The organism is Ensifer meliloti, assembly GCF_030064585.1.
GTDB classification, from domain to species: domain Bacteria; phylum Pseudomonadota; class Alphaproteobacteria; order Rhizobiales; family Rhizobiaceae; genus Sinorhizobium; species Sinorhizobium meliloti.
In genome coordinates this window covers 1,306,781-1,363,477 of record NZ_CP120364.1, presented here as the reverse complement: position 1 = coordinate 1,363,477, position 56,697 = coordinate 1,306,781, and the positions used below count along the sequence as shown (strand labels likewise).

General features: G+C 61.8%; 52 protein-coding genes and 2 pseudogenes (2 of these 54 only partly in view). 18 read left to right on the top strand and 36 right to left on the bottom strand.

What is annotated here, in order from left to right; translation table 11 throughout:
• The 6 genes from PZL22_RS06280 to PZL22_RS06255 all read left to right on the top strand — a co-directional run.
• Positions 1-1,000, top strand: the 3' portion of a protein-coding gene (locus PZL22_RS06280; RefSeq protein WP_284718284.1) for a sugar-binding transcriptional regulator. 5 nt of this gene lie to the left of the window's left edge; only the last 1,000 of its 1,005 coding nucleotides appear in the window; the start codon falls outside the window, past its left edge; it ends in the stop codon at positions 998-1,000.
• Positions 997-1,992, top strand: coding sequence for an aldo/keto reductase (locus PZL22_RS06275; protein ID WP_284718283.1), 996 nt, complete (start codon positions 997-999; stop codon positions 1,990-1,992). Before PZL22_RS06280 ends, PZL22_RS06275 begins: the two co-directional genes overlap by 4 nt.
• Positions 1,993-2,003: 11 nt before the next feature.
• Entirely contained in the window at positions 2,004-3,737 is a 1,734-nt protein-coding gene (locus PZL22_RS06270; protein WP_284718282.1) for a glycerol-3-phosphate dehydrogenase/oxidase, read from the top strand.
• A gap of 64 nt (positions 3,738-3,801) precedes the next feature.
• Positions 3,802-4,644, top strand: a complete 843-nt coding sequence (locus PZL22_RS06265) for a class I fructose-bisphosphate aldolase (protein ID WP_003526491.1) — start codon at positions 3,802-3,804, stop codon at positions 4,642-4,644.
• A gap of 30 nt (positions 4,645-4,674) precedes the next feature.
• The gene (locus PZL22_RS06260; RefSeq protein ID WP_284718281.1) at positions 4,675-6,204 is read left to right on the top strand and encodes an FGGY-family carbohydrate kinase; all 1,530 of its coding nucleotides are present in this window, start codon (positions 4,675-4,677) and stop codon (positions 6,202-6,204) included.
• A gap of 8 nt (positions 6,205-6,212) precedes the next feature.
• On the top strand, positions 6,213-7,823 hold the full coding sequence (locus PZL22_RS06255; protein WP_284718495.1) for a GMC family oxidoreductase: 1,611 nt from the start codon (positions 6,213-6,215) through the stop codon (positions 7,821-7,823).
• Positions 7,824-7,989: 166 nt separating this feature from the next.
• On the opposite strand, the pseudogene PZL22_RS31570 reads toward PZL22_RS06255, so the two are convergent.
• From PZL22_RS31570 to PZL22_RS06245, 3 genes and pseudogenes are all read right to left on the bottom strand, one after another.
• A pseudogene (locus PZL22_RS31570) lies at positions 7,990-8,101 on the bottom strand (YybH family protein); the annotation flags it as partial.
• 38 nt (positions 8,102-8,139) lie between these two features.
• A complete protein-coding gene (locus PZL22_RS06250; RefSeq protein WP_284718280.1) occupies positions 8,140-9,849 on the bottom strand; it encodes a PgaA family protein in 1,710 nt (569 codons plus the stop codon).
• Positions 9,850-9,899: 50 nt separating this feature from the next.
• Entirely contained in the window at positions 9,900-10,145 is a 246-nt protein-coding gene (locus tag PZL22_RS06245; protein WP_284718279.1) for a DUF1127 domain-containing protein, read from the bottom strand.
• Between the two features lie 451 nt (positions 10,146-10,596).
• Here PZL22_RS06245 and PZL22_RS06240 point away from each other — a divergent pair, with 451 nt between their 5' ends.
• Together PZL22_RS06240 and PZL22_RS06235 are read left to right on the top strand one after the other, a co-directional pair.
• Positions 10,597-11,175, top strand: coding sequence for a cysteine hydrolase family protein (locus PZL22_RS06240; RefSeq protein ID WP_033048322.1), 579 nt, complete (start codon positions 10,597-10,599; stop codon positions 11,173-11,175).
• Positions 11,176-11,379: 204 nt separating this feature from the next.
• Positions 11,380-12,118, top strand: a pseudogene (locus PZL22_RS06235) (DUF899 family protein).
• A 289-nt stretch (positions 12,119-12,407) separates the two neighbouring features.
• On the opposite strand, the gene PZL22_RS06230 reads toward PZL22_RS06235, so the two are convergent.
• From PZL22_RS06230 to PZL22_RS06200, 7 genes are all read right to left on the bottom strand, one after another.
• Positions 12,408-13,103 carry a class II aldolase/adducin family protein gene (locus PZL22_RS06230; protein ID WP_127515831.1) on the bottom strand — a complete coding sequence of 232 codons (696 nt, stop codon included), beginning with the start codon at positions 13,101-13,103 and terminating at the stop codon, positions 12,408-12,410.
• A complete protein-coding gene (locus tag PZL22_RS06225) occupies positions 13,096-14,568 on the bottom strand; it encodes an FGGY-family carbohydrate kinase (protein ID WP_284718278.1) in 1,473 nt (490 codons plus the stop codon). The genes PZL22_RS06230 and PZL22_RS06225 overlap by 8 nt, the downstream gene beginning before the upstream one ends.
• A 46-nt stretch (positions 14,569-14,614) precedes the next feature.
• On the bottom strand, positions 14,615-15,463 hold the full coding sequence (locus PZL22_RS06220; RefSeq protein ID WP_284718494.1) for a sugar phosphate isomerase/epimerase family protein: 849 nt from the start codon (positions 15,461-15,463) through the stop codon (positions 14,615-14,617).
• Positions 15,464-15,465: 2 nt separating this feature from the next.
• Positions 15,466-16,464, bottom strand: a complete 999-nt coding sequence (locus PZL22_RS06215; protein ID WP_284718277.1) for an ABC transporter permease — start codon at positions 16,462-16,464, stop codon at positions 15,466-15,468.
• Complete coding sequence (locus tag PZL22_RS06210) at positions 16,461-17,462, bottom strand: ABC transporter permease (protein WP_284718276.1); 1,002 nt, start codon at positions 17,460-17,462, stop codon at positions 16,461-16,463. Before PZL22_RS06210 ends, PZL22_RS06215 begins: the two co-directional genes overlap by 4 nt.
• On the bottom strand, positions 17,455-18,984 hold the full coding sequence (locus PZL22_RS06205; protein ID WP_284718275.1) for a sugar ABC transporter ATP-binding protein: 1,530 nt from the start codon (positions 18,982-18,984) through the stop codon (positions 17,455-17,457). Before PZL22_RS06205 ends, PZL22_RS06210 begins: the two co-directional genes overlap by 8 nt.
• A 108-nt stretch (positions 18,985-19,092) precedes the next feature.
• On the bottom strand, positions 19,093-20,085 hold the full coding sequence (locus PZL22_RS06200) for an autoinducer 2 ABC transporter substrate-binding protein (protein WP_284718274.1): 993 nt from the start codon (positions 20,083-20,085) through the stop codon (positions 19,093-19,095).
• Between the two features lie 268 nt (positions 20,086-20,353).
• Between PZL22_RS06200 and PZL22_RS06195 the strand changes: the two genes are divergently transcribed.
• On the top strand, positions 20,354-21,424 hold the full coding sequence (locus PZL22_RS06195) for a LacI family DNA-binding transcriptional regulator (RefSeq protein ID WP_284718273.1): 1,071 nt from the start codon (positions 20,354-20,356) through the stop codon (positions 21,422-21,424).
• Between the two features lie 7 nt (positions 21,425-21,431).
• On the opposite strand, the gene ngg is transcribed toward PZL22_RS06195, so the two are convergent.
• The 8 genes from ngg to PZL22_RS06155 form a co-directional block, all read right to left on the bottom strand.
• Positions 21,432-23,219, bottom strand: a complete 1,788-nt coding sequence (gene ngg / locus PZL22_RS06190; protein ID WP_284718272.1) for an N-acetylglutaminylglutamine synthetase — start codon at positions 23,217-23,219, stop codon at positions 21,432-21,434.
• 1 nt (position 23,220) lies between these two features.
• Positions 23,221-24,996, bottom strand: coding sequence for an N-acetylglutaminylglutamine amidotransferase (locus tag PZL22_RS06185; protein ID WP_284718271.1), 1,776 nt, complete (start codon positions 24,994-24,996; stop codon positions 23,221-23,223).
• 123 nt (positions 24,997-25,119) lie between these two features.
• On the bottom strand, positions 25,120-25,902 hold the full coding sequence (locus tag PZL22_RS06180) for a FadR/GntR family transcriptional regulator (RefSeq protein ID WP_003526469.1): 783 nt from the start codon (positions 25,900-25,902) through the stop codon (positions 25,120-25,122).
• A 6-nt stretch (positions 25,903-25,908) separates the two neighbouring features.
• Positions 25,909-26,706 (bottom strand): ATP-binding cassette domain-containing protein, encoded by a 798-nt coding sequence (locus PZL22_RS06175; protein WP_003526468.1) that lies wholly within the window; start codon positions 26,704-26,706, stop codon positions 25,909-25,911.
• Positions 26,703-28,505: a dipeptide/oligopeptide/nickel ABC transporter permease/ATP-binding protein gene (locus PZL22_RS06170; protein WP_003526467.1), complete on the bottom strand. Its 1,803-nt coding sequence runs from the start codon at positions 28,503-28,505 to the stop codon at positions 26,703-26,705. Before PZL22_RS06170 ends, PZL22_RS06175 begins: the two co-directional genes overlap by 4 nt.
• Positions 28,502-29,449 carry an ABC transporter permease gene (locus PZL22_RS06165; protein ID WP_003526466.1) on the bottom strand — a complete coding sequence of 316 codons (948 nt, stop codon included), beginning with the start codon at positions 29,447-29,449 and terminating at the stop codon, positions 28,502-28,504. The genes PZL22_RS06170 and PZL22_RS06165 overlap by 4 nt, the downstream gene beginning before the upstream one ends.
• Before the next feature lie 77 nt (positions 29,450-29,526).
• Entirely contained in the window at positions 29,527-31,092 is a 1,566-nt protein-coding gene (locus tag PZL22_RS06160) for an ABC transporter substrate-binding protein (RefSeq protein WP_003526465.1), read from the bottom strand.
• Positions 31,093-31,169: 77 nt separating this feature from the next.
• Positions 31,170-31,376, bottom strand: coding sequence for a hypothetical protein (locus PZL22_RS06155; protein WP_127515825.1), 207 nt, complete (start codon positions 31,374-31,376; stop codon positions 31,170-31,172).
• 55 nt (positions 31,377-31,431) lie between these two features.
• Between PZL22_RS06155 and PZL22_RS06150 the strand changes: the two genes are divergently transcribed.
• The 3 genes from PZL22_RS06150 to PZL22_RS06140 all read left to right on the top strand — a co-directional run bounded on the left by PZL22_RS06150 (position 31,432) and on the right by PZL22_RS06140 (position 33,152).
• Entirely contained in the window at positions 31,432-31,932 is a 501-nt protein-coding gene (locus tag PZL22_RS06150; protein ID WP_284718270.1) for a VOC family protein, read from the top strand.
• Positions 31,913-32,134, top strand: a complete 222-nt coding sequence (locus PZL22_RS06145; protein WP_284718269.1) for a DUF4287 domain-containing protein — start codon at positions 31,913-31,915, stop codon at positions 32,132-32,134. The genes PZL22_RS06150 and PZL22_RS06145 overlap by 20 nt, the downstream gene beginning before the upstream one ends.
• A gap of 514 nt (positions 32,135-32,648) precedes the next feature.
• Entirely contained in the window at positions 32,649-33,152 is a 504-nt protein-coding gene (locus tag PZL22_RS06140; RefSeq protein WP_003526462.1) for a hypothetical protein, read from the top strand.
• Positions 33,153-33,463: 311 nt separating this feature from the next.
• Here the strand turns inward: PZL22_RS06140 and PZL22_RS06135 are convergent, their stop codons facing one another.
• From PZL22_RS06135 to PZL22_RS06125, 3 genes are read right to left on the bottom strand one after another with little or no spacing between them, the layout of a single operon-like run.
• Complete coding sequence (locus PZL22_RS06135; protein WP_033048321.1) at positions 33,464-35,296, bottom strand: carbamoyltransferase family protein; 1,833 nt, start codon at positions 35,294-35,296, stop codon at positions 33,464-33,466.
• A gap of 13 nt (positions 35,297-35,309) precedes the next feature.
• Positions 35,310-35,459 (bottom strand): DUF5989 family protein, encoded by a 150-nt coding sequence (locus tag PZL22_RS06130; RefSeq protein WP_003526460.1) that lies wholly within the window; start codon positions 35,457-35,459, stop codon positions 35,310-35,312.
• Positions 35,460-35,490: 31 nt separating this feature from the next.
• On the bottom strand, positions 35,491-35,922 hold the full coding sequence (locus PZL22_RS06125) for a hypothetical protein (protein WP_003526459.1): 432 nt from the start codon (positions 35,920-35,922) through the stop codon (positions 35,491-35,493).
• Positions 35,923-36,351: 429 nt separating this feature from the next.
• On the opposite strand from PZL22_RS06125, the gene PZL22_RS06120 reads away from it, so the two are divergent.
• Positions 36,352-37,683: an SGNH/GDSL hydrolase family protein gene (locus PZL22_RS06120; protein WP_033048320.1), complete on the top strand. Its 1,332-nt coding sequence runs from the start codon at positions 36,352-36,354 to the stop codon at positions 37,681-37,683.
• A gap of 29 nt (positions 37,684-37,712) precedes the next feature.
• Here PZL22_RS06120 and PZL22_RS06115 read toward each other — a convergent pair whose 3' ends face one another.
• From PZL22_RS06115 to PZL22_RS06105, 3 genes are all read right to left on the bottom strand, one after another.
• Positions 37,713-38,357 (bottom strand): response regulator transcription factor, encoded by a 645-nt coding sequence (locus PZL22_RS06115; RefSeq protein WP_003526454.1) that lies wholly within the window; start codon positions 38,355-38,357, stop codon positions 37,713-37,715.
• Positions 38,354-40,180, bottom strand: coding sequence for a sensor histidine kinase (locus PZL22_RS06110; protein WP_003526453.1), 1,827 nt, complete (start codon positions 40,178-40,180; stop codon positions 38,354-38,356). Before PZL22_RS06110 ends, PZL22_RS06115 begins: the two co-directional genes overlap by 4 nt.
• Positions 40,181-40,411: 231 nt before the next feature.
• Positions 40,412-41,569 (bottom strand): osmoprotectant NAGGN system M42 family peptidase, encoded by a 1,158-nt coding sequence (locus PZL22_RS06105; protein ID WP_003526452.1) that lies wholly within the window; start codon positions 41,567-41,569, stop codon positions 40,412-40,414.
• 175 nt (positions 41,570-41,744) lie between these two features.
• Between PZL22_RS06105 and PZL22_RS06100 the strand changes: the two genes are divergently transcribed.
• Positions 41,745-42,815 (top strand): ROK family protein, encoded by a 1,071-nt coding sequence (locus PZL22_RS06100; RefSeq protein ID WP_003526451.1) that lies wholly within the window; start codon positions 41,745-41,747, stop codon positions 42,813-42,815.
• Positions 42,816-42,977: 162 nt separating this feature from the next.
• Positions 42,978-43,280, top strand: a complete 303-nt coding sequence (locus PZL22_RS06095; protein WP_033048317.1) for a hypothetical protein — start codon at positions 42,978-42,980, stop codon at positions 43,278-43,280.
• A 190-nt stretch (positions 43,281-43,470) separates the two neighbouring features.
• Here the strand turns inward: PZL22_RS06095 and PZL22_RS06090 are convergent, their stop codons facing one another.
• From PZL22_RS06090 to PZL22_RS06065, 6 genes are read right to left on the bottom strand one after another with little or no spacing between them, the layout of a single operon-like run.
• Positions 43,471-43,980 (bottom strand): DUF995 domain-containing protein, encoded by a 510-nt coding sequence (locus PZL22_RS06090; protein WP_033048314.1) that lies wholly within the window; start codon positions 43,978-43,980, stop codon positions 43,471-43,473.
• A complete protein-coding gene (locus PZL22_RS06085) occupies positions 43,980-44,957 on the bottom strand; it encodes a glycoside hydrolase family 26 protein (RefSeq protein WP_003526447.1) in 978 nt (325 codons plus the stop codon). The genes PZL22_RS06090 and PZL22_RS06085 overlap by 1 nt, the downstream gene beginning before the upstream one ends.
• A complete protein-coding gene (locus PZL22_RS06080) occupies positions 44,954-45,568 on the bottom strand; it encodes a DUF995 domain-containing protein (protein ID WP_003526446.1) in 615 nt (204 codons plus the stop codon). Before PZL22_RS06080 ends, PZL22_RS06085 begins: the two co-directional genes overlap by 4 nt.
• Positions 45,569-45,572: 4 nt before the next feature.
• Complete coding sequence (locus PZL22_RS06075) at positions 45,573-47,438, bottom strand: glycosyltransferase family 2 protein (protein ID WP_003526445.1); 1,866 nt, start codon at positions 47,436-47,438, stop codon at positions 45,573-45,575.
• A complete protein-coding gene (gene galE / locus PZL22_RS06070) occupies positions 47,435-48,421 on the bottom strand; it encodes a UDP-glucose 4-epimerase GalE (protein WP_003526444.1) in 987 nt (328 codons plus the stop codon). Before galE ends, PZL22_RS06075 begins: the two co-directional genes overlap by 4 nt.
• The gene (locus PZL22_RS06065) at positions 48,421-49,467 is read right to left on the bottom strand and encodes a UDP-glucuronic acid decarboxylase family protein (RefSeq protein WP_284718268.1); all 1,047 of its coding nucleotides are present in this window, start codon (positions 49,465-49,467) and stop codon (positions 48,421-48,423) included. Before PZL22_RS06065 ends, galE begins: the two co-directional genes overlap by 1 nt.
• Positions 49,468-49,824: 357 nt before the next feature.
• On the opposite strand from PZL22_RS06065, the gene PZL22_RS06060 reads away from it, so the two are divergent.
• Positions 49,825-50,973 carry an AraC family transcriptional regulator gene (locus tag PZL22_RS06060; protein WP_033048312.1) on the top strand — a complete coding sequence of 383 codons (1,149 nt, stop codon included), beginning with the start codon at positions 49,825-49,827 and terminating at the stop codon, positions 50,971-50,973.
• 78 nt (positions 50,974-51,051) lie between these two features.
• On the opposite strand, the gene PZL22_RS06055 is transcribed toward PZL22_RS06060, so the two are convergent.
• Complete coding sequence (locus PZL22_RS06055; RefSeq protein WP_003526440.1) at positions 51,052-51,798, bottom strand: 3-oxoacyl-ACP reductase family protein; 747 nt, start codon at positions 51,796-51,798, stop codon at positions 51,052-51,054.
• Between the two features lie 104 nt (positions 51,799-51,902).
• Between PZL22_RS06055 and PZL22_RS06050 the strand changes: the two genes are divergently transcribed.
• Entirely contained in the window at positions 51,903-52,517 is a 615-nt protein-coding gene (locus tag PZL22_RS06050) for a TetR/AcrR family transcriptional regulator (protein WP_003526439.1), read from the top strand.
• Positions 52,518-52,608: 91 nt separating this feature from the next.
• Here PZL22_RS06050 and PZL22_RS06045 read toward each other — a convergent pair whose 3' ends face one another.
• Both PZL22_RS06045 and PZL22_RS06040 read right to left on the bottom strand, forming a co-directional pair.
• A complete protein-coding gene (locus PZL22_RS06045) occupies positions 52,609-53,028 on the bottom strand; it encodes a DUF1236 domain-containing protein (RefSeq protein ID WP_003526438.1) in 420 nt (139 codons plus the stop codon).
• Between the two features lie 14 nt (positions 53,029-53,042).
• On the bottom strand, positions 53,043-53,198 hold the full coding sequence (locus tag PZL22_RS06040) for a hypothetical protein (RefSeq protein ID WP_158000359.1): 156 nt from the start codon (positions 53,196-53,198) through the stop codon (positions 53,043-53,045).
• A gap of 105 nt (positions 53,199-53,303) precedes the next feature.
• On the opposite strand from PZL22_RS06040, the gene PZL22_RS06035 reads away from it, so the two are divergent.
• On the top strand, positions 53,304-54,215 hold the full coding sequence (locus tag PZL22_RS06035; protein ID WP_127515817.1) for an SMP-30/gluconolactonase/LRE family protein: 912 nt from the start codon (positions 53,304-53,306) through the stop codon (positions 54,213-54,215).
• Between the two features lie 35 nt (positions 54,216-54,250).
• Here the strand turns inward: PZL22_RS06035 and PZL22_RS06030 are convergent, their stop codons facing one another.
• The 3 genes in view from PZL22_RS06030 to PZL22_RS06020 are tightly spaced (at most 14 nt apart) and all read right to left on the bottom strand, a layout consistent with a single transcriptional unit that may run on beyond the window.
• Positions 54,251-54,589, bottom strand: a complete 339-nt coding sequence (locus PZL22_RS06030) for a slr1659 superfamily regulator (protein ID WP_003526434.1) — start codon at positions 54,587-54,589, stop codon at positions 54,251-54,253.
• Between the two features lie 14 nt (positions 54,590-54,603).
• Positions 54,604-55,167: a slr1658 superfamily regulator gene (locus PZL22_RS06025; protein ID WP_003526433.1), complete on the bottom strand. Its 564-nt coding sequence runs from the start codon at positions 55,165-55,167 to the stop codon at positions 54,604-54,606.
• 4 nt (positions 55,168-55,171) lie between these two features.
• Positions 55,172-56,697, bottom strand: the 3' portion of a protein-coding gene (locus PZL22_RS06020) for a SpoIIE family protein phosphatase (protein WP_127515816.1). It continues 835 nt past the right edge of the window; 1,526 of the gene's 2,361 nt are visible here — the last part of the coding sequence; the start codon falls outside the window, past its right edge; it ends in the stop codon at positions 55,172-55,174.

Sequence of the window (56,697 nt, the reverse complement as noted above, 5' to 3'; positions counted from 1 at the left end):
GAACGCCAAACCGAAATCCATGTCCGCCCCGCGCGAAGAAATCGTCATCGCCAGGCAGATGCATCAAGCCCTGGTGCTGCACTTCCTGGAGGGTCTGACGCAGGCGCAGATCGCCGACCAGCTCGGGATCTCGCATGCGACCGTCAACCGCCTCATCAAGCGCGGGCGCCAGCTTGGTCTCGTCGAGATCAAGATCAAGTCCCCGGTCGAGCCATTGGTGGAGATCGAAGAACAATTGCTGGCGCTCGGAGGCATCCGCCGCACGGTCGTCGTGCCGACGGTCTCCGACAATCCCCAGATCGCCCTGCAGTCGGTCGGCGAAGCCGCGGCACGGCTTATGCTCGAACAGATCGCCGACGGAGATACGATCTGCATCACCGGCGGCAAGGGGGTGAGCGCCGTCGTTGCCGGCCTGCAGCCCTCGCGCCGCTTCGATATTGAGGTCATCCCCGCGACCGGCTGCGTCCAGGGCAAGCACTATACCGACGTCAACCACGTCTCCACCATGATGGCGGACCGGCTCGGCGGGCATTCTTTCCAGATACACGCGCCGCTCTTTGCCGATAGCGAAGCGGAACGGAAAATGCTGCTCGGCATGCGCTCGGTCGCCGACGTTTTCAAGCGGGCGCGCGACGCGAAGATCGCCGTGGTCGGCATCGGCTCTATCCTTTCGGACGACTCCAGCTATTACGACCTGCACCCCTCCTCCAGCACCGATCGCGAGGCAATCGAGCAATCCGGCGCCTCCTGCGAACTGCTGGCGCATCTGCTCGACGATCAGGGGGGCGTCTGCGGCTACGGGCTCAATCGGCGTCTGGTTTCGCTGACGCTCTCCGAATTCGCTTCGATCCCGACGAAAATCGGCGTCGCAAGCGGGCCCAGCAAGGCGGGGCCGATCTTAAGCGTCATGCGCGGCAATCATCTGGACACGCTCGTCACGGATCAGGCGACGGGAGCGCGCATTCTCGAACTGGCCAAGGAAGGCGGAGAGCGTTCATGAATGGACAACAAATCATGCGGGAGATCGGCCGCTCTGGGCTCGCGGCCTCTGCGGTCGGACTCGGCACCTGGGCAATCGGCGGCTGGATGTGGGGCGGCACGGACGAGCGGGAATCGGTCGCAGCCATCCAGGCCTCGCTGGATGCAGGCGTGACGCTGATCGACACGGCACCCGCCTATGGGCTCGGGCGGGCGGAAGAGATCGTCGGCAAGGCGCTGTCCGGGCGACGTGACAAGGCGGTGATCGCAACGAAGTGCGGTCTCGTCTGGCATACACGGCAGGGCAACCACTTCTTCGACCAGGACGGCAGGCCCGTCCATCGTCATCTGGGCCGGGAATCGATCTTCCACGAGGTGGAACAGAGCCTCACACGGCTCGGCACCGATTATATCGACCTCTACATCACCCATTGGCAGGATCCGACGACGCCGATCGAGGAAACCATGCGGGCGCTCGAGGATCTGCGCGCCGCCGGCAAGATCCGCGCGACCGGCGCAAGCAATGTGAACCTGGAAGAACTCGAGATCTACGTGAAGATCGGCGGGCTCGACGCGATTCAGGAACGGTTCAGCATGCTCGACCGGGAGATCGAAGCGCAGCTCCTGCCGGTCACGACGGCAAACGGAGTGGCGACGCTCAGCTATTCGTCGCTCGCCCTGGGGCTTCTCTCCGGCTCGATCGGGCCGGAACGCGTCTTTTCCGGCGACGACCAGCGTAGGGACAATCCCCGTTTCTCCGTCGCAAACCGGGAGAAGGTCGCGCGCTTCGCTGAAGCGATAAGGCCGATCGCGCAAGAGCACGAGGCATCGATCGCCCAGACCGTGATCGCCTGGACCCTGGCGCAGCCCGGCATCACCTTCGCGCTTTGCGGCGCGCGCAATCCCACCCAGGCGCTCGACAATGCAGGAGCCGGCAGGATCCGGCTCAGCGCGGAGGACCTCTCGGCGATCGATGCTGCGATAGCGGCTGAGCTTGCGAACATGGACAGGTAACGGACCGCCCCATGACAAGGACAGAGATTTTGGACGGGCTCCGCCAGAGCCCGCAGGTGGACGTCTGCGTCCTCGGCGGCGGCATCAATGGGCTCAGTGTCTTTCGCGAGCTCGCGCTGCAGGGGGTGCGCGTCCTGCTCGTCGAGAAGCACGACTACTGCTCGGGCGCGAGTGCTGCGCTGTCGCGCATGGTGCATGGCGGCCTGCGCTACCTCGAAAACGGCGAGTTCACGCTGGTGAAGGAGTCGCTCGTGGAGCGCGACCGGCTGCTCAGGAACGCGCCGCACCTCGTGGCGCCTCTTGCGACGACGGTTCCCGTGTTCGACATATTCTCCGGCCTTGCCAATGGCATCGTCCGCTTTCTCGGCTTGAGCCGCCGTCCGAGCCGCCGCGGGGCCATCGCGATCAAGGCAGGGCTTTCGATCTACGACTTGCTGACGCGCAAGCGGGCGCTGATGCCACGCCACCGCTTCCGCGGCCGTCGCGCGACGCTGGCGAAATGGCCGGCGCTCAACCCGAAGATACGCAGTTCCGCCACCTATTACGATGCCTGGGTGAGCCACCCCGAGCGGATCGGCATGGAGCTGTTGCAGGACGGGCTGTCCGCCTCGACCGAGGCGGCGGCGTTGAACTATGCCGAGCTTCGCCGAAACGAGGTCGGCAAATACATTATTGCCGACGGCGTCGATGGGGTCGGCGTCGAGATCGAGCCCAGTCTGATCGTAAACGCGACCGGCGGCTGGATCGACATCACGAATGGCGCGCTGTTGCCGCCGGATCACCCCTCCACCCCGCTGATGGGCGGCACGAAGGGATCGCATCTCATCATCGACAATGTGCATCTGCGCGACGCGCTCGGCGATCACATGATCTATTACGAGAACGAGGACGGCCGCATCTGCATCCTCTTTCCCTATTTCGGCAAGGTGCTGGTCGGCTCGACCGACATCCGGGTCGACGATCCCGGGACGGTCAAATGCGAGGAAGAGGAGCGCGATTACATCCTGCAATCGCTGGCCTTCGTCTTGCCCGGTATCGAGATCGGGCAGGAGGAAGTCGTCTTCCAGTTCTCCGGCGTGCGACCGCTGCCCGCCAGCAGCGACAGTTTCACCGGCCGCATCCCGCGCGACCATTTCTGCACCACGATTGAGAGCGCCGGCACGCCGGTACTTTGCATGATCGGCGGCAAGTGGACGACCTTTCGCTCCTTCGGCGAACTTGCCGCCGACACGGCGCTGGAACGGCTCGGCCTTTCACGCCGCGTCTCGACGGCCGACCGCGCCATCGGCGGGGGGCGGCGATTTCCGGCCGATCGCGAAAGCTGGATTGCCGCCTTGGCCGCCCGCTGCGGCCTGCAACCGCCACACGTCGCCGAATTGTTCTCCCGCTACGGAACGGAGGCGGAGGCTCTGGCGGCTTTCATAGGCCAGGGAAGCGATGCCGTGATCCCGGGCGCCGGTCATACGATGCGGGAACTTCTGTTCCTGATCCGCAACGAGGCGGTCGAACATCTGGACGATCTGCTCTTGCGCCGCACGACGCTCGCCATTTCGGGCACGCTCTCGCTCGCCATTCTCGACGCTGCGCTCGAACTGCTGACGGAGGAGAAGGGCTGGTCCGATGCGCGCAGCCTGAGTGAGCGGAACCGGTGCCTTGCGCTCCTGCGGGACCGGCACGGGGTCGACGAGAAAGCCCTTGCGGCCCGAATGCCGCCTCCATTGGCCAAGGCCGTCGCGGCGGGTTGATACCGCAATCGTTGCGGTGGCCTCGATCCAGGCTGCCGCGCAACCTACGACGAAGGAGAAGAGCATGAGAACCAATAGCAAGGTGCGGATGAACCGCCTGTTCAACGGCGGACGCTGCCTCGACGTGGCGATCGATCACGGTGTCTGCAACGAACCGTCCTTCCTGAGCGGACTCGAAAACATGGAGACCGTGGTGAAGACACTCACCGCGGCGGCGCCCGACGCGATCCAGATGAATTATGGCCAGGCCGATCTGCTGCAGGATCTGCCCGGCAAGGACAAGCCGGCGCTCGTCATGCGCATCGACATGGGCAATCCCTATAACCGCATCCGCCACCGCGACATGTGGGCGGTGCTGCAGAACGAGGCCGAGCCGCTGATCGGGGCGCTGGCGATGGATGCGGCCTGCGTCGTCGTCAATCTTTTCATGCTGCCGGACGAACCGGATCTCTTCCGCCAATGCGTGCAGAACATCGGCCGCGTCCGGGCCGATTGTGACAAATACGGCATGCCGCTGATGATAGAGCCGCTCGTCATGCAGCCGGTGACCGAACATGGCGGCTACATGGTCGACGGCGATGCCGACAAGATCGTCACGCTGACACGGCTTGCCCGGGAGATGGGCGCCGACATCGTCAAGGCGGACCCGACCACCGATGCGGACGAATTCCACCGGGTGGTCGAAGCGGCGCGTTGCCCGGTTCTCGTTCGCGGCGGCGGCAAGGAGGATCTGAGATCCGTCTTCGACAAGTCGGCGGCCTTGATGAAGCAGGGCGCGATGGGCATGGTCTATGGGCGCAACGTCTATCAGCACTCCAACCCGAAGGCCGTGGTGCGCGGATTGATGGCGATCGTGCACGACAATGCGAGCGGCGAAGAGGCTTTCGCTCTGTATCGTCAAGGTTGATCGGATATCGGACCTTGGGAGGGGTTCAGCATGGGAGACTATCTTTTGGGCCTCGACGCCGGCAACACCGTCATCAAGGCGGTGATCTTCGACCGGGAGGGCAAGGACATCGCTTCGGCCGCGGCGGAAGGGCACAGCCGGATGCCGTTCCCCGGCCATGTCGAGCGCGGCCTGGACGAGCTTTGGGAGAATGCCCGCCGGGTCATCCGTACATGTGTCGCTGAGGCCGGGATCGACGCCGGCGAGATCGCGGCGATCGGCTGCGCCGGCCATGGCAACGGGCTCTACGCGCTTGACCATGAGGGGCGGCCGCTTCTCGGCATCCAGTCGCTCGACACCCGGGCGGCGGCGCTTGTCGCCGAGTGGACGTCGCACGGTGTCGGCGACCGAACCTATCCGATCGGCCAGCAACGGCCCTGGCCTTCGCAGACCCCCACCCTGCTCGCCTGGCTGAAACGACACCGGCCGGAGGTCTTCGCCAGTATCGGCACGGTCTTTCTCTGCAAGGATTTCATCGTCAACCGGCTGACCGGCGCCCGCGTCAGCGACGTCTCGGACATGACCGGCTGCGGTTTGCTCAACGTCGCCGGCCGGCGCTACGACCGGGAACTCATGGCAGCTTACGGGCTCTGCGAATCCATGGACCTCCTGCCGCCGCTGGTGGAAAGCGCCGACATCGCGGGCCGCATCACCGAAGCGGCCGCGGCAGAGACGGGGCTTGCCGCCGGAACGCCGGTGGTCGGCGGTCTCTTCGACGTGGTCGCCTCGGCGATCGGCTCCGGGGTCACCCGCACGGGGGCAGCTTCCATCATTGCCGGAACCTGGAGCATCAATCAGGTGATCATCGAAAGCCCGGAGCTCCAGGGACCGGTGTTCATGTCGTCGACCTTCGACCGAGATCGCTACATGGCAATCGAGTCCAGCGCGACCTCCGCCGCAAACCTCGAATGGCTGGTGCGGGAGCTCTTTTCCGAGGTGCGGTCCGATGGGCGCTCGCCCTTCGACCTCTGCTGCGAGCTCGCCTCCTCAAACGCTCCGGCCTCCGACGACCCCATCTACCACCCCTATCTCTACGGCGCCCAGCAGGACGGTAGCGCGCGCGCCGGGTTCTACGGGATCGCCGGCTGGCACACGAAAGGCCACCTCGTCCGCGCGGTTCTCGAAGGCGTTGCCTTCGGGCACCGCCAGCACATCGAGACGATGCGGAAAGCAGGTGCGGCCTTCGACGAGGCGGTACTTTCCGGCGGCGGTTCGCGCAGCCTCATATGGCCGCAGATATTCGCCGACGTTCTCGGCGTGCCGGTCTCCGTCGCCCGCTCGCGTGAGACGGGCGCCCTGGGGGCGGCAATCGCCGCCGGCACCGGCGTGGGCATTTTCTCCGACTTCGCCGAGGGTGCGGCCGCGATGGTGAGAACCGAGCGGCACTATCGTCCGAACAGGGCGCTGGAAGCGCATTATGCCCGGCGATACGCACTCTACCGGGACATTGCGGATGTCATGACTCCGCTCTGGCGACGGCTTTCGGCAATGCAGGCCATCACGGCGGGAGTTGCGGCGTGAACGCGGATATGGACGAGACGACCGCCGATGCGGGCAGTTACGATTTCATCGTCGTTGGCGCCGGCTCCGCCGGCTGCGTGCTTGCCAACCGGCTCTCCGCTGATCCGAAAAACCGGGTCCTGTTGCTAGAAGCCGGCGGCAGCGACCGCTATCACTGGGTGCATGTGCCGATCGGCTATCTCTACTGCATGGGCAATCCACGCACAGACTGGATGATGAGGACGGCCGCGGAACCCGGTCTCAACGGCCGCAGCCTCCCCTATCCTCGCGGCAAGCTGCTCGGCGGCTGTTCTTCGATCAACGGCATGATCTATATGCGGGGGCAGGCGGCCGACTACGATGGCTGGCGCCAGGCCGGCAATACCGGCTGGGGCTGGGACGATGTCCTGCCCTATTTCCTGAAGTCGGAAAACAACTTCCGCGGCAAGTCGCCGATGCATGGCGCCTGCGGAGAGTGGCGGGTCGAACGGCAACGCCTGTCCTGGCCGATCCTTGACGCCTTTCGCGATGCCGCCGAAGAGCTCGGCATTCCGAAAACCGAGGATTTCAACACCGGCGACAACGAGGGATCGGGCTATTTCGAGGTGAACCAGCGAGGCGGCGTGCGCTGGAACACGACCAAGGCCTTCCTGCGCCCCGCCATGAAGCGGCCAAATCTCCGGGTCCTGACGGGCGCCGAGACGGAGCGTCTGATCTTCGACGGCCGCCGCACGAAGGGCGTACGCTTCCGATTGAACGGCCGCGTCCAGGTGGCGCGCGCTACACGCGAGGTCATCCTCTCTGCAGGCGCGATCAACTCTCCGAAAATTCTCGAACTATCCGGGGTGGGCCGACCGGACATCGTCTCGGCAGCCGGAGCAGAGGTGGTCCACGACCTCCCAGGCGTTGGCGAAAACCTGCAGGATCATCTTCAGATCCGCACCGTCTTCCGCATCGAAGGCGCGAAAACGCTGAACCAGCTTTATCACAGCGTTCTTTCCCGCATGGGAATGGGCTTCGAATACATGCTGAGGCGTTCCGGTCCGCTGTCGATGGCACCGAGCCAACTCGGCATATTTGCGAAAAGCAGCCCATCTGTCGCAACCCCTGACCTAGAATACCATGTCCAGCCACTGAGTACCGACCGGCTGGGAGAGCCACTCCACAGATACCCGGCCGTTACGGTCTCGGTCTGCAATCTGAGGCCGGAAAGCCGGGGAAGCGTGCATGTCACGACAGCGGAATCATCGGCCGCGCCGGACATCCGGCCGAACTATCTGTCCACCGCCGGCGACCGGTTGCTTGCGGCACAGGCCATCCGCCACGCCCGCAATCTCATGGCGACGAAGGCCATCGCAAGATTCAAGCCGGCAGAAATGCTGCCGGGCGCGGAGTTCCAAAGCGAGGATGAACTTATCCGCCGGGCCGGCGACATCGCGACGACGATCTTCCACCCGGTGGGCACCTGCAAGATGGGCAGCGATCCGATGGCGGTGGTCGACCCTTCGCTTAAGGTTCATGGTCTTGGTGGCTTGCGCGTCGTCGACGCTTCGATCATGCCGACCATCGTCTCGGGCAACACCAATTCTCCGGTCATCATGATTGCGGAAAAGGCGGCCGAGGCGATCCTGCGACAGTAGATCCCGATTTCGGAACCCAGGCAAACCTAACGCCCCGTCCTCATCCGCGCGGACCCGGATTGATCCCGCTTCAATGGATTGGTGCGAGGCATTATCTTCATAGTGCTGGGTTGCGGGACTGCGCCGCCAGCGTCGATACCAGTTCGTCGGAACCTGGCTTTCTCATTTGAAGGGTGTGAACCCTGATTTCAGACTGCCGACTGCCTGCTTCTCAAAAACATGGGTTGCACCCCAGCCCAAGGCTGATCAGCACCTTTGGCGTCTTTGCCTTTGGCCGACCGTGGCGGCCAAAGGCGTGCGTTCCTCGCCGAGACCGTCAAAGCCGATCGAGGCGCAGCATCGAAGTGCTGCCTACCCAGGCATCACGCCATCGGCGCGACGTTTTTTCTGCCAAGACCTCGTCGCCGCGTGCGCGATAGACCTCGCTTAGGCCGAACAGGGCCCAACCATTGTTCGGAGCAAGGACGAGGCTCTCGTTAAAGGCATTTTCCGCGCCATCGAGATCGCCGGCGCGCAACAGAGCCGCTCCGAGCGACTGCCCGATCGGGTAGTACCAGTGGCGCGGCTCCATATATGAAAGGCGATCCTCCACTTTCTTGGCATCCGCGAATGCGCGAGCGGCAGCCGGCCAATCGTCACCTGCCTGCGCAATCCGGGCGGTAAGGACGTGCCGGGCTATTGCCAGTACGTCAGCAGCGGGCATTCCGCCATCCTCTAGCGCACTCAAGTCAGCCGATCGGGCGATTTCGGCAATTGCCGCTTCTTCGGATCGAGCAGCATCAAGGTCACCGCGCCCAGCTTGAGCAACCCCGCGCATATAATGCCAGGCGGCATCGACGAATGGGAAGTCGCCGGTCGGACGCGCAACTGCGAGGATCGTTTGCGGATCGCTGAACTGTGCATGCGCGAATAGGGGCGCGGCCTTGATCGGCTGAACGAACGCAGGTGCGGCGCGCGCGAGCTCGTCCGAAATTACCCCTGAGAGCTTCTGCGCCGCCTCGATGGCAGTCGGGCCGTCGCCGGCCATTTGTGCCGAAACCAGCAGGAAGTGGATGTTGTGTGGATAGTACCCGCCGGCATAGAGCCCCTCAGGCGCCACCGCTTGAAAGAAAGACTCATCCGTTGCGACCGCACGGCGATTGACCGCAAGCGAATCCGCAAAACGCCCGACCCGGTAGTAAATGTGAGAGGGCATGTGAACCAGATGACCGGCTCCGATATCCATCTTCGCCAGGCGATCGGCGTGCCGCTCCGCCCGCTCGGGCGAAGTCGAAGCCTCGACGGCATGGATGTAGAGATGGATCGCGCCAACATGGTCAGGGTTGCGCGCCAGCACCCGCTCAAGCGTCGAGATGATCGCCGCAGTCTTTCCCTTCGGTTTTGCGCCGGCGTCGGTCCAGTAATCCCAAGGGTTCAGGTCCATCAACGCCTCTGCATAAAGAACGGCGATATCGTCGTCCTTCGGAAACTTGCCTGCGACTTCAGCCATGGCCTCTGCATAGGCTTGGTCGAGAACTGTACGTTCGGTGTCTGGAGCATAGCGGCGGGCCAGGGCGGCGATCAACGCCTGCTCACGCGGAGACGCGTTGGGCGCCAGGGCCACGGCTTTCGTCACCGCGGCCAATGCCACAGCATTCGCGTCGGGATCCATCGGTGCGTTGATGTTCGGGCCGAGCACGAGCGCTTCGCCCCAGAAACAAATCGCGCAAGATGGGTCAAGCTTCTGAGCTTGCTTGAAGCTGCGGGCAGCCTCGGCATGGTTGAAACCGAAGCTCAGCATCATCGCCTGGTCGACGTAAGCCTGCGCATCTTTGCTGGCGGTAGAGGCGGCGGAACGATGCCCGGTTAAACTTGGCCACAGAGGCACCTGTGCCCCCTGGGTAGCTGGCGTCGGAAGCTGGTTGCCGCTGAACTGTTTCAGTTCGGTGTTCTTCGCCAGGTGGTATTTCGCGTCATGGGCAAGGGCCGGAGCGGCCCCGAAGAGGATCGCTACGGACAGAGCGCTGGAGAGAAGGTGCGTTTTCATGGTCATTCTCAATGGTTTCGACCTGACAGGGACGGTGGCATTCGCCCGCTTCACTCGCTCTGGCGCCATCTACAGGCTCGCCCAGATTTGACGAGGTATTCAATTTCGAAACGCGTCACGCCGATGTCCTTGAGAATATGATCCGGCATTTCCTGCAGCGCGCACCCGCGTGCACGAGTGGTTTGCCGGCGACGGCGGGTTGCCTCCGCCACCTGTGCCGCGCAGTTCAAGAATGCTGTGCTTAGCGCCGTGGTCAGAAAGGCCGACGGATTGATATTGAAGGAGGTCTTAGACATGCTGCTTCCCTCTTGGTCTGAGTGTCGGCCTGTCGGTGGACACTCACCAGTGCGGCTTTTGCGACAGGGCCCCCGCCTTGTTGTTGCGGATGTGGTGGCAAAAGCTCGTCCAGCCCGCGCGCCATCCTCGTTCAGCCCGCACGCGCCATCATTTGTTACTGCATACCCGGACTGAGCCACTGCGGCAGTTCCGGAAGTAACAGGAACAGCCTTGGCGCCGCCTCAGCCGCCCACGCAACCGCGCAGCCGTGGTGCCCAGGCCAAGTCGAGGCGACGTTGCGCGACGGAGCTTTACGTATTTTTCCTGTCCTCAGGCCCACACACGGAGAGCATCAGTATATTTCGCGCGCCTGGCCGGTCCGTGAGAGCTGGAACTCCACTCCTCTCTTGGAGTTCTTACCGTCATGTTCGCTCTCAGGCTCGCTCTCGGAATAAGGACGCGGCGTAGGAAATGAATCCAGAAAGATGGACGCATCTGTGTATAGATATGCAGCGCATGTTCGCCGAGGACACCCCTTGGCAAGTTACCTGGATGCCGAAGGTGTTCGATCAGGTCGTCGAAATTGCAGCCCGGTTTCCGGAGCGCACGATATTCACGCGTTTTGTGCCGCCGTCCGCTCCTGAGGAACTGCCAGGCATGTGGCGGGCGTACTACGAGAAATGGCCGATGATGACGACCACCCAACTTGACCCGGTTCTGGTGGATCTAGTTCCGGACCTGAAAAGATTGGTTCCGCCAGCGCGCATTTTTGACAAAAGCACTTATTCGCCCTGGACGAGTGGTCGCCTGCATAGCGCCTTACTTCATCAGGATATCGGCACGTTGGTCGTAACAGGAGGCGAGACGGACATCTGCGTGCTGGCCGCGACGCTTGGGGCTATCGATCTCGGCTATAAGATTATCCTACTGAAGGACGCGGTATGTAGTGCGACCGATCAAACGCACGATGCATCGTTGGAACTTCTCAGCAAGCGCTTCTCAGTTCAAGTGGAGGTTATGAACACCGAGGAGTGGTTATCGTCATTTTAGAGCCTGCGCGAAACGAGCAGCGCTGTTCCTAGGTTCCTAGGCGATTTTAGAAGGACGAACTAAGCAAATCGGGCGCCGGGGTGGTGAACGGTCTTGACCGCAGTATTGCGGCACGACGGCCGTCCGGCGAACCAACCAGCCGGCTGAGCGGGACTCCCTAAGCTGTGTTACACTCCGGCTCATCACTTCAATGGAGTGGGTCCCATGGGCATAACGTTTCCCAACGAAAGTTCGGAATATCGCACCGCTCGCGACAAGCTACTGCAGCGCGAAGTAGCACTCAGGCGCGAAATGGAATCGGTGGCCGCAGAGATCCGAGCGCTCCCCCCCGGGCGGGGTCGTTCCCGAGGACTATGAATTCGACCACATTGACGGAAAGGGGACATCGGCGAAGGTGCGACTCTCCGAACTGTTTCGGCCCGGCACCGATGTCTTGATCCTCTACCATTACATGTTCCCTCGCCATCGCGGTGATAAGCGGGCCAAACCGAACAGCGGGCCGATGGCAGAGGCGCCGATTGAAGATGGGCCGTGCCCATCTTGTACTGCCCTACTCGACAACTGGGAGGGAGCGGTGCCGCACATAGAGGGTCTGGGAGCAAACATCGCGGCTGTTGCAAAGGCGCCGATAGACCAGGTTGCGGCCTTTGCGGCTCATCGGGGCTGGCGCAATCTGAAGCTCCTTTCTGCCGCGAACAATAGCTTCAAACGCGACTATCACGGCGAGGACACGGAGGGCCAGCAATTGCCGATCCTTACCGTGTTTTACAAAGGCGCGGACGGGCTAATTAGGTTGAGCTGGGCCTCTGAACTGTTGTTCTATCCGGCCGAGCCGGGGCAAGATCCACGACATTTGGGCACTGTCGAGCCGATGTGGACCCTCTTGGACCTCACTCCCGGAGGGCGGCCGAATACCGACGAACAGTTCGACTACCAAGGTTAACAGCCCGCATTGCCGAGATGCTATTCTCATGACCTCGCAAAGAGGGCTATTGATTGAGAGGGCGGCTGTCACCGGCGAACGCGTTATACCCGCCGCGAGAGCGCATCTTCACGAACGACTTTTAACTGTGTTCCTATTTTGCAAAGTGCCGTGGCTAGGCGCCAGCCGAATGATGCGTTCTGCAAGAAGGAAACCATCGAACCCTCTGAATAAGCTCAAACTTGAGTACCGCCCGCGCCTGAAGGGCGAGGGAGAGCACCCACGCGGAGCGGCCACCCTCTGCCCGGCCTCACGAGGCGCTGCGCGGCCGCGCCACGTCGTTCACTCCCTCCGGATCCGGCGCCTGGCCATAGCTCATGCGCCGCATCTGGGCGATCACCCGCTCCATTTCGTCATCCGGCAGTATGGGCGGCTCGCCGAGCGTCAGGGCCTGGACATAGATCCGCGACAGCGTCTCGACTTCGATCGCGAGCCACAATGCCTGTTCCAGCGTTTTGCCGAGCGATATCTGACCGTGCTGCCCGAGCAGGCAGGCCAAACGGTCCTTAAGCGCGACAAGCGCGTTGTCCGACAGGGCCTGCGTGCCGAAGGTCGCATATTCGGCGCAGCGGATGGTCGTGCCGCCGGCAATCCCCGTCATGTAGTGAAAACTCGGAATGGTCCTGTGATGGCAGGCGAGTGTCGTCGCGTAGATTGAGTGGCAATGCAGTACCACGTCGATATCCGTGCGCGCGCGCAGAATGTCGCGATGAAAGCGCCACTCCGATGAGGGCCGATGGCCCACATAGGTGCCGTCGAGGCCCATTTCCACCAGGTCGTCCGGTTGCATCGTTTCATAGGGCATGGAGGACGGCGTGATGAGGAAGCCGTCATCGGTGCGGACGGAAAGATTGCCGGCCGTGCCCTGGTTGATGCCGCTCGAATTCATCCGCCGGCAGATGTCCACCATTTCCCGCCGGAGTGCCAGCTTGTCCGTCTCAGCCATGAAGATTTCCTTTCGTGTTCCGGAATTTATCTCTGTTGCCCCGCACTGCACGGGCGACAGCGCGCCAATCGGCGGCGTAGCGGGAAATGTCGGAATTGAGCCGCGCAAGATCGATGGGCTCGCTGAGGGCAAGCGGCGCCGGCCCCTCACGCGTCTCGTGACCGGCAAGCAGCGCCGCACCGGCGGCAACACCATAAGCGTCGAGGTTGAATCGCACCTGGCGCTTAGGAAGCAATGCCGCAACGACGCCCGCATAAAGAGGATCGCGCAGGAAGCTGCCGTCGAGCACGATAAGGCGATCCGCGGAAAGCGCCTCGATGCATTCAACCGTCAGCAGCGCACAATAGAGGAGTGCCAGGCCCTTGCGCTCCATTGCCGTCTCGGCGGCAGGTCCAAGTATGCCCCCGCTTCCGGCGCTGCCGGGGAAAAGACCATCGTCGTCGCCGAAGGAGGGCGCCGCGAGGGTCCGCTGCGCAACCAGACGCCCGAGAACCTCGATGGGGACGTCGTCCGTCGGCGGATTGGAACCGGCGATATGGGAGAATTCCCGTCCGCCCATGGTGAGTATCCCGCCAAGGCGATTTCCGAAAACGTCGCTGTTCAGCGTCATGCCCCGGTGCTCGTCGAGGCGCTCGATGGGTGTCGAGCGTGAAAAGCCGACGATCCAGGTGCCGGTCGAGATCACCGTGAAATCCCGCAAGCCCGCAGCGTGATAGCGATAATGATTGAGGCTGCTGTCGTGGCCGCCCGTGAGGACGCTCACATCTGCCGGCAGCCCGAACCTCCGGACGAGTTCGGGTCGGATCGGCCCAAGCTTCTGCCAGGCCTTCGAGAATGGCGGCATCAGCCGCTCCCAGCCGCGGGCACTAACGATCGGTGAGAAGCGCCTTTCGGCGACATTCCAGAGATGCGACTGTGCCCCGAGAAAGCTCGCTTCCGACGCGGCGACGCCGGAAAGCCGCCAAGCCCAATATTGCGGCAGGCCGAGATACCAGCGCGCTTTCCCGAAAGCATCCGGTTCGCGCTCCTCCATCCAATAGAGTTGGCGGGCCTGATGGGTCGCGCCATGCATGGTCGCGCTGCCGCGGTCGAGAAACGTACCGGCAAGCGGGATATAGCCGTCGCGGATATCCGGCGGCAACGGCTGCTCGTAATCGACCATCGGGAGCGCGGCGGCATCGCCCACGTCCGGATCCGCACCCGTCAGAACGCCGCCGGAGCCGTGCCCGGCCGCGACGACGGCGGCGAGTTCATGGCGCCGCGACAGAGCCGCCAGCGTCTCGAAAACCCATTCGCTTAGCTTCGTGAGGTCGTGGTGGCGCCAGGGAGGCCCGGGGAGGACGGGATTGGGGACGCTGATCGTCTCCGCCACCGTCCCGTCGGCCCCGACCGCGCTCAGCTTGACGTTGGTCTTGCCGACGTCGAGAACCGCGACCGGAGCCGCACCGCTGTCTCGATCGTTCATCGCATCCACCGTTTCTTCTCCCCGACCGTCTTCGCTGCAACCTCCTTCAGATCAGGCCGTACTGCGTGGCCTTGTTGCGCAGGAACGGCAGGCCGTTGCCCATCACCTCTTCCTCGTCCTTTGCGACCGGGCGCCAGACGGCGAGGCCATAAGCCACTTCCGGCGGCATGTTGATGAAGCTTTCCATGGCGAGGCCGCCCTTGAAGCCGATCGCCGCAAGCGTCGAGAAAATCTCGTCCCAGCCGCACGTACCGTAGCCCGGCGTGCCGCGGTCGCTTTCGGAAAGATGGATGTATTTCAGGTGCTCGCGGGCATCGAGGATACCTTTGCCGACACCCTTTTCTTCGATGTTCATGTGATAGGTATCGAGGTGCACGAAGACGTTGTCCGCTCCGACCCGCTCGATCATCTTGACCGCCTGCCAGCCGGTGTTGATCAGGTGGTTCTCGTAGCGGTTGACGGCTTCGACGCCAAGCTCGATGCCGCGCGACTTGGCGTGCTTGGCCGCAGCCTGCAGCACGCGGGCGATGTTGTCATACTCCTCTAGGGTCGGCGGCACGCCGGTGCGCTCGCCGATCCCGCCATAGATAACGCCCGACAGCGCCTCGCCGCCGAGATCGGCAGTCTTGTCGATCGCGATCTTCAGATGGTCGATCGCCGCCTCGGGCCGAACCGAGGCCCAGGCCCGTTCCGGCAGGCCGAGCGAGCAGACCGCGCGCAGACGGTTCTTCTCGAGGAGGGCACGGGTGTGCTCCGTGTCGACGGCAGGCGGATTTAGCATCGGGATCTCAATGAAATCGACCTTGTATTTGACCGCTGCGGCTACCGCCCGTTCGGCGCCGGGACGGTCCCAGTTCATTGTCCACATGCTTGTATGTACGCCAAAACCCTGCATCGTCATGATCCTCTTCTGACAATTGAAATCTTGATCCTGGAAACGGCCCAACGCAGAATCATCACGCCGACGAGAAGGATGCCCCAGACGGCGGTCGCGAGATGCTGGTTGGCTCCGATGAGATTGAGCCCGGACGAAAGAAGCTGCAGCACCACCAGCGCGACGAAGACGGGGATCACCCGGCCGAAGCCCCCGAACGGATTGACGCCGCCGAGGAAGCACGCGAGCACCGTGATCAGCAGGTAGGACTCGCCATGGCCGATGCGCACCGAATTGAAGCGTGCCAGCATGATGATGCCGGCGATCGCGCACATGACCCCGGAAAGCGTGTAGACGAGCACGATCGCCTTGCGCGTGTTGATGCCTGAATAGCGCGTGGCCTCGAGGTTCGAGCCGATCATATAGGTGTTGAAGCCGAGCTTTGTCCGGCCGAGAAGCAGATGCCAGGCGAGCACGCAGACGACGAAGACGATCAGCGGCACGGGAATGCCGGCGACGGAGCCATGGCCGATCACGCCGACGAAGGGCGGGAAGCCGGAGATGTCGCCCCCGCGCGTCAGGAACTCGCCGAGGCCGCGCAGGAAGATCATCATCGACAGGGAGACGAGGATCGGATGGGCGCGTGTGAACGCGATCACCAGGCCCATGACGACTCCGCTTGCCGCACCGACCATCACGGCAAGGAGGGAGCCGACGAGGAAGATGCCGAAACCCGCGTCTGCCCCTCCGTTCGCCTTGAGAACCCAGGCGAGAGTCAGTCCGGCAAGATTGGCGGTGAAGGTAATTGCGAGATTGAGGCCGCCGGTCAGGATCGGCAGCAGCATGGCAAGCGTCAGGAGGCCGAGTTCCGGCAGCTGGAAGGCGACGGAGCCAAAGGTCGCGGCGCTCAGGAATTGCGGGGAGGCGATCCCGAAGACGAGCACGACAGCGACGAAGGCGAGCCCCGGACCGGCCATTTCCGGCCCTATGACGGCCTTGATCCTTTCGAAGACTGTGGTCATCGTCCAGTTCCCTTCTGACCGACAAAAGGCAGCAGGCGCTCGATCCGCGTGTTGGAAAGCGTGATGGCGATCAGGATGATGGCGCCGATGATCATCTTGAAGGCGAAGGGCGATACGCCCATCAGGTTTAGTCCGTTCTGAGTGATCGAAATCAGAAGCACGCCGAGCACGCAACCGAGCACGGTGCCCTTGCCGCCGCCGAGGCGCGCGCCGCCGAGCACGACCGCGGCGAGCACGTCGAGTTCGCGGCCATAAAGCGCGTTTGGCACGACTTCCTGAGCATAATGCGCCTGGATGAGACCGCCGATGCCGGCCATGAGGCCAAGCCAGCCGAAGGCAATGAATTGCATGGCACCGATATTGATGCCGAAGCGTCGGGCGCCTTCCGGATTGTCGCCGAAGGCGTAAAGCTGGCGGCCGGTCGTGGTACGCGTGATCAGCGTCCATGTGGCAACGACGCAGACGATCATGACGAGAACCGGAAGCGTGATCTCGATCCAGGTACCGTCGGGCATTTCACGCTCGAAGAGGATCACGCGGTCCGTCAGCCAGTCGGGCAGGTCGTAGATCGACACGCCCCGGGTGAAGAACATCAGCAATCCGAAATAGATGTTGAAGGTGGAAATCGTGGCGACGATCGAAATGATCCGGAAGCGGTGGATCAGAAAGGCGTTGAAGCAGCCGAGCAGCACGCCCAGCGAGCCGGCGATGAGAAGCCCGGAGATCCAACCGCCGCCGCCGATCCAGCCGAGCGCGATCGCCGTGCCGTATTGGACGACGGAAGCGGCCACGGCGAAGGAGATATCGATGCCGCCGGCGATCAGCACCACCAACAGGCCGACAGCGAAGATGATGTTGACGGCGCTGATGTTCAGGAGATCGAAAGCGTTGCCGAGCGAGAAGAAATTCGCCGTTGCGAAGGAGAGCACGGCGCTGATGACGACGATCACCGCCAGCAGCGAAAATTCCGTCGCGTGAGTGCGGATCAAGCTACGCATAGACGGCCGCCTCGATCTCTTCCAGCCGCGACTGGCGCGGATCATAGGTTCCGACGATGCGGCCTTGGGCCATGTGCAGGACACGGTCGGCGTTGAAATAGACTTCCGGCACCTCGTCCGAGATCAGGATAATCGCAAGCCCGCTCTCAGCGAGCTTGGCAACGATGTCAAAGATCCCGGCCCGTGCCCCGACGTCGACGCCGACTGTGGGTGAATCGAGGATCAACAGTTTGGGATCGGTGGCAAGCCATTTGGCGATCGCCACGCGCTGCTGGTTGCCGCCGGAAAGCGTCGATATCGCGTCAGCCTGATGGCCGATCTTGACGCCGAGATCGTCGATCCAGCGGGAGACGAGACTTCGTTTGCGGTCTTCGGAAAGAAGACCACCGGAGAGAATCTTGCGCAGCGAGGCGATAACCAGATTATCGGCGATCGGCTGCGGCTGGATGAGCCCGAGTGACAACCGGTCCTCCGACAGATAGGCGACGCCGGCACTGATCGCCTCGCGGTTCGAGCCGAAGCGGACCTCCCGGCCCTCGATGCTGATCGTCCCCGAGGCGGGCTTGAGCATGCCGAAAAGGGCGAGCGCCAGCTCGGTCCGGCCTGCCCCGAGCAGACCGGTTATGCCGACCGTTTCGCCGCGGCGAACGGTCAGCGAAATGTCTTCGAAGTCGCCCGGCCTGGTGAGGCCACGAACCTCGAGCACGGCGGGCTGGTCCTCCTTCGGGCGCGAGCGGACGTGCTGATCGAAGGTCTTGCCGGTCATGAGTTCGGTGATTTTCGACTGCGTCATGCCGGCAGCGGGGTAGACCCCGACCAGCGCGCCGTCGCGCAGGACCGTGATCCGGCTTGAAATCTCCAGTACCTCGGCAAGCCGGTGGCTGACGAAGACGACCGCGACGCCGGAGGCGGACAGGCTGCGGACGATTTCGAGCAGATGGTCCGTCTCCGACTGCGTCAGCGACGCGGTCGGCTCGTCCATGAAGACCAGCTTCGCCTCACCGACGAGCGCCCGGGCAATCGCCACGATCTGACGCTGGGCGATCGCATATTCCTTGAGTGGCAGGTCGACGTCGAGCGTGATGCCGAGGCGGCCCAGCGCATCGACCGCGATCCTGCGCATGCGGCCGTAATCCACCAGCCGCGGCCGGTCGCCGAGCACCTCGTGGAAGGCGATGTTTTCCGCGACGCTCATTTCCGGGAAAAGCGCAAGATCCTGCCAGATGACCTGAATGCCGCGGTCCTGTGCCGTAACCGGCGACATATGCGGATAGGTTTCGCCGTCATATTCGATCACCGCCCCCTCCGCGGGGCGATAGACACCCGTGATCACCTTGATGAGCGTGCTCTTGCCGCAGCCGTTCTCTCCGGCGAGGCAATGGACCTCGCCCGGGCGCACCTCGAAGCTCACATTCTTCAGTGCTTTGACGCCGCCGAAGGTCATGTTGATGTTGCGAAGAGACAGAAGCGGCTTGTCCGTGCTCGCCGCGCTTGCCGACTGGTGCATGCTGTCGAGGCCCATCGATGGTGTTTCCAGAGGATCTGCCAGGCCGGCCGGAGCCGGCCCAGCAGCCGGGAGAACCCGTTGGTGGCGCGGGATGCACTTGGCTCCCGCCCCACTTCAGTCCGTTCAGAGACCCATCGCGGCGAGGTCGGCGACCGTCTCCTTGTTGATCGGCACGAGCTGGTCGACGATGATGTTACGATTTTCGAAGTCGGGGTGGATCACGCCGAGACCTTCGATTTCCTCGCCGTCCTTGATTTCCTCGCCCTTCATGAGCTTGTGGGCGAGCGTCACGAAGACTTCGCCGGCCTGCTTGGGATTCCACATGAAGCCGCCGGAAATCGCATCGGACCTGATGAGCTTCTGGCCCTGACCGGGCGAGAAGGGCCCGAGAACGAAGATCTCGCCGACCTTGCGGCGCTCCTCGATGGCGCGCCCGGCACCGATCGGCCCCTGACTTCCGAAGGCAAGAAAGCCTTTGAGATTCGGATGAGCGGAGATTAGGTCGAGAGCCGTCGAACGGCTCTTGTCCACATCCTCTGCGACGCCATAACGATCGCCGACAAGCGTCATCTCGGGATGGTTCTTCTTGATGTATTCAATTGCTGCGTCGGCCCAGGCATTGTGCAGCGGCACGGTCAGCGAGCCTACGAAGACGGCATATTCGCCCTTGCCGCCCATTTTCTCCGCAAGCAGCTTTGCATGCGCCTCACCGAAGCCGGTAGCGGACGCGAGCTCGAAATCCCAATCCGCGCCCTTCTGGCTGGGCGATTCATGCGTGATGACGATGATGCCCTTTTCCCTGGCCTTGGTGAGGACCGGCTCCAGCACCTCAGCGTCGTTGGGAACGACGCCGATGACCTTGACGTTCTGGGCGATCAAGTCTTCGATCGCGCGAACCTGCAGTGCCGGGTCGGCACTGGTCGGCCCGACCATGAAAGCGTCGACGCCAAGCTTTTCGCCGCGTTCCTTGATACCGGCCTCCATGGCGTTGAACCACGGTATGCCGCCGATCTTGACGACGACACCGACCTTGCCCGCATCCTGCGCAGCGGCGGTATAGGCACCCGCAAGCGAAAGCGACGCCGCCAGTGCGGCGGCAAGAATTTTCCTGATCATGTCTCTCCTCCACATGTTCCCCCAAGGGAACGCTCCCGGGCGCGTCATGCGCCGGCCTCCAGCTCAATTCTCTTGGACGGGAGGGAATATCCCGCCGCTGACGGCCGCCTCCTCAGACGGCACCTACGATTTGCACAATCGTTATTTCTTTTTTGCACAATCGATGGTGCAATGACTATCGTTCAGAGTTAATCTTACGTCAAGCCGAAATCGGAACTAGAGCAATTCCAGGAAACGTGCATCGTTTTTCGGAGTTGGAGGAGGTCAGATGACGAACGGCGGCAGGAAGAAGGCGACCATCTATGATCTTTCGGTGCTGTCCGGGAGCTCGCCCTCCACCGTCAGCTCGGTGCTGAACGGCACGTGGCGCAAGCGACGGATCAAGGAAAGCACCGCGGAGCTCATCCGAAGCCTCGCCGAAACGCATCAGTACACTGCAAACCGGCAAGCGCGGGGCTTGCGCAGCTCCCGCTCCGGCCTCGTCGGCCTGCTCCTGCCCGTGCACGACAATCGCTACTTTTCCTCGCTCGCCCAGACCTTCGAGGCTCATGTGCGCAGCAAGGGTCAATGTCCTATCGTCGTCAGTGCCAGCCGCGACCCGGAGGAGGAGCGCAGGACGGCCGAAACGCTGATCTCCTATTCCATCGACGAATTGTTCATCTGCGGAGCGACGGATCCCGATGGCGTGCACGAGGTCTGCGAAGCGGCCGGCCTGAGGCATATCAACATCGATCTCCCCGGTACGAAAGTGCCGTCGGTCATCAGCGACAATTTCGAAGGCGGCCGTCTCCTGACCGAGGCGATAATCCGCCACTTCCCCGCCGAGCGGCCGCTCGAGCCCGACGATCTCTACCTGTTCGGCGGGCGCGATGATCACGCCACGCGCGAGCGCATCCGGGGATTTCGGGCGGTGAAGCAGGAGCTGCTGGGAAGCGATCCGGACGAGTGCATATGGCCGACCGGCTATGCCGCCGACAATGCGCGAAAGGCCTTCGAAGCTTTCTACGAACAGCATGGAAAATTGCCACGCGGCTTCTTCGTCAACTCATCGATAAATTTCGAGGGATTGCTGCGTTTCATGGCCGAGCATCCGCTCGAAAATTTCACGGATCTCGTCGTCGGATGCTACGACTACGACCCGTTCGCCTCCTTCCTCCCCTTCCCCGTCATCATGATCCGGCAGAATATCGAGGGAATGATCGCCAAGGCCTTCGAAGTGATCGAGGAACCGAGAGCATCCTTGCAGATACACATAATCGAGCCGCAGCTCGTGCCGCCGAGAACGGCGCTGACCGGTCCGCTCGATGCGCTGATGGACAGCGAGATGCCGCGGGAATGACGGGCCGCTACACTGCCGTGCGGCTGCCGGGGAAAAGCAGCTCTATGAAGCTCGACGCCGTCGGCTGTGGTTCGTGATTTGCCAGGCCGGGGCGCTCGTTGGCCTCGATGAAGACGTAGTCCGGTTCCGCCGGATCGCGGACCATCAGGTCGATGCCGACCACAGGGATGTTGATTGCCCGCGCCGCGCGGCAGGCGGCGTCGACGAGATCGGGATGCACGAGGTCCGTCACATCATGGATGGAACCGCCCGCATGGAGATTGGCGGCCTTGCGAACCGTAATCTCCCGTCCCTCTTCCAGTATCGTTTCAAGATCGAGCCCCTGCTCCGCAAGGCAGCGATCCGCCTCCGCATCGAGCGGAATCCGGCTTTCGCCGCCCGTAGCGGCCTCGCGGCGGCGCGACTGTTTCCCGATGAGGGAAGCGATCTTGCTGCGGCCGTCGCCGATGACGCGCGGCGGCAAGCGAACCGCGGCGGCAGCAAGCATATAGTCGATGATCACGAGGCGGAGGTCCTCTCCCTCGAAAAAGGCTTCCAGCAATACCCGGTCGCAGACCTGACGGGCCGAGGCGATTGCCTCCTCCAGCGCTTCCATCGTCGTGATGCCGACCGAGATGCCCCGGCCCTGCTCGCCGCGCGCCGGCTTGACCACCAGCTTGCCGTGTTCTTCGAGAAAGGCGCGAACGGCCTCCCGGTCCTCCCCCACTTCCACCTGGTCCGGGACGACAAGGCCCGCCGCGGAGACCATGCGGCGGGTAATCGCCTTGTCGTCACAGATCGACATCGCGACGCCGGAAGTCAGTTCCGATAGGCTCTCGCGGCAATGAATCGAGCGTCCGCCATGGGACAGGCGGAAGAACCCGCCTTCCGCGTCGGTGATCTCGACATGGATCCCGCGCCGCGTCGCCTCGTCGACGATCAGCCGCGCATAGGGATTGAGCGCATCGTAGGATTGATGCGGCATCGCGAAAAACTTCTCATTGATCGCATTCTTCCGCTTGATGGCGAAAAGCGGCATTCGCCGGAAATTCAGCTTCTCATAGAGCCCGATCGCCAACGTATTGTCGTGCATCACCGACAGGTCGACATAGGAAAGGCCGCGTGCCTGGAAATGCTCGGCAAGCTTGCGGACCAGATGTTCGCCGATGCCCGGCTGGCGCGCCTGCGGATGCACCGCGAGACACCACAGCGAAGCGCCGCGGTCCGGATCGTCGAACAGTCTCTGGTGGTCGATGCCGGTGACCGTGCCGACGATCTCGCCCGTGGCGTCGTCCTGCGCCACGAAATAGGTCAGCGACCGGTCGTCCCGCTCGGACGAGAAGAAATCGGATCGGATCTGGACCATGCCGCAAGCGGCATAGACCCGGTTGATGCCGTCTCCATCAGCTTCCGAAGCGAGCCTGCGGATCGTGATGCCTCGCGTGCGGCGGGTGTTTGCACGGTAGGTCCACAGGTCGAGCCGGTAGGTGTGGGACGGGTCGAGGAAAATCTCCTGTGGCGCCCGTGACAGAAGCACATGCGGGTCCCGTACGTAGAAGACAATGTCCCGGCTCGAGGGAGCTTCCTCGCGCAATTCGGACAAGAGTTTCTCGTCGTCGGAAAACGTCTGCGCGAACAGCAGCCTGCCCCAACCGCAGTCGAGCACGACATCCCGCTTCGCCTCACCGGCGGCTCTAGCCCCCTCGGCATCGCGCCCCGGCTGAGTGTGCGTCCGCAGCCGGTTCAGACGGTGCGTGACTGCCTTGGTGCCCTTGCTGCGTTGACGCGGCAGTGCGATCTCGCGCGTCTTCTTCATGTTACACCCCCTGCGCTTCAAGCCACATTTCAAGCAGTCCGACCTGCCACAGTTCGGAGCCGCGCAGCGGCGTGATGTGATCCGACGGCTCCTGGAACAGGCGGTCAAGATAAGCATCTTGGAAGAGGCCCCGCTCGCGCGCCTTCTGCGAGCGCAAGCTATCGCGGATCAGATGGAGATACGGACCGGCGATATATTTGAGCTGCGGCACCGGGAAATAGCCCTTCTTGCGGTCGATGACCTCGCTCGGAATGACCCGGCGCGCCACGTCCTTCAGAATGCCCTTGCCGCCGTCGCGCAGCTTCGCCTCCGGGGGCATGCGCGCGGCAAGTTCCACCAGCTCGTGGTCGAGGAAAGGCACGCGCGCTTCGAGGCCCCAGGCCATCGTCATATTGTCGACGCGCTTCACGGGGTCGTCGACGAGCATAACGTTGCTGTCGAGGCGGAGCGCCTGATCGACGGGCGTATCGGCACCCTCGCGCAGGAGGTGCTCGTTCAGCAAGTCGCCACTCACGTCGTGGTCGGCAATCCAGGCATCCGACAACTGGGTGGTCAAAACCGCGTGGGAACGGTCGCGGAAGGCCTTGCCGTAATCCGCAACGACGTCGTTGGAGTTCATCAGCGGCGGGTACCAGTGGTAACCGCCGAAGACCTCGTCCGCACCCTGCCCCGACTGTACGACCTTGACGTGCTTCGAAACCTCCTTCGAGAGCAGATAGAAGCCGACATTGTCATAGGAGACCATCGGCTCGGACATTGCGGCGATGGTCCCGGGCAAGGCCCCCATCAGATCGGCGGAGGGGACGAATATCTTGCGATGATCCGTACCGAAGTGACCGGCGATCAGGTCCGAATAGACGAATTCGTCGCCCTTTTCGCCGTTTGCCTCCTCGAAGCCGACGGAGAAGCTCATGAGACCGCGCTGGCCCGCTTCCGCGAGAAGCCCGACGATCAGGCTGGAATCGACGCCGCCGGAAAGAAGCACGCCGACCGGCACATCGGCGACCATGCGCCGCTTCACGGCAATGCGCAGCGCGTCGAGGAGCTGTTCCTGCCATTCCTCGCGGCTTATGGCTGCGTCGCCTGCCTGGCGGCGATAGGGCGGATCCCAGTAGCGCCGGTCCTCGAAGCTGCCGTCGCGTTCATAAACGCGAAGGGTCGCAGGCGGCAGCTTGCGAACGCCGTTCAGGATCGTGCGCGGCGGCGGCACGACCGCGTGGAAGGTCATGTAGTTGTGGAGCGCGGCCACGTCGATCGAGATGTCGACGCCGCCCGCCTTGACGAGCGCGGGCAAGGCGGAAGCGAAGCGCAAGGCGCCCTGTACTTCGGCGATATAGAGCGGCTTGATCCCGAAACGGTCACGCGCCATGACGACGCGTCCGCTGTCGCGCTCGTGAATGACGAATGCGAACATGCCATGGAAACGCGAGACGCATTCCTCGCCCCAGGCATGCCACGCCTTCAGGATGACCTCGGTATCGCCGGACGAGAAGAATCTGTAACCCTTCTCTTCAAGCTCCGACCTCAGTTCGCGAAAATTGTAGATGCAGCCGTTGAAGACGAGCGACAGGCCGAGGTCGGAATCGACCATCGGCTGCTGCGACTTGTCGGAGAGGTCGAGAATACGCAATCGCCGGTGCCCCAGTCCGACATTCCCGCGCACCACCACGCCTGACGCATCCGGCCCGCGAGGGGCAAGGACGTCCGCCATGATCGAGAGTGCCGTAACCGACGGCGAACCGCCATCGAACCTGACTTCTCCACAAATTCCACACATGAACCGGGTCGAAACCTCCATTGTTGGTACGAGACGCGCCGTCAGGGCCGCGGATCGATCCGCGGCCCTGACGTCGCTATGAAAACCCAATGCCCCACCGGGCCGACAGTTCCGCCATGGGCGTCACTTGGTCGCGGCTGCACGTTCGAGCATGTAGCTTTCGGCGAAAGCCATATGCTCGGCGGCGATCACGCGCGCATCCTCCGACCGCCCGTCCTTGAGCGCGGCCATGAGCCGGTACTGGAACGACAAGCCCGTTTCTCGCGAAAGCGACGTCGGGTCGGCATAGATCGCTCGTGCGGCCGGGAGTTCGCGCAGCAGATTGTGCATGAGCCCGCAGACGAAGCCGAGAAGCGGATTCGGGCAGAGTTGCGCCAGCATCGAATGAAAGTCGAGCTCGGCGACGCGCTGGCGATACTGCTCGTCCAGATCGGCGGGGGGATGATCGTAGATGCGGATCGTGTTTTCGAGGGCGATGAGCTCCTCCCGCGTCACCCTGCCGGCCAGGAGCGCCGCTACCTCCGGCTCCAGCACCTTGCGCATGGCGTATATGTCGGAAATGCTCGGCTGATCGAAGAAGAAGTGGGTCGACAGAAGCTCCATGGCGTGCCGCGCCGAGGGCTTGGCGACGAAGGCGCCGCCTCCCGGGCCGCTGCGCGTGAAGACGAGGCCCTGCGTCTCCAGCGCTTTCATCGCCTCGCGTACGGTCCCCTTGGCCGCCTTGAACGTGTCGATCAGGTCGCGCTCCTGCGGAAGACGGTCGCCCGGCCCCAATCCTTCCGAGCGGATGTAATCCTTGATGCGATCGGCGATCGCCTCAGGTCTGCGTTTCGTACGCTCGGCCGGGACGAAGAGACGCTGGCCATCTCCACCGGTTTCCTTTTTCTTTTCGATGACCACTGGCATGAACCGTCACTCTTTCCTGATGCGGGGGGCGCTGGCGACAAGCTGTCGTGTATAGGCGTGCTCAGGGTCGGTAAAAAGGCGGGCGGCCGGTGCAGTCTCGACCACCTCGCCGAAATACATCACCGCCACCCGATCGGAGATCGCCTCGACCACCGCCAGATCGTGGCTGATGAAGAGATAGGAGAGGCCGAAGCGCTGCTTCAGATCGCGCAGCAGAAGCAGGACCTGCGCCTGAATGGACACGTCGAGCGCGCTGACCGGCTCGTCAAGCACGATGATCTCGGCCTCCGTCGCCAGCGCCCGGGCGATCGCGATCCGCTGCGCCTGCCCCCCGGAAAACTCGTGCGGGTAGCGCACGAGCGTGTCCTCCGGCATCTGCACCGCATGAAGCAGTTCCTGCATCCGGGCACGACGGCGCGGGGCGTCGTAGCCGCACAAAAGCTTCAGCGGCGTCTCCAGGATCTCCTGGATCGTCTTGCGCGGATTGAGCGAAGCGACCGGATCCTGGAAGACATACTGGATCGTCTTGCCGAAGGCCCTCGGACCGGATCGCCGCAGCGCCGCGGCATCCCTGCCTGCGATCAGCATGCTGCCGGATGTCGGCTCCTCGAGGCCGACGAGCATGCGCGCAAGCGTGCTCTTGCCGGACCCGCTTTCGCCGACAACGGCGAGCGTCTCGCCCCGCGCGACATCCAGGGACACCGCCTTCACGGCCCGTGTCTCATGCTTCGCCTTACCGAAAATGCCGCGGCCCCCGCCGAAGGTCTTGGAAAGGTCGCGAACCTGAATGGCAGCACCCGTCATTGCGCCGCCTCCGCCTTGCTGCCGGCGAAAAGCCCGGCTACACGATCCAGGAAGCGCTCGCCCGTTCCGAGCTCGGGTACGCAGGCGATCAGCCGCTTCGTATAGGCATGCTGCGGATCGGCGAGTACCTCCCTGGTTTTCCCGGTTTCGACGATCTCGCCATCCTTCATCACGGCCACGCGGTCGCAGAATTCCGACACGATGCCGAAGTCGTGCGTGATGAAGAGCAGCGCCATGCCCCGCTCGCGCTGAAGATCGCGCAGGAGCTCCAGGATGCGGGCCTGAACGGTCACGTCCAGCGCGGTCGTCGGCTCGTCCGCAATGATGATTTCCGGATCGTTGGCGAGTGCCATCGCGATGCCCACACGCTGGCGCTGACCGCCGGAAAGCTGGTGGGGGTAATGCACCGACCGCTCGCGGGCGTCCGGGATTCCCACCTTTTCCAGAAGAGCGACGGCTTTTTCCCGCCGTTCGGCCGCCCTGACCGGCTGATGCGCTGCGATCGCCTCCTCCACCTGCCGCCCGATCGGATACATTGGATGCAGCGTCGTGAGCGGGTCCTGGAACACATAGGCGACACGGCTGCCGCGGTTCGCGATCAGCCTGGTTTCAGGCATGGAAAGTACATCGTCGTTTCCGAGATAGACCGCACCGTTGCGGATCACACCCGGCGGCGAGGCGACGAGCCCCATGACGGACAGGGCGGTGACGCTCTTGCCCGAGCCGCTCTCGCCGATAAGCCCGAGGCATTCGCCCGGCTCCACATGCAGCGAGACGTCCCGAACCGCCGGCACGATCTCCTTTCCCCTCCGGAAGCCGGTTTCCAGCTTCTCGATCGTCAGGCAAGCACCTTCAGCCGTGTTTGCCGGCGCGGTGCGGTCGGGGGCGACTTCGGTGACCGGCCCCGGCCGCGCGAGAGCGCCCGAGCGAAGCCGCGGGTCCAGCACGTCGCGGATTCCGTCGCCGAGAACGTTCAGGCTGATGACGATCAGGAAGATCATCGCGCCCGGCACGACCGAGACATGCGGGGCCGTGAAGAGCTGCGCTCGCCCCTCGCCCAGCATGGAGCCGAGGTCGGCCTGGGGCGGCTGCGCGCCGAGGCCGAGGAAGCTGAGCCCGGCCGTCTCGAGGATGATCCAGCCTGCCGTCGTCGACATGGTGATGACGATGACCGGCATCACGTTCGGCAGAACTTCGGTGAGAATAACAGACAGATGTCCCTTACCGGAGAGCCGCGCCGCGTCGACGAATTCGCTATGGGCGTAGCCGAGCGTCACGCCGCGCACATTCCGGGCGAAGAACGGAATATTTACGAGGGCGATCGCATAGAGAGCATTCATCAGTCCGGGCCCGAGGGCGGCGACGATCGCGAGCGCCAGCAGGATGTAGGGAAAGGCCATCAGCATGTCGATGCCGCGCATCATGGCGTTATCGGTGCGCCCGCCGGCGTAACCGGCGATGATGCCGATCGCCGATCCGATGCCGGCCGCAATGAGGGTCGCGGCGAAACCGACCGCGATCGAGACCCGCGTGCCCCAAAGCAGGCGGCTCAGTATGTCCCGCCCGAGCTGATCCGTGCCGAGAAGATGTCCGGCGGTCAGCACCGGCTTCAACCGGTCGACGGGTGCCGTGGCATCCGGATCGGGCAGCGGCAGGATCGGGACCAGAACAATCAGCAACAGGATCAGTCCGAGCAGCACGAGCCCCCCCGTGGCGAGCCGGTTGTTGAGCAGCAGGTGCCAGGACGTGATCCGTCCCGATCCCCTCCGCGGAGCCGGCGATGCTGCGAGCGCGCTCATGTGCGAATCCTCGGATCGAGCATCGACTGCACGACGTCGGCGAGAAGGTTGAACAGCACGTAGCTCGCCGCCACGACGAGCACGCCGCCCTGTACCAGCAGGATATCGCGCGTAGAAATCGCCTTCACGAGCATCGCGCCGATGCCGGGCCACTGGAACACCGTCTCGACATAGACGGCGCCGCCGAGCACGAAGCCCGCCTGGATGCCTATCGCGGGAACGACGCTGACCAGCGCCGCGCGGAAGGCATGGGCGTAGATCACACGCCGCTCGGGCAGTCCCTTGGCGCGGGCCGTGCGCACATAGTCCTGCCTCAGGACCTCCAGCATCGCTCCGCGCGTCAGCCTCGCTATGACGCCGGCGGCAACGACGGCGAGCGTGGCGGCCGGCAGGATCAGATGGAGCAGAAGATCCTTGAGGTCACCGCCGCCGTAGACGGCGTACATGCCGGAGGCCGGCAGGATGCGCCAATGAACGGCGAAGAGGTAGATGAGCAGGAGCCCGAGCCAGAACGAAGGCGTGGAGATGCCGGCCAGCACGAAGAAGGTGATGACGCGGTCGGCCCAGCCGAACTGGCGCACGGCGGAGACCACACCTGCGAGAAGCCCGATCACCGAGCACAGGACCAGCGATACGCCGGCCAGCACCAGCGTAGCCTGAAACCGTTCCAGCACCTCGTCGAGCACGGGCCGGTTCAGCGCGAAGGACCGGCCGAAATCGCCCTGCAGCACGTTGCCGATCCAGATCGCGTATTGCTGCACCAGCGGCTTGTCGAGCCCGAGGTCACGATTGATGCGCTCGACGTTTTCCGGCGTCGCATAGGAGCCGAGAATGGCCGTCGCCGTGTCGCCAGGAATGAGAGCCATGACGAGAAAGACGATGATGGAAAGCCCGAACAGGACGGGCACCACGGCAACAAGCCGCTTCAGGACATAGGCCTGCATGGATAACCCTCCGGGGAGGTCCGTGTTGGTCGCCACCGGCAGAACGAACATGCCGGCGGCGATTTCCGGTGCGCGAGCTACTCTTTCGTCACGCCATGGAGATCGAGGAGGAAGGAGGGCTGCAGCTTGAAACCCTTGACGGCGGCGGTCGTCACCGCGTTCTGCTTCCAGTTGGCGACGAAAAGCCACGGCGCGTCGTCATGCACGATCGACTGGACCTCGCCATAGAGCTTGCCGCGTTCGGCCTGGTCGGTGGACCTGCGCGCCTTTTCCAGAAGCTCGTCCAGCTGCGGATTGGAATAGTAGCCGGAGTTGAAGCCTCCCTTGTCGGGCATGGCATCGGTGCGCAACGTCAGATAGGGGACGGTATCCGGATCGTTTGTCATCCAGGCCATCTCGGCCATGTCCGCCTTGCCCTCAAGGCCCGGATTTACGCGGCCAAGGAAGGTGTTCCACTCGTAGGTTTCGATCTTGACCTTGAAGCCGACAGCCTGGAGATCCGCCTGGATCGCTGCGCCCATGGTGATCGGATCGAGCATGCCCGAGCCGCCTTCGGTGACGTAGAACGTCACCTGCGGATTTTCGACGCCGGCTTCCGCGAGCAGTGCCTTGGCCTTTTCGGGATCATGGGCATAGGGCTCCACGGAGCTTTCCACCCAGTTGAAGGCGGGCGGTATCGGGCCGGCCGCGACCGTCGCCGTTCCCTGCAGCACGTCGTCGACCAGCGTTTGCTTGTTCACCGCATAATTGGCCGCCTGGCGCACGCGCTTATCCGCAAAAGGCCCCTCCTTGGTGTTCAGGATGGTGAACCAGACATGTGGCCCCGCCTGCTCGGCCACGGCGAAATTGGCATCCTGCTCAAAGGTAGCGAGATTGTCCGGCGGCACCTCCACCATCACGTCGATACCGCCGGCCATCATCTCGGCAACACGGGTGTTGGCGTCGGTGATGGGGCGGAAGACGACGGCCTGAAGCTTCGCGGCGCCATCCCAGTAGTCCGGATTGCGCTCGACGACGACGCGCTGGTTCGACAGCCACTCGACGAATTTGAACGGACCGGTTCCCGACGGGCTGCGGCCATATTCCTTGCCGTGTCTTTCCACGGCGGCCGGCGAAACGATCAGACCCGTGGGATAGGCGAGATTTGAAAGGAACGGCGCAAAGGCTTCGCTGAGCTTGAACGCGACCGTATGCTCATCCAGCACGTTGACCGCTTCGACGGAGGCGAAGTTGAAGGAAAGCGGGAATGGCCCGGTGTCGTAGAACGGATGGTCCTTCTTCAGCATGCGGTCGAAGTTGAACTTCACCGCCTCGGCATCGAAGTCGGAACCGTCGTGGAACTTCACCCCCTGCCTTAGCTTGAACGTATAAGTCTTGCCGTCATCCGAGATTTTCCAGCTTTCCGCAAGCGCCGGCTCGACCTCCAATGTACCGTCCTTGAACCGGACGAGGCCGTCATAGACGTTGACCAGGATGCGGAAGTCATTGGTTGCGGTCACCGTATGCGGGTCCAGAGACTGCGGCTCGGCAATCTGGCCGACGACAAGAACGTCGGGCGGAGTCTGCGCTGCGGCCGGCGCGGCGGCGGCCCCTGCAAAAGCAAGAGCGGCCAAGGCGATGGCGCTCCGAAACAGCCTCTTCATGGGGAGGATCCTTTCGATTTGGCTTCAGTTCGCGAGGAAGTATTTATAACGATAAATCTTCGCCTTGCAATAATTTATCATGATTGAATTTCAGACCCTCCATCGAGCGCGAGATAGAGAGGATGGCCCTCGACAAAGCCCCGCCCATGGTGACCCTCCCAATAGCGCAAGGCGATCGAAGTTGCCTCGCCCGAGGCGTTCGGCCCGTCAAAACGAGATGGATCAAAAGAGAGCACGGATTTTTGATGATGACGATGTCGGATCGGTTGCTGCTGGTGCGTCATCGTATCATCAGGTCGGGCTCTCGATCTGAAGGACAACGACCAGGAGGACGACGCGATGTCTAAGAACACCATTTGTCTGTGGTACGACGAGGACGCTGAGGAAGCCGCCCGCTTCTATGCGGACACCTTCCCAGACAGTAAGATCGGAACCGTCATCCGCGCGCCTGGCAAATACCCCGACGGAGAGGAGGGAGACGTGTTGGTCGTCGAGTTCACGGTGGCAGGTGTCGCGTGCATCGGATTGAACGGCGGCCCCACATTCAAGCACAGCGAAGCTTTCTCATTCCAGATCAGCACCGAGGATCAGGAAGAAACAGATCGCTATTGGAACGCCATCGTCGGCAATGGCGGTCAGGAAAGCGAATGCGGCTGGTGCAAGGATAAGTGGGGCGTATCGTGGCAGATCACACCTCGCACTCTAATGGACGCGCTTGCAGCAGGTGGCGAACAAGCAAAACGCGCATTCGACGCGATGATGTCGATGAGGAAAATCGACGTAGCTGCGATCGATGCGGCACGAAAAGGGGGGGCACACAATGACCACCGAGAAGATTAAAGGACCTGCTTCCTATTTTCCATCGATCGAGAAGAAATACCCCCGTCCGATCGGTTATTGGCAAGCGCTCGTGCGAAAGCACTATCCAGCAAAGCACATGGAACTCGTCGGTATGCTGAAGAGCGAACACGGGTTGGGCCACGGCCATGCAAATGCGCTCGTGGCGCACACTCTCGCGGAAGACAAGCAGGCAGCCGCCTAACGGAGTATGGTGCGAAGCATCTCGCTTGTTTCCGCCCGTTTGCGGTCGGGGCAAAGATCGTTGCAAAATGGGCGAGACTATTGTTCCACGATGAATTATGCCACAGAGGCAAAATAATCTGGCAATCGACAGGAGCTGTCGATTGCCGCGCTACCCGGTAGGGCTCGCAGCCACGTGACCCTTGAATCCCTCGTCGGTGGCGATCTTTGCCGCGCCTGCCTAAACGTCGAAAGCGACAAGGATCGGGCATGGTCCGGGCGCGCTGTCCGCTCATTTCGTCGACAGCCGCTGCAAACATCCTGCGCACGCTGCAATCGGCGAGGGAATAGTCCAGGCGCAGACACTCGGCCGGGATATATATATATATATCCAAGGGCATATGGCGCAAGCGGTATGATGACGATAGTCTCTGTGCCGTACTTGAAGCAGACATCAGGCATTCATCACGCGCTACCCGGCGCCTTGCTATTATTGATATTGGCCTCGGCCCTCTTTCATTGACGTGGGCAGAAACATGCAAGCGCGACGCGTTATCGAGATTGTCCAGTCCGCCGGCTATCTGCCTGCTGAACTGATCTTGACCGGCTATTGGGCAAGCCAGTCCGGCCTCGTGGTTTTCATTCTCAACGGTGTTACTCCTCAGGCCGTCGATTTGGTGCTGGACCCTATCGTGGTGACGCTGCCGATGACGATCCCCGGCGTGCTTTATGTTGACGTCGGGGACAAGACACGCGTTCGCGAGGCTGTGCTTTTCGCCGAGGAGATTTACGCCGCTACCAGATTGTTCCGTCGTCTGACAATTCGTTGCGGCATAGCTCCCAAGCTCATCGCGCCCGTCGACAGGGCAATTCGAAGCCTGGAAATCCGCACCCTATTTGAAAGAGACGCACGCACGCCAGACGTCGCAAAGCCACAGGTTGCGACGCCTGTCCCCACCGGAAACCACCTCGGCTGGCGTGCCACTGAGGCTGCCGGAAGGGCCTGGATTCAGTTGCAGACGTCCGACAGCACCATCTGACGCAAATCTGCGCAACTGTTTTATTGCTTCGATGATCCCCTTCCGCATCTCTATGCTTGTCACAAAGATGAGGGCAGCGCCGCGGCTGAGGCGCGGAAAGCGTTCTTTCAGCCCAAGAACTTGGTCTGGCTGGATCACCGTGACAACAAGCACAGGGACGAGGAAATCAAACAAGCCGCGGCGGGTATCCGGCTCTCAACAGGCCCTGGATCGGGGTGAGGAAAAGTGTGCGGTTTTCCGACCGCATCCCGCTCAACGGCTTGGTATCGATGTTCTTCTTTTAGATCGGCCCGACCTAAAAGCATCGTGATCTAGTCGAGCTCGAACCGATCTTTGTAGTCCTGCCGCAAGTTCGAGGACTGATCTTCTTTCCGCAAGAAACAATTGCCCACCACGAGGCATTCGATCTCGGTCCCCATGAAGCAGCGAAAAGCATCCTCCGGGGTGCATACGATCGGCTCGCCGCGAACGTTGAAGCTGGTGTTGACCAATACGGGACAGCCGGTTCGCTGCTTGAACGCACTTAAAAGCTCCCAATAGCGTGGATTGGTGTCGCGATGGACGGTCTGCACCCGGGCGGAATAATCCACATGCGTGACGGCTGGGATACCCGATCGCGGAACGTTCAGGCGGTCTATGCCGAACAATGCCGCCTCACCGGCACCGAGAGGCAGCCTGTGGCGATCGAGCACGTCGCCTACAAGCAGCATATAGGGGCTGTCTACGTCGACATCGAACCACTCCGCCACGTCCTCACGTCTGACGGAGGGGGCGAAGGGGCGGAAGCTCTCCCGATATTTGACCTTCAGGTTGAGCGTCTTTTGCATGGTTGGCGAGCGCGGATCGCCCAGTATCGACCGTCCACCCAGGGCCCGCGGTCCGAACTCCATGCGCCCCTGCATCCATCCGACCGCCTTCTCATCGACGATCGCGTCAACGGTACGCGCGATCAGATCGTCGTCGCTCAAGACCGTGTAGACCGCGCCACTGGCAGTCAGCCGCTTCTCGACCTCCCGTTGGTCGAAAGCCGGGCCAAGATAGGCCCCTGTCATGCGGTCTCGACCGTCTGGGGATCGCCCGTTACCGAGATAGCCGTGCCAAGCCGCCAACGCCGAGCCGACCGCCCCGCCCGCATCACCAGCCGCCGGCTGGATCCAGATGTCGTCGAAAATCCGCTTCTTGAGGAGCTTGCCGTTTGCAACGCAATTCAGCGCAACGCCACCGGCGAGGCAAAGGTGACGCTCGCCGGTTTCCTGACGGGCAAAACGGGCGAGCTTCAGAACGACTTCTTCGGTGACCGCCTGCACCGAAGCGGCGAGATCCATCTCGCGCTGGGTCAGGGGCGATTCCGGTCTTCGAGGTTCGGCGCCAAACAGTTCATGAAAGGCAGGAGACGTCATGGTGAGACCGGCGCAGTAGTCGAAATAGCGCTGGTCGAGGCGGAACGAACCGTCCTCCTTCAAGTCGATCAGGTGATCCAGTATTTTCTGTACGAATAACGGGCGTCCATAGGGTGCCAGGCCCATCACTTTATATTCGCCGGAGTTGACCTTGAAACCCGTATAGTAAGTAAATGCGGAATAAAGCAGACCCAGCGAATGTGGGAAGCGAATTTCCTTAAGTATGTCGAGGTCCTTGCCGCGGCCATGCCCCAGCGACGTGGTGCACCATTCTCCGACTCCGTCCATCGTCAACACCGCGGCGCTCGCAAAAGGCGACGGAAAGAAGGCACTGGCCGCGTGCGCCAGATGATGCTCCGTGAACAGGAGCGAGCCGGGCCATTCCTTCACTCCGGCAAGCTTGCCTAGATACCTGCGCAACAGCTTCTTTTGAAAAAGCTTTTCCTTGATCCAAAGCGGCATCGCCATCCTGAAGGAGCGGAAGCCGCGCGGACTTGTGGCGAGGTAGGTCTCCAGCAACCGTTCGAACTTCAGGATCGGCTTGTCGTAGAAGACGACATGGTCGACCTCCGTCATTTCGCACTCGGCGGCAGACAGGCAATAGACCACTGCATTGGCAGGAAAGTCGGCATCGTGCTTCTTGCGGGTGAACCGCTCCTCCTGCGCCGCGGCAACGATGCGTCCGTCCTCAATCATCGCTGCCGCGCTGTCGTGGTAAAACGCCGAGATACCTAGAATACGCATGGGATCGGCCGGCTCAGAACAAGGTGTAGATGAACGGTGCCACCGCGGTACCCTGCGTCAGCACGACCAACGCGCCAAAGACGCCGAGGACGATGAAGATCGGCAGCAGCCAGAACTTCTTGCGGATACCCATATAGATCCAAAGTTCACGTACCAGTTCCATCCCGTTTTCCTCCACTCGTGAACCCGAACGATCAGAACTGATTGCGCATCGTCGCCGGGTCCGGTTCGTTTTGTTCCCGCGTCGTCCAATATGTGTCGGCAGACTTGTCCAAGGAGGCCGCGAGCGGATCGTAGCCGCGCCATCTCAGGAACAATCCGATAGGCACGAAGGCCGTGCCGTAAATCAGCAGCATCACAACAGGATTGACGACCTTGAACATAAGTAGACCGAGCCGCATCCAAAGCCGGTTCGGTACGGAAAGCGAGTTGGGGAGAGCAAGCGCCAGCAGGACGAGGACCGTGCCGATAGCGGCAAGTCCTACGGAAATGGACGATAGTGACCCGGTGACCAGCCACCTCACGAGCACGATAGTGAGGAGGATGCCGCCGACGGTATAGCCGAAGCTCCGGTTCGACGGCCCCTCCACGGTGTGCTCGGAAAAGGACTCGTGAGACTTGCTCATTGGGCACTTCCTGCGCGGCCAGTGCTAATCGCTCTTTGAAATACCATCGGCGCGCGGCTTTCGTTCGCGCCATCCTTGAAATCAATAAGATAAGAGATGTGTATAGAACAAGCGGCGGTCGACCCGGTCAATATACCATTGGATATAGACGGCCATCGGTACCAGTGTGAGGTAAGGGCGGGGCAGAAGCTCGCCCGGATCGCGCTCGAACTTGAAGTATTCAGCATTTCCATGAGACACGAGCAGAAAAATGGCGTATATTCCGCCGCGCAAGTTTTTCCGTATTAATTTTATCTGAAAAAGCATTTCTGTAAAACAATCATGAGAGATTGAAACTCATATCAGCCTGACCATCAGGAGTGGGTCACCTGAGCCAGGGGGACTCACAAAAGCTTTTTCGTTGAACGTTTCGCGAGAGGATAGGCCATCGTGACAAAGCGGCATCTTGGGGTTTTGGTATGCGCTATTCCCGGCCTGTACCTGTTGTTAAGTCCCATCTACGCCTTGCTGCACTACGAACTATTCGCAGCTGAAATTCCGCATTTCCTCCGTTACGTGCTGATCCCGGGCGTGCTAGCAGTAGCCTTCATCGTCGTAGGCCTGTTTGCAAAGCCGCAGTTTTCCCTGCTTGTCGGTATCTGTGGTGCGAGCCTGTTGGCGGGTCTGTTTCTATTTGAGGCGATGCACACCGTCTCGGTCGTGTCCGTTCGGCTGGGAATGTTCGGCCAACTCAGCGAAGCCCAGGCTGAGACGCTCACGCGCAACGAAAAGGTGGTTCCCGGTTTCACGCTTCGTGGCCTGAATCGGCTTGCAGGCACTGACGAACTTTCCGAGGCGCTTCTGTCGGGTTTCCCGTCGACACAAGTGGTGCTCTGCACCTCGAACAAGGGCGTCGTCAGCTATACCGCGGACAGGTTCGGTTTCAATAATCCCGACCATGTATACGACAAGCGGCTCGACGTGATGCTTCTCGGAGATTCGTTCGTCGAAGGCTTCTGCCTGCCTCCGGGCGAGGACCTTGCGTCTAGGCTGCGCGGGCGCGGCCTTAGCACGGCAAGCATCGGCATAAGGGGAAATGGTCCGCTGATGGAACTGGCGACGCTCGGCCGCTTTGGTGAGACTCTGCGGCCCCGTCGCGTCGTAATGGTCTTCTTCGAAGGCAATGATTGGGAGAATCTGGAGCGCGAACTTACAGTTCCGTGGCTTCGCGCCGCGCTTTCGCCCAACGCGAACTACGGTTTGCAGGCAACCGCGAAGGAAACGATGGATCAGGCCCGAGAGATTTTGGCGGAGCGTAAGAATGCGCCGGTCACAAGTGTCGACCTCCTGACGAGAACAGCCTTGTTCCGCAATTTTGTCGCGCTGCAACAGACCCTCACGAGACTGGGACTCGTCTACCCGAAAATTACGCAGAGCAACCCCGAGTTCAGGCGTATATTGCACCGCGCAAAAGCACTTACCGAAAGCTGGGGCGGCTCCTTTACACTGGTCTACGTTCCCAGAATTGACCGTTTCATCGGGCCTTTCTCCTCGGATGGGCCTTTCGACCCGCTGCGGATGGAGGTTCTCGGTGCTGCGGCGGCAGAGGGCATCGAGGTCATCGATCTCCAAGAGGCCATACGCACTCGCCCCGAACCTATTCTCATGTACGCCCCTGACGCCCATTTCAGTCGTGACGGCGCCGAATTCGCAGCGAACGAGATCCTGTCACGCTTGCCGGCAGTGCCCGAGAGTGCGGGACAAATCGTCGGAAGCAACTGATCTTCCGGGGACGCGTTGACGGAATGCTGTCAACGGGTATCGAGACGCAGTCGCTGGGAAATATTGGCAAGCTCCACGCGGGTGGTGATGTTGAGCTTGCTGTAGACGCTGTGAAGGTGGAGCTTGACCGTGCCGGGAGCGATTCCAAGCCTTACGGCTATTTCCCGGCTGCGCAAACCTGCGGCGGCCAGGCAGGATATCTCGAGCTCGCGGGGCGTCAACTTCTGCATGACCGAGCGGCGCTCGGTGTCGCTCTCCCGAATCCGGTCGATAGCGGCACCTAAACTCCGATCCGTGAAATAGGTGCGGCCCGCAAGCACCGCCCGGATGCACTCGATGAGGGCGGTCGGCGCCTGTTCCTTGAGGACAATGCCACTCACCCCGTTTTCTATCGCCTCGGCAAGTTCTTCATCACTGATATCGGCCGTCAGAATGACGCACGCCAGTCTCGGTTGGTCGCTGCGAAGACGGCGAATAAGATCCGATCCGCCCATTTCAGGCATCCGTAGATCAACGACCGCGAGGTCGATGGGCTTGCTCGCGAGCGCTTCGATTGCATCTGCAGCTGTCCTGCACGTTGCAACCACCTTCCAGCCGGACTCGGCGCCGAGCAAACGGCGCAAACCATCGAGGACTATCCGGTGATCGTCGACGACGAGGATACGCGCACTCACGGGTGAGCCGGAATTTTGATCGTTATCCGTGTCCACTGATCCACCTTGTCTATCGAAAGATTCCCACCCGACATTGACACGCGTTCGCGCAGACTTCGCGGACCGCACTTGCTGGTCTCCAGTTCCGCATGCTCCAGCCGCCGGTCGAACCCGAAACCGATACCGTCGTCATCCAAGGTCAAGGTCACCATTCCGTCATCGCGTCTGATCCGAGCCTCGAGGGTTCGCGCATTGCCATGACGTGCGGCATTGGCGGTCGCTTCTGCTATCATATGCATCAGTTCGTCGATCATCGCCACCGGCAAGCGAAGATCTTCAGGATATAGCACAAAGCGAAACTCTATCGACCATTGCTGCCGCAGACGCTGGGCCAAGGCCCCCAGGCGAAGCGCCAATCGAGAGTCGCTGGCGTGGCGGCCGGACCCGGGTTCGAGCCTGCGGATGAGAGCACGTAGATCAGTCTGCTCTTCAGAAAGCATAGCCTGAATCGCCATCAAACGCTCGTCGAGCTCATGATATTCTCTCGACGAGCGCAATGTCTGAAGTTGCAGCGCGGTGCCTGCGAGTGCTTGCAGGACACCATCGTGGATATCTCTTCCAATCTTGACGCGCTCTTCAAGGGCGGCTGCATCGCTAAGGCGGCGCAGCAATATCGTTTGCTCGAAGAGTGTTTTCAATCGGTCGGCGACAATCTCGGCCAAGGCCACATCGTCGATTGTCAGGGCTGGCGGATCGAGGAGGAAAAGACGCGCCTCGACATCGCTCGCCTGGAACTGCACCGAAATTGCGGAGGCGATAGAGAATTCCGCAACGAGAGCCGGGGACACCGGCAGGCCGTCGCCACGCCACCGGTCGAAACGCCCCCCGCCGCGATGAACGAGAGCTCGGGAGCGCTTCGCGTCGATGACCAGAAGACTTGCATGCTCCAACGCCTCCGGTGTCCAGGGCAGATAGGTGGCCGGCGATAAGTGCCTGACCGAGCATATGCCGCTCTCCCAGATCGCCAGATTGGTCCAGGGCTCGTCACCATCGCTCCAGATTAGCAGTGCACGAGGAACACGCGCCACCTGCACCGCATATTCCAACGCCGCCTCCGCCGGCCATTCGCGCCGGTCGGACGCGGAGGGTGTCCCCTCGACCAGACGTAACAACTCCGAGCGCACCGCCTCCTGATGGGTGCCCAGCCACGTGAGAAGAATGGTTGCCGTGACCAGGAAAAGAATGAACGACAGCGCGACGGCCGCGTCGGCGTCCGAACTGAACGGCCAGACCGTATTAGAGAACGCAAGATATATCAGGATCGCGACGCCAACGGATCCGGTCCATAGGGCACCGCGCCAAAGCCAGTGCAGGGTCGCTGCCAGTTGGACAAATGGTATCAGCATGAAGACCGGACCGGATACGCGGTCCGCAAGGAACGCCAGGATCACCAAGCTGGAGACGTCGATCAGATGCCTGATGAAGGTCCCGCGGACCCGATGGATCTGGGCTTTCCAGACAAAATGGGCCGCCGCGATTGCATAGAGCAGATAGATGACGAGGAACCAGAAGACGAGGTCCGAGCGCCCGGGCCGAATGGTAGCATCGACCCAGGTGATCCAGAGACTCCCAATCGCCAGAAGAATGCGAGCGACGGCGATAACACTGTCCGAGCGGGCGCGAAATGTATTCATCCATGTTTGCCGGCTGGTCGCAATAGCGGGCGCGCCTTCGAAGAGCGCGGCCGCCCAACCCGTCTCGGCGGCCATCCTGCCCTTGAGCGTGGTGTACCACTTGCGGAGATTGAAACCCCGCCGCAAGAAGGCCCGCGGCACCCTCATCATGCGCTCCTTCGATGACGATCAACCGTCTTCTGTATTGCGCGACGGATCTCCTCGAGGAGAGGAAATCCGCAGCGGAAGCCATGCAACCGACAAATCCCGTGAAACTTACGGGGGATTATGTCGAATCGCAGCCTAAAGAACCAGCTTCGTTTCCGGGTCCCACAGCGCCATTCAACCCTTCAGGTGGCAGCGGCTCGTCGCATGCGCAGCGAGTCAGAAAAGCGAGACGCCTCAGGATACGTCAGGCTCGTCCGCTTTCAGTTCCTGCTCGGCCTGTCGTACCTTCTGCCGGGTGAAGCCGCGAAGGCCGGAGACCTCCTCGGCATCGCGCTCGATCTGGACCTCACTTGCCGAGTAATACACCGCGAGCTTCGCAACGGACATCAGTGCATGGAGGTGGATACGCTCGTAGCCGTGCGACGCGTCGACGCCGAAAGTGAGAAGCGCCGTGCGGACGTCGTGCCCCGCCTCGACCGCGGACGCGGCATCGGAACGGTAGTAGCGGAAGATGTCCTTCTGGACGCGGATGCCATGCTCGCAACAAAGCTCGTAAAGCTTTTTTGAAAGGTGATAGTCGAAAGGTCCCGTCTGGTCCGCCATCGCGAGCGTCACGCCGAACTCGTCCGAATTCTGGCCCGGCGCGGTCGTGCCGTTGTCTATCGCCACCAGCGAGGCGATTTCCGGGACGATTGCCGCTGACGCGCCAACGCCCACTTCCTCGCCGATGGTGAAGAGCCAATAGGTATCGACCGGCGTTTCCACCTTCTCGCGCTGCATGGCCTCGAGCGCCGCAAGCATGATGGCGACCCCCGCCTTGTCGTCGAGATGCCGCGAAACGATAAACCCGTTCTCGAGGAATTCGGGCTGCGGATCGATGGCGACGATGTCGCCCACGTCTATTCCGAGCTGCACCAGGTCGTTCCGGTCGCGTGCGAGCGCATCCACGCGCAGCTCGATATGGCGCCAGCCTGTCGGTTGCGTGTCGACCTCCTCGTTGAAAGTGTGACCCGAGGCTTTCAGCGGGAGAATTGAACCGCGATAGGTGCCCTTGCCGGAAAAGATCGAGGCGCGAGCCCCCTCCGCGAACCGTGCCGACCAGTGCCCGATCGATACCAGTTCGAGGCGGCCGTTTTCCTTCAGCGCCTTCACCTGCGCGCCGAGGGTATCCAGGTGCGAGACGATCCCGCGGGCCGGCCGCTCGGCAGCGCCCGGCCGAAGAGCGCGGATCGCACCCCGGCGGGTCAGCTTGACTTCCAGGCCGAGACGCTCGAGCTCACGCGCCGTGTAGCGCACCGCCTCATCGGTGAAACCGGTCGGGCTCGCAATGTCGAGCAGAGCTTTCAGCCGGCTGGTGAGATATTCCGGGTCGATATTGATCGGTGTCTGCATGAATGCGTTGTCGCAATCATGGATGCCCGCGTCAACAATGTTGCCGAAGCGACGCGCTCCCGCAGATCGTCACGTGCGTAGCGAAAGTCGCGGACGGGAACATCGCACCGCCAGCTACGTTGTAAGGTACTCAGCTACTCGGCAAGTTCAGGCGAGGCGTCACTCGGGAGGTTGCGTGGGCAGATCCGCGAACGAAAAACGAAATGGCGTCCCGCTCATTCATGGCGCCAGCAATCTGCCGTCGGTGACGGTCGACGATTATAATCTGGAGCTGCGTGACGGCGACGGCTTCCTTGGTGACCGGGCCAACAAATTCGCCTTTCAGGAGAAGCTCGACGCCTGGCGCAAACGCGTGCGCAAAGGTGGCGACGATCCGCTGGGGCAGGCCTTGACCCAGGATCTGTCCAAAAAGCAAGTCGATGCCCTTCTACGCGGCGACGACAAGGAGGCGGCCGCCCTGATCATGGGTGCGGTCGACGAATTCGCCGGTGAGCTCGCCAGCGTTCTCGAACGATTTCTGCAACAAAAGAGCTGGAAGAATACGGAGCGCGTCGTAATCGGCGGAGGCTTCAGAGGAAGCGCAGCCGGTGAATTGGCCATTGCCCGCGCAATGGTGCTGCTGAAGGCTGAAGGGATCAAGACAGAGCTCTCCCCCATCGTTCACCATCCGGACGATGCCGGGCTCATCGGCGCCGCGCATCTCATGCCCGCCTGGATGCTGAAGGGCCACAAGGCGATCCTCGCCATCGACATCGGTGGCACCAATATTCGCGTGGGCATAGTCGAGCTGCGCTTGAAGGATGAAACCGATTTCTCCAAAGCCAAGGTCTGGAAATCGGACATCTGGCGACATGCGGATGACAAGCCCAACAGGAGCGCGACCATCGAGGGGCTCATCGGCATGATCGAGAAGCTTATAGCCAAGGCGGATAAGGCGGATCTCGCACCGGCGCCGGTCATCGGCATTGCCTGCCCCGGCGTGATCAACGAAGATGGCTCGATCCTTCGCGGAGGCCAGAATCTGCCGGGCGGCAACTGGGAAAGCGAACATTTCAACCTGCCCGCCGTCCTTAAGGAGGCCATTCCGCAAATCGGCGATCACGAGACCTTCGTGATCATGCACAACGACGCCGTCGTCCAGGGACTGTCGCAGATACCATTTGTCCAGAATGCATCAAGCTGGGGAATCCTGACGATCGGAACGGGCCTCGGTAACGCGCACTTCAGCAACAAGGTCGAAAATTGACGGCTGCTGGGCCGGTCGGCAGCAACTCCCGATCAAGCGCGACAGGCTGAATGGTTAAGGGCCTGATGCGCAATCCCGGCGAATTGTCGGCTTTTCCTCGACCGTGAATTAAATCCTTTCGGCTAACCTTCCTTCACAACCAAAAAACGGGGAGTTGCAATTGTGAAGGTAAAGACGAAAGCATTGTCCGGACTGTTCGAAGCCCGCAAAACCGTCGCCCGCAGCACTCTTGCGGTGATGCTCGCCGCCGCTGCCTGGGGCTGCTCCTCGACGATCAGCGAGGAAACGACCGCTTCGATCACGCGGGAAGTCGGCTACCCCTCGCCTGAAAGGAAGCCCACGCTGGGCAAGCAAGCGGTCACGCAAAAAACGCCAAAACTCGTGCGCTCGGCCTATCTCGGGCGGGCTCCCTATATCTGCACGCCCAGCGGCTTCGGAAGCACCTCGCGCTGCTTCCTTCGTTAGAAGCGGTGCGGGGAAAGGTATGTATCGTTTTCCGTTCGGAATGCGCAGTTTCAAAAAATGAGGTTGTTTCACTGTTTCAGTGAAACCTACCTAAGGGCGGGGTTGCGGGCCGTTCGATGCCGGGCTCATCTGCGGAGCCAATTTGCACTGCTGACACCGGCCGACCGCGCAACCCCTTCCCGGCCGGGGGTTACTCGACCCGGCCGAGTCTCGCCTCGATGCGGCTCAGGCTTGCGCCCACGTAATTGCCGCGTCGAAGCTTGGCGAACTCGTCATCTGGCCTCACCTGTGCGTTCTTGAAGACGTACCAGGCGCCATCCGGCTCCCGCCTCTGATAGATCACGCCACCCCGCTTGGCGTGGCTGAAGCAGGTCGTCGCTGGCGACGAGCCATCCCTGGCATGCCATTCGGCACGGAAGCATAGTTTCCCAGGACCGGTGATGAACCAGCGGCCTACCCCATAGGACGGTTTTCCGTTCTCCTTGGACCAGGCGATGAACCGGCGCGCCTGCACCGAGAAATAGCCTGCGCCCTCTTTCCATATCCAGGATTTCTGGCCGTAGAGTTGGTACAGTTCTGCGTGCGTCAGGGGAGTGGTCTTCCTCTCGGCACGCGCAGCGGCGGCTTCGGCGAACGAAGCACCGGCTATGATGGCGGCCAGTGCGATGGCCAAAGGTATTCCTCGATATATCGATTTCATCACATGCCTCCATCGGGCACTTGCCCGCTAATGTTATCGCGGACGACCCGCCAATCGGGCCGGCCGTAGCCCTGCGGCCAGTCATAAATCTCGCGATCGTTGAAGTAGACCACGGCTGTCAGTTGCGGGAATTCCGCGTGGCGCTCGGCGACCGTTGCCGCCCAGCTTGCTACGTATGAACCACCGCCCTCGTAGCCGAGCTCGGCGACCATGATCGGCTTGCCGTAGTTCATCACCCGGCCGTATCCGGGCGCTAGCCGCTCCGCAAATGTCTGATCGCGGCCGGTCGTGCCCTGGTCGTAAGGCTGGTAACCGAATACCGAGAGCCCGACGATATCGACGACGTCGTCACCTGGATAGAAGGCCTCCAGCCCCTCGTTGCCTTTGGGAGACCACATGAACTTCGCGTTCTTCAGGTGGCTGCGGCAGACGTTCACCACGCGGCGATAGGCTGCCTTGAAGTCCTCGCCCCGCCAATGCGACCAGGAAAACTGGTTATCGGTTTCGTCCATTTCCTGACCCCAGCGGATGATGACGGGACTCTTGAGGGCAGCGGCGGCCGAACAGACCCGGGCCATGTTCTCATCGCGTTCGCCGCTCAGGATTGAACGCAGGAGTTCCCCTTCGGTCACGCGCCACTCGGGCGACCATGACCAGGGTTCGATGGTGATCATGAGCGAGCGGCCGCGCGCTTGGGCATAGTCGTCTGCAAGCGTGAGCGTCGACAGATCGACGTCTTCCCACGGCAGGAAGAGATGCTCGATCTTTGAGCTGCCCGGCGTGCCGAAGTCGCCGTGAGGATCGTAAGCACCGAAATCGACCGAGTTCTCCGTCAGTACGGGCCGCTTGTCCGATGGTGTCGCCATCGTCGGCGAATTCGGTTCGGGGATACCCCGCGGCATATTGGCTGCGAGCACGGTACCCGACAGCAACAGGCCGAGAGATGCGAAGGTAATGGCCTTTGATTTCCTGTTCATTGAACACCTCCAACCGCGTTCATCCCGGCTTGCCGGCGAACGCTATTCTTTGTTTCTTTCACTTGGCCCTCGAGACGCTCCTTGACGGCTGCGAGTTTGGCGGCGACCAGATCCTCCCTGACCAGCCGGTTGAACTCGTCGCCTGCCTGCGCTTTGGCATGTTTGAAGACGTACCAGTCGCCGGACGGCTCCCTCTTCTGGTAGATGGTTCCGTCGAGCGTGCGGTGGCTGAAGCAGGTCTTGTCGGGAGCGGCAGCACTCTGGCTGTGCCACACGGCCATCAGACAGAGTTGGCCGCGGTCATTCACGCTCCAGCGGCCTTCGGCCCAGCTCTCCCCCGTTGCCGATTGCGCCCAGGCCCGGAACGCACGGTCTTCACTCTCCATCCGTCCGGCGCCGCTCTCCCATGTCCAGGTCTTGCCCTGGAAGATCATGTAGAGCTCCACGCCCGTCATGGTGCGGGCGTTTTCGGGAACGGCAACTTCCGCGGACGCCGGTGAATTCCAGAGGAAAAGGACGGTCGGCAAGATGCCAAGGACGAAGTGCCGGCCGAGCAGCGTGTGTCGGGTGCCGCGGACCTCTCTCCCGAAGAATGGAACTTTCACTCTCATGTTCCTATCCCCTCTCTGAATTGCCGTCCCGCTGTTCCGCCGGGGCGGAAATCCAGCGTGGACGGAAGACGATCTTTCGCAATGCCGTACCGCCCTGCCCGGCTCCGGCCACCGCATAGCGCTCTTCGAAGAGGCGCAGGTGCCCACTGCCCCATGCGAGTGCCTCGAGCCCATCTTTCCCGTGTTCGGCCGTCGCGATGCCGGGCAGTGCGACGATCGCCAGGAGCCCGGCCCCTATTGCGGGACGATAAAAACGGGAGGCGGTGCCAACGGCGTTCTCCCTCGAATGCCGCAGGACGATGACCAGCAGAAGCAGGCAGTAAACTGCCGCATTGAGGATTGCGAAGAGGTAGAACCCCTTGGCGTTCGCGGCATCGTCGACGAAAAGGACAGGCAGGACGGCCGCAACCGCCAGGAAAAAGTAGGGCGCGAGCACGCGCAGGGGCAGCGGGTCGACCTCGGATGATCCCTTTGGCGTGACACGGAAATCCACGAAGGACCCGGTGATCCAGTCGCGCAGGGCGGCCAGCGTACCGGCAAGTGCCCACGGCCAGCGTGCAAAGAGGAAGAGCATGCACTCCCAGCTCAGGATCTTTGCGTCGTAAGGTCGAAAGGCGCCGGTTGCCCGCCAGCGATAGGCTAGCAGGACGAGGATGATCGAAAGCGGCGCGAAATAGGCCAGAAACTCCGGATAGGTCACAGCGACAAAGGTCTCTCCGCGTGCAAGGGCGATGATCGGCATTGCAAACATCAGCGCCATGAAGCACGCGAAGAGCGGATACCATAGCTGCGAGAAGAGGAACTGGAACTTCAGTCGCAGCGGCAGCCGGCCAACGAGACGCGGCGAATATTGCAGCAGGAGCATGACGAGACTACGCGACCACTGGAACTCCTGGGTCACCAAGTCGGCAAAGGTGCGCGGACCGTCGCCATGGGCGATCGCGTCGAGTGCGTGAATGCCGCGCCAGCCTGCCGCATTCATCATCAATGTCGTCGAATGGTCTTCGGCAAGCTCCGGGCCGAGACCGCCGATCTCCTTGAGTGCGGACGTGCGCACCGCATAGTGAGAGCCGATGCAAAGCGGCGCAAGCCCGCCATTATAGCCGGCCTGAAGAGCGCCGTGCATGCTCGCCTCCGCATCGAGGCGCCCGCGCGCCGACCAACTCGCGGAAGCGTTGCGGTCGCAGATGCTGGGTGCGGAAACGTAACCCACTTCCTGGTCGGCAAAGGGGCGTAGCATTTCGAAGAGGTAACCGGGTGCGGGGACATGGTCGGCGTCGAGCTGAGCCACGAAGTCGTACCGGTCGTAACCGTAGTGATCATAGAAGAAGGCGAGATTGCCCTCCTTGCAGCGGGTGCGCCGGGGCCAACTGGTCCGGTGATAGTCTGCCCGGCCTTTGCGGGTGGAGACGAGGACGCCATGGCTGCGGCACCAGTCAAGCGTCGCCTCAGACGGATCCTCGTCGGCAAGCCAGGTGTCGTGCGGCACGTCCTGCGCAAGCATCGCCTCCAATGTCTCAGCCACGACCGAAAATGGTTCCGACGGAGCCTTGGTGACGACCATGGCGATGCGACTGCCGGCCGGGAGCCGCAACGGTCCATTTGGTTTCAACGCGCCATAAAAGACGGCGATGAAATAGGCCGGCAGCAGCGTGATCCAGGCAAGGACCGCGGTCACGATGGTACTGCCCAAGGCGTCCACGTGATGGCGCGGCTCCAGCCACCAGGCCCAGAAATGGACGAGCGCCGCTACCCAGAGCCCTGCGCCGAGCAAAAATTCCATCCGGCGTCCGCGCGTGAGCACAGGCACGAGCTGCGGCTCGCCGTCCTTGGAAATGCGCGTCGGCTCATTGGTGGAAGGACCGGTCATGACCGCACCTCCAGCCCGAAGAACGGGGCCGCCGTTCGTACGATCGTCTCGAGATCGGAATATCGCGGCAGGAAGCCGAGTGTCCGGCAAGCAAGCCCGGCATCCGCATAGAGAGCCGGCGGATCTCCGGCACGACGGCGGCGAAACACGACCGGGACGTCATGCCCGGTAATTTCGCCGATCGTTCGCAGGACTTCCTTTATTGAGAAGCCGCGCCCGGTACCGAGGTTGAGCGCGACGTTCCCGCCGCCCTTGGCGAGATGCCGGTATGCCAGCACATGAGCGCTCGCAAGATCGGCAACGTGGATATAGTCGCGTACGCAGGTTCCGTCCGGGGTATCGTAGTCCTCGCCGAAAATCTCCAGATGCGGAATCCTGCCTGCCGCGGCCATCAGAGCCCGCGGAATGAGGTGCGTTTCCGGGTCGTGCCATTCGCCGAGGTCACCCTCAGGATCAGCGCCACATGCGTTGAAATAGCGCAGCGAAACATAATTCAGCGCAAAGGCGGCCGCATAGTCGGCGAGCATGTGCTCGGCCACCAGTTTCGTCTTACCATAGGGGTTGATCGGTGCCTGCGGCGTCGCTTCGTCGATGGGCAGTACCGCCGGTACGCCATAGGTGGCGCAGCTCGATGAGAAGATCACCTTGTCGACACCCGTCTGGCGACATGCATCGAGGAGCGACAGCGTGCCGCGGACGTTGTTGTTGTAGTATTTCGCGGGATCGGCGACGGATTCGCCAACATAGGCGGAGGCGGCGAAGTGGATCACGGCATCCGGCTGGTGGGCCTCGATGACTTCGATCAGGTGCCTCCCGTCCAGGATATCTCCCTGAACGAATGGTCCCCAGCGCACGGCGGAACGGTTCCCGGTCGTCAGATTGTCGTAGACGACGGGCTCGATACCCTCCAGGCGCAATAGCTTTGCGGTGTGACTGCCGATATAGCCGGCGCCACCGGTGACGAGGATACGTGACGCAACCATCAGACCAGCTCCGCACTTTCCCGCATCGACCGGGAGAGAAGGTCATCGAAATAACGGATCGTGTGCGCAAGGCCTTCCGTCAGATTGACCTTCGGACGCCAACCGAGCTCTTCCGTCGCGAGCGAGATGTCGGGACGGCGCTGGCGGGGATCGTCGACAGGCAGGGGCCGCCGGACGATCTTCGAGCGCGAGCCGGTCAACCGGATCACCTCTTCGGCGAGTTCGCCGATCGTGAACTCTGCCGGATTGCCGAGATTGACCGGCCCGGTAAGCGACGGCGGCGATGCCATCAGGCGCACGAAGCCATCGATCAGGTCGTCGACGAAACAGAAGGAACGGGTCTGGGAGCCGTCACCGTAAATCGTGATGTCCTCACCCTTCAAGGCCTGGACGATGAAGTTGGAAACGACACGGCCGTCATCCGGTCGCATCCGCGGGCCGTAGGTGTTGAAGATCCGGACGATCTTGATTTCGACCTCATGGAACTTGTGGAAGTCAAAGAACAGGGTCTCTGCGCAACGCTTGCCCTCGTCGTAGCAGGAGCGCGGACCGAAGGGATTGACGTTGCCCCAATAGCTTTCCACCTGCGGGTGGACATGCGGGTCGCCGTAGATTTCCGATGTGGACGCCTGGAAGATGCGTGCGCCACGACGAGCAGCCAGATCGAGGAGGTTGAGCGAGCCGATCACGCAGGTTTTCGTCGTCTGGATCGGGTCTGCCTGGTAATGCGGCGGCGATGCCGGGCAGGCGAGGTTATAGATCTCGTCGACCTCGAGGTCGATGGGCTCCACGACGTCGTGGGCGATGACGCGGAAGGTATCGAAGCGCTTGAGGGGCGCGATATTGCACATCAGGCCCGTCGAGAAGTTATCGAGGCAAATGACCTCGTGCCCGGCGCCGAGAAGCAGCTCGCAAAGATGCGAGCCCAGAAAGCCGGCACCGCCGGTAACAAGTATTCTCTTTTGGAGGCTTCGGCGCCGCAGTGAGTCAGTATCATCATTCGTTCCGAAGAGAGTTCCCCTGAAGTCATTTCTGAAATAGTTCACGGAATAGTCCTCACACTATCTGCCAACTTCTAAAATTTATTCACAGCAGGCACAATAAATTGGTGATCGAAACTTTAACGTTCGAAACTACCTTAATTACTTTTCGGCAATGCTTTGAACAACTGTGGGTATTTAATACAATCAGCGGATGGGGATTGTCATTATCACCCAATCCCGATTGTTATCCCGCCGTGCATTTCTACATATAACGGGGTATAAACTGGAAACTGGCAGGTGTACCTCAGCGATTCGATTCCACCTGGAGGCGAGTTGCGTCAGGGTGGGACAGATTCGCCGCCCGGGTAATCGCTCGTTCGGGCTCACCCAAACGGGCAATCCATTTCGCTGGAGAGTTGCATGACGAAGGACTCCGGATCAGGAGATGACCCCGTCGAAGTTCCTGCTTGGCCCGCCCATATGGAGCGGCGCCGTTGGCCGCGCGATCCGACAGCCCGAAAGGACCGTTTACCCGAAAGGTCGCCGGCGCTCGTACCTTCGCGATTCTCGACGCGTGATTTGCCGCCGCAGGAGCAATTTAGATCCTGGCGGGCGCATATGGCGCCCCTCGTGGACGTGCGCCTGCCCGATGGGGTGTCCGAACAGGACGGCTTTGCGGCCGAGCTGACCGGTTGGCATCTCGGCGATTTGCTGGTCGTTCAACAGGTGACGCCGGCACATAGCTACGAGCGTTCCCAGACGATGTTGCGCTCGAGCCCGATCGATCATTGGAACGTCGGTCTCTTTCGCAGCGGCCGGTCATGGACAGAAGCCGACCGCCGCGTCACCGAGACGGGGCCGGGCGAGTTCTTCTTCCGGTCGCTCGGCTATCCATATCGCGGGCGCATGACGGATGCCGCATCTGTCCTTCTCTTCATGCCCTATGAACTGCTCGCGGACGATGCGGGCAAGCTCGAAGGCGCTAACAATTCGGTCCTGTCCGGCAGCCTCGCCGACCTGCTCGCCAATTATATCAGCGGCATGGAAGAAAACCTCGGCAACATCACCGTGGAAGAGGTGCCGCGCATTGTTCGCACGATACGCGACATGGTCGTCGCCTGCGTGGCGGCGGTGAGGCCGGATGCGGGAGGCTCCCAGGCGAAAATGGGAGTGATGGAGCGGGCGCACCGATATATCCATCTCAACCTTAACTCGGGCGACCTGACGCCCGAAGCCATATGCCGGGAGCTCGGAATTTCCAGAACCCGCCTCTATCAGCTTTTCGAGCCGAGCGGCGGCGTGCTGAACTATATTCGAAGACGCCGGCTCCTGCAGGCCTACGCGGAACTCAGCGATCCGACGAACAACCGGCCCATTGCGGAGATCGCTGAAGCGGCCGGTTTCGACCTCGCCGCCAATTTCACCCGTGCCTTCAGCCACGAATTCGGAGCGAGCCCGCGCGAAATCCGCAAGGCCGCGGCCGCCGAACGCCTCGCCACGCCCGTTGCCCCGCCGGAGCGGGACCGCGGGGCGACGATCGGCGACTGGCTCAAGTCGGTTCAAGGATGAGAGATGAGCGGCGTAAACGTGGCACATGTTCGTCGTCATGGATTATCGGCACCGCCATCATCGCCGTGTTTTCCGGGATTAAGCGTTGGCGCCGCCGTCTATGGTCAGCGAAGCACCGGTGACGAACTTGCCTTGCGGCCCCGCCAGCCAGGCGACGAGTCCGGCAATGTCTTGCGGCTCACCGTAGCTGCCGATGGCGATACGTTCCCGTTGCGCTTCGGCATGATCGCCATCGGCCGGGTTCATATCGGTGTTGGTCGAGCCTGGATGAACGATGTTGACGGTGATCCCGCGCGGCCCGAGGTCGCGGGCCAGGCCTTTCGTCAGACCGGCCAGAGCAGCCTTGCTGGCAGAATAGAGGCTGATCCCCGGCCAGGGAACCAGTTCGGCCAGGTTGCTGCCGATCGTGATTATCCTGCCGCCGTCACCGAGATGCCTTGACGCCGAACGAATGGCCACGAAGGGCGCACGGAAGTTGACGGCCATCACTTCGTCGAAATCGGCGATAGTCGTCTCCTCCAGCGGAGCCGAGTGCCAGATGCCAGCGCTGTTGACCAATATGTCCAGCCCGCCCAAGGCTTCGACAGTCTCGCGAATGGCCTGCTCGATGGCTTCGGCGTCGCGATTGTCGGCACGGATTGCAACGGCGCGACCGCCTGCCTGCTCGATCTCGGACACGACTGCCTGCGCACGGTCGGCCGCATTCACATAAGTCAGCGCCACCGCCGCGCCTTCCAGAGCAAGCCTCTTGGCGATAGCCGCGCCGATACCCCTGCTGCCGCCGGTAACGAAAGCGGTCTTTCCGGCCAAACTCATCGATGTCATCGGGAAACTCCATTCTGTAATGATCGATACACAAAGGTTGCCCGAGCTTGCCAATACCTGTCAAGCGATATATTTATCGATCGTTACAGAAAAGAGTTTACCCTATGTCCGACAAAGGCCGCCCCCGCAGCTTCGATCGTGCCGATGCACTCATGCGCGCCATGAAGGTGTTTTGGGAGAGGGGATACGAGGGCGCGTCGTTGACAGCGCTGACCGCTGCCATGGGCATCAATGCGCCCAGCCTTTATGCCGCATTCGGCTGCAAGGAAGCGCTCTATCTTGAGGCAATGGAGCTCTACGCGCAAACGGTCGGCACCGAAATCTGGGCGGCACTGGAGACAGCGCCGACGGCAAGGGAAGCGGTCAGCCGCTTCCTTCTCGCGACAGCCGAAGCCTATTCCCAGCCGGATACTCCGCACGGCTGCCTGATAGCCCTCGGAGGACTTCACCAGGCAGCAATTCCCGAATCAGTCTGCGAAGCGTTGACCCGTCACCGCACGGAAAACATCGATAAGCTACGCCAGCGGCTGGAAGCTGCAATTACTGGAGGCGAGTTGCCCGATGGGGTGGATGCCGGGGCCGTCGCGACCTTTTATGCGACGGTACAACATGGAATGTCGATCCTCGCGCGCGATGGCGGCAGCTATGAGGCGCTGAGAAACGTCGCCGACGGCGCAATGGCCGCCTGGAGCGTATTGACGCAAAATGCGCCGCCATAGGAATGCCCGGCGAGCTTCGGATGCTCGCCGGGCAAGCTTGAGGTTCATAGCGGGAGAGCAAAGCCCTACGCCGTTCCTCCCGCTATCGTGATTACTGGACGACCTGCACCACTGTGCGGCTCTTCGGCTCTACGATGACGCGCTTCTCGTTGACTACCGCATAGGCATAGCGCGTATCGTCGGGGATCGGCGTGACCACCACCGTCTCAGGCAGCGGCTTTCCGACTACGATCTCCTGTTGAACGACGACCGGCTCTGCCGGAAGCGGCTGCGCCTCGACATACTCGATTACCTTCGGCGGCGGCGGGTCGAGCGCCGCACCCGCGACCGCTCCGGCGACCCCACCAACGGCAGCCCCGACAGGACCGCCTATGACTGCACCTGCAGCAGCTCCGCCGGCTGCGCCGGTTACGGTGCTGTTCTTGGTCGTGCTCTGCGCCGCTGCTGGAATAGCAAAGCAGCCGAGTCCGAGACCCAGAACAATGGCACCTTTGACGATCAGATCTTTCATCAGGCATTCTCCCGTTATGCAAAATACGTCCCTTCCGCCAAACAACCCGTTGGGTTGAGGAGTTGTTCCACGGCTTGACAGAACGCGTCACGCAGCGAACCGGCGAAGTAGCCTTCAAAACGCCCTTCGAAGGAAATCGATGCAGGCAATGGATGGATCGCCTGTTCCATCAGTAGGACTCGAACTATAAGTGAACCCCTGCGGCCGCCAGAAGAACAGCCGGCGAGACTCGCGCGCCCTTACACCGACGGCTCGCAGGATAGGGAGGATCAGCGTTGGCAGACAGCCCGCACTACGACATTCGCGATGAACGTTTCCGTTCCCTGATCGTTGGCAGCGCAGCGCTCGAAGAACTTTATCGCGGCTGCCGCTGGGCGGAAGGGCCGGTCTGGTTTTCCGACCTCGACTGCCTGATCTGGAGCGATATTCCAAACCAACGCATGATGCGCTGGACGCCTGACGGCGGCGCTTCGGTCTTCCGTTCCCCCTCGAATTACGTGAACGGCAACACGCGCGACCGCCAGGGCTGCCTGATCTCCTGCGAGCACGGCGGCCGGCGCGTGACGCGCACGGAACATGACGGCCGCATCACCGTGCTTGCCGACAGTTATGAAGGAAAGCGGCTCAACTCGCCGAACGACGCCGTGGTGCACTCCGACGGCACGATCTGGTTTACCGATCCAACCTACGGCATCCTGTCGGACTATGAAGGCCACAAAGCGGAACCGGAACAGCCGACACGCAATGTCTATCGGATCGACCCTCTATCCGGCGCAATCAAGGCCGTCGTCCGCGATTTCATCCAGCCGAACGGGCTCGCCTTCTCGCCGGACGAGGCGCGGCTTTACATTGCCGACTCGGGATCTGCAAAGCACGAGGTTCCGAGGCATATCCGCGTTTTCGACGTCGCCGCTGACGGCGTCCTCGCAAACGGCCGCTATTTCTGTTCCATCGACAACGGCAATCCCGACGGGTTCCGTTTCGATGTAGCGGGAAATCTTTGGTGCAGTGCTGCCGACGGAGTGCATTGCTTCGACACTGGCGGCACCCTGCTCGGCAAGATCCTCGTGCCGCAGACGGTGTCGAACCTCACCTTCGGCGGCCCCAAGAAGAATCGCCTCTTCATCACGGCCACCCAGTCGCTCTATTCCATCTACACGGCAACGAACGGCGTGCAATATCCGTGATGCCTCCAGAACGCCTTCGGACTTGGGAGCGCCCTTCAGCTTAGCCTCAGATCGACGCCAGGGTGGAGCTTCTTGAGGTTTGGCAGGGACTTCGTCTGCCAGGGGAACTCGGAGCTTCCGCGAACGGTAAACTGAATGTTCGGCCGCTTGCGCGCTTCGATGGTGAGCTTCGCAAGCAGGTTGATTCCGGAGGAATTGAGGAACTGCAGCCCCGTGAGATCCACAGTCATGCGCTCCGGCTCGGCTTCGAGCATATTCATCACGAGGGAGAAAATCGGGGCGTAGGCTTCGGTGCTCGGCAAGCGCATCGTCCCGTCGAAATAAATGTCCTTGTCTTCCGACCAAACGCGATAGTCGTCTTCCTTGATTTCCATGTTTTCGTCGTCCGTCAATTCGAGAGGTCGGGGATGGCGATAGAAGCATAGGTTTCCAGCGGTATCTTGCCATCCGCTTCGCCAGATCCGAAAATCCAGGCGAAGTGCGCACCATAATCGCTCATGAGCGTCAAAAGTCCAAGGCCGGAACCGGAGCCGGATCCCGAGCCTGTTGCGTTCGCCTCTATCCGCTCAATCAGAAGGTCGGACGGATCTCCTATCGTTATTTCAGAAAGCAGGTGGCGGAACTTGTCGGCCGTGCCCTTGTCGACGAGATTGGAAACCTTGGTTCGGAACGTGGTGGAGGCGATCGACGCCTCCACGACGATTTCGCCGCCTGCACGGAATTTGACGGCGTTCTCTATCAGCTCGTTGGTCAGATAGCCGACATTGTGCCGGACTTCCTTGTAGAGGCCGCGCGACGTTTTGTAGCGCAGAGCCGCGAACTCGGCGACGAAATCGGACGTCATCGCGCAATGCTTCCAGCCGAGATCGAGCGGGCCGTCGAAGAGACGGAGTTTCGTCGAATTCTCGCCCGTCCCGACGGCAAGATCCTCCAGTCCATATAAGGTCGTCATCCGCTCACCTGTGCCTCATCACCACGAGAGTGATATCGTCATGAATTTTCTGGGTACCGATATGTGCCATCAAATCCTCGATGATGCCGGACTTGACGTCCTCGGCGCTGCTGCCGTAGCGGCATCGCGCGCTTTCGCAGAGCCTTTCGATGCCGAAGAGCTCGCCGGTTCCGCTCTCCGCTTCCGTCACGCCATCGGTATGGAGGATGATCATGTCGCCGCGACCGAAGGAAATTTCGCGCGTTGCGACAAAGGCGGAAATATCCGGCTCCAACCCGATCGGCAGACCGAGATCCAGAGTGTCGATCCGCTCCACCCTTTCCAGATCTCTGATGACGATCAACTCCTCGTGCTGCCCGGAGAGCGTCAGCCTTGCGCCGTCATAGTCGAGGAATGCCAGGGAGAGATGCTTGTTGGTCCTGGTCCTGACGAGGTTCTTGTAGATCGCCCGGTTCACGCGATTGAGGAATTGCGCCGGCTCCATCTCGCCCATTTCCTGCAAGGCGCGGGCTACGGATTGGACCATCAGCATCAGCACGCCGCTCTCGAGACCATGCCCCGTCACGTCGCCGATGCCGATCTTCAGCCGCTTTCCATCCTGCAGCACGTCGTAATAGTCGCCGCCGACCTCGTCGGCGGGCCGCATATAGGCGGCGATCTCCAGTTCGGCGATTTCCTCGAGCTCGCCGGCCTTCGGCAGTACCATCATCTGGATACGGCGGGCGACGGCGAGTTCCGCGCCGAGACGCAGGTTCTCGCTGCGCAACTGTTGGTTCAGCGCTGATATCTGGAGGTTCGCCTCCTCGATCTCCTTCGTCCGATCCTCGACCAGCCGCTCGAGGTTCTCGGTGTGGAAGCTGATCTCTTCCGCCATACGATTGAAGGCGGCGCCGGCGTCGCCGACCTCGTCACGCGTCGGAATGTCGACCCGCACCGAATAGTCCTTCGCCTCGATGCGCTTGGCGGCATTGGCAAGCGCGCTTATGCCGCCGGTGATCCGCTTGGATATGGCGAATACGGCGGCAATGACGAAGAACAGGGACACGAGGAGCGCCAGGACCTGATAGATCAAGATCCTGTTGGTCGCCTCCGAGATCCCGGCTTGGGCGGCAAAAAGCGAAGCGTAGATTTCCCGCTCGGGCACGGCGATGCCGAGCAGCATCGCTTCGCGGCGGACCGGGCCGGATGCCCAGAGGTTGGTCGGCTGCAACTGTTTCAGGACGACCAGATAAGGCACCCTCTCGCCGTTCTCCTCAAGGAAAATATGCTTGAGCAGTCCATCCTCGCCCAAGGGCAATTGCGCAATCTCCGGCTGAACGCTGCGACGGAGAGAGCGGTCGAGACCCGTCACACCTCCGCTGGCGGCCGCGTTCGACGCGCGAAGGCCGATGACCTTTTCTCCAACCGGATTGATGGCAACGACGTTGCCGTCCGACATCGTCAGAAAGCCGAAACCGGTTTCGGCAACCTTAACGTTCTCGACGATCTCGGCCAATTGGTCGAGCGTGATATCCGTGCCGGCAGCGCCCA

Coding starts and splice junctions, on each gene's coding strand:
- PZL22_RS06275 (WP_284718283.1), top strand. CDS start 997: ATGAATGGACAACAAATCATGCGGGAGATCGGCCGCTCTGGGCTCGCG.
- PZL22_RS06270 (WP_284718282.1), top strand. CDS start 2,004: ATGACAAGGACAGAGATTTTGGACGGGCTCCGCCAGAGCCCGCAGGTG.
- PZL22_RS06265 (WP_003526491.1), top strand. CDS start 3,802: ATGAGAACCAATAGCAAGGTGCGGATGAACCGCCTGTTCAACGGCGGA.
- PZL22_RS06260 (WP_284718281.1), top strand. CDS start 4,675: ATGGGAGACTATCTTTTGGGCCTCGACGCCGGCAACACCGTCATCAAG.
- PZL22_RS06255 (WP_284718495.1), top strand. CDS start 6,213: ATGGACGAGACGACCGCCGATGCGGGCAGTTACGATTTCATCGTCGTT.
- PZL22_RS06250 (WP_284718280.1), bottom strand. CDS start 9,849: ATGAAAACGCACCTTCTCTCCAGCGCTCTGTCCGTAGCGATCCTCTTC.
- PZL22_RS06245 (WP_284718279.1), bottom strand. CDS start 10,145: ATGTCTAAGACCTCCTTCAATATCAATCCGTCGGCCTTTCTGACCACG.
- PZL22_RS06240 (WP_033048322.1), top strand. CDS start 10,597: ATGAATCCAGAAAGATGGACGCATCTGTGTATAGATATGCAGCGCATG.
- PZL22_RS06230 (WP_127515831.1), bottom strand. CDS start 13,103: ATGGCTGAGACGGACAAGCTGGCACTCCGGCGGGAAATGGTGGACATC.
- PZL22_RS06225 (WP_284718278.1), bottom strand. CDS start 14,568: ATGAACGATCGAGACAGCGGTGCGGCTCCGGTCGCGGTTCTCGACGTC.
- PZL22_RS06220 (WP_284718494.1), bottom strand. CDS start 15,463: ATGCAGGGTTTTGGCGTACATACAAGCATGTGGACAATGAACTGGGAC.
- PZL22_RS06215 (WP_284718277.1), bottom strand. CDS start 16,464: ATGACCACAGTCTTCGAAAGGATCAAGGCCGTCATAGGGCCGGAAATG.
- PZL22_RS06210 (WP_284718276.1), bottom strand. CDS start 17,462: ATGCGTAGCTTGATCCGCACTCACGCGACGGAATTTTCGCTGCTGGCG.
- PZL22_RS06205 (WP_284718275.1), bottom strand. CDS start 18,984: ATGGGCCTCGACAGCATGCACCAGTCGGCAAGCGCGGCGAGCACGGAC.
- PZL22_RS06200 (WP_284718274.1), bottom strand. CDS start 20,085: ATGATCAGGAAAATTCTTGCCGCCGCACTGGCGGCGTCGCTTTCGCTT.
- PZL22_RS06195 (WP_284718273.1), top strand. CDS start 20,354: ATGACGAACGGCGGCAGGAAGAAGGCGACCATCTATGATCTTTCGGTG.
- ngg (WP_284718272.1), bottom strand. CDS start 23,219: ATGAAGAAGACGCGCGAGATCGCACTGCCGCGTCAACGCAGCAAGGGC.
- PZL22_RS06185 (WP_284718271.1), bottom strand. CDS start 24,996: ATGTGTGGAATTTGTGGAGAAGTCAGGTTCGATGGCGGTTCGCCGTCG.
- PZL22_RS06180 (WP_003526469.1), bottom strand. CDS start 25,902: ATGCCAGTGGTCATCGAAAAGAAAAAGGAAACCGGTGGAGATGGCCAG.
- PZL22_RS06175 (WP_003526468.1), bottom strand. CDS start 26,706: ATGACGGGTGCTGCCATTCAGGTTCGCGACCTTTCCAAGACCTTCGGC.
- PZL22_RS06170 (WP_003526467.1), bottom strand. CDS start 28,505: ATGAGCGCGCTCGCAGCATCGCCGGCTCCGCGGAGGGGATCGGGACGG.
- PZL22_RS06165 (WP_003526466.1), bottom strand. CDS start 29,449: ATGCAGGCCTATGTCCTGAAGCGGCTTGTTGCCGTGGTGCCCGTCCTG.
- PZL22_RS06160 (WP_003526465.1), bottom strand. CDS start 31,092: ATGAAGAGGCTGTTTCGGAGCGCCATCGCCTTGGCCGCTCTTGCTTTT.
- PZL22_RS06155 (WP_127515825.1), bottom strand. CDS start 31,376: ATGACGCACCAGCAGCAACCGATCCGACATCGTCATCATCAAAAATCC.
- PZL22_RS06150 (WP_284718270.1), top strand. CDS start 31,432: ATGTCTAAGAACACCATTTGTCTGTGGTACGACGAGGACGCTGAGGAA.
- PZL22_RS06145 (WP_284718269.1), top strand. CDS start 31,913: ATGACCACCGAGAAGATTAAAGGACCTGCTTCCTATTTTCCATCGATC.
- PZL22_RS06140 (WP_003526462.1), top strand. CDS start 32,649: ATGCAAGCGCGACGCGTTATCGAGATTGTCCAGTCCGCCGGCTATCTG.
- PZL22_RS06135 (WP_033048321.1), bottom strand. CDS start 35,296: ATGCGTATTCTAGGTATCTCGGCGTTTTACCACGACAGCGCGGCAGCG.
- PZL22_RS06130 (WP_003526460.1), bottom strand. CDS start 35,459: ATGGAACTGGTACGTGAACTTTGGATCTATATGGGTATCCGCAAGAAG.
- PZL22_RS06125 (WP_003526459.1), bottom strand. CDS start 35,922: ATGAGCAAGTCTCACGAGTCCTTTTCCGAGCACACCGTGGAGGGGCCG.
- PZL22_RS06110 (WP_003526453.1), bottom strand. CDS start 40,180: ATGATGAGGGTGCCGCGGGCCTTCTTGCGGCGGGGTTTCAATCTCCGC.
- PZL22_RS06105 (WP_003526452.1), bottom strand. CDS start 41,569: ATGCAGACACCGATCAATATCGACCCGGAATATCTCACCAGCCGGCTG.
- PZL22_RS06090 (WP_033048314.1), bottom strand. CDS start 43,980: ATGAAATCGATATATCGAGGAATACCTTTGGCCATCGCACTGGCCGCC.
- PZL22_RS06085 (WP_003526447.1), bottom strand. CDS start 44,957: ATGAACAGGAAATCAAAGGCCATTACCTTCGCATCTCTCGGCCTGTTG.
- PZL22_RS06080 (WP_003526446.1), bottom strand. CDS start 45,568: ATGAGAGTGAAAGTTCCATTCTTCGGGAGAGAGGTCCGCGGCACCCGA.
- PZL22_RS06075 (WP_003526445.1), bottom strand. CDS start 47,438: ATGACCGGTCCTTCCACCAATGAGCCGACGCGCATTTCCAAGGACGGC.
- galE (WP_003526444.1), bottom strand. CDS start 48,421: ATGGTTGCGTCACGTATCCTCGTCACCGGTGGCGCCGGCTATATCGGC.
- PZL22_RS06060 (WP_033048312.1), top strand. CDS start 49,825: ATGACGAAGGACTCCGGATCAGGAGATGACCCCGTCGAAGTTCCTGCT.
- PZL22_RS06055 (WP_003526440.1), bottom strand. CDS start 51,798: ATGACATCGATGAGTTTGGCCGGAAAGACCGCTTTCGTTACCGGCGGC.
- PZL22_RS06050 (WP_003526439.1), top strand. CDS start 51,903: ATGTCCGACAAAGGCCGCCCCCGCAGCTTCGATCGTGCCGATGCACTC.
- PZL22_RS06045 (WP_003526438.1), bottom strand. CDS start 53,028: ATGAAAGATCTGATCGTCAAAGGTGCCATTGTTCTGGGTCTCGGACTC.
- PZL22_RS06040 (WP_158000359.1), bottom strand. CDS start 53,198: ATGGAACAGGCGATCCATCCATTGCCTGCATCGATTTCCTTCGAAGGG.
- PZL22_RS06030 (WP_003526434.1), bottom strand. CDS start 54,589: ATGGAAATCAAGGAAGACGACTATCGCGTTTGGTCGGAAGACAAGGAC.
- PZL22_RS06025 (WP_003526433.1), bottom strand. CDS start 55,167: ATGACGACCTTATATGGACTGGAGGATCTTGCCGTCGGGACGGGCGAG.